This is a genomic window from Stenotrophomonas maltophilia, from assembly GCF_013464485.1.
Classification (GTDB): Bacteria; Pseudomonadota; Gammaproteobacteria; order Xanthomonadales; family Xanthomonadaceae; genus Stenotrophomonas; species Stenotrophomonas maltophilia_AW.
Map to the genome: position 1 here is coordinate 1 of NZ_RAUX01000042.1, position 57,671 is coordinate 57,671.

The 57,671-nt window shown below is 66.3% G+C and carries 47 protein-coding genes and 1 pseudogene (1 of these 48 running past the window's edge); 27 read left to right on the forward strand and 21 right to left on the reverse strand.

The window, feature by feature from the left end:
- Together D7Y61_RS22495 and D7Y61_RS17790 are read left to right on the forward strand one after the other, a co-directional pair.
- Positions 1-195: pseudogene (locus D7Y61_RS22495) on the forward strand (hypothetical protein); the annotation flags it as partial.
- A gap of 17 nt (positions 196-212) precedes the next feature.
- Positions 213-1,400 (forward strand): mechanosensitive ion channel family protein, encoded by a 1,188-nt coding sequence (locus D7Y61_RS17790; protein ID WP_180868207.1) that lies wholly within the window; start codon positions 213-215, stop codon positions 1,398-1,400.
- A gap of 72 nt (positions 1,401-1,472) precedes the next feature.
- Here the strand turns inward: D7Y61_RS17790 and D7Y61_RS17795 are convergent, their stop codons facing one another.
- From D7Y61_RS17795 to typA, 3 genes are read right to left on the reverse strand one after another with little or no spacing between them, the layout of a single operon-like run.
- Positions 1,473-3,095 (reverse strand): amidase, encoded by a 1,623-nt coding sequence (locus D7Y61_RS17795; protein ID WP_180868209.1) that lies wholly within the window; start codon positions 3,093-3,095, stop codon positions 1,473-1,475.
- A gap of 41 nt (positions 3,096-3,136) precedes the next feature.
- Complete coding sequence (locus D7Y61_RS17800) at positions 3,137-3,604, reverse strand: DUF2127 domain-containing protein (RefSeq protein WP_049432763.1); 468 nt, start codon at positions 3,602-3,604, stop codon at positions 3,137-3,139.
- Between the two features lie 11 nt (positions 3,605-3,615).
- Positions 3,616-5,463: a translational GTPase TypA gene (gene typA / locus D7Y61_RS17805; RefSeq protein WP_032129766.1), complete on the reverse strand. Its 1,848-nt coding sequence runs from the start codon at positions 5,461-5,463 to the stop codon at positions 3,616-3,618.
- A gap of 273 nt (positions 5,464-5,736) precedes the next feature.
- Between typA and D7Y61_RS17810 the strand changes: the two genes are divergently transcribed.
- From D7Y61_RS17810 to D7Y61_RS17835, 6 genes are all read left to right on the forward strand, one after another.
- Positions 5,737-6,228, forward strand: coding sequence for a peptidylprolyl isomerase (locus D7Y61_RS17810; protein WP_180868211.1), 492 nt, complete (start codon positions 5,737-5,739; stop codon positions 6,226-6,228).
- A gap of 118 nt (positions 6,229-6,346) precedes the next feature.
- A complete protein-coding gene (locus tag D7Y61_RS17815) occupies positions 6,347-7,333 on the forward strand; it encodes a malate dehydrogenase (protein WP_180868213.1) in 987 nt (328 codons plus the stop codon).
- 96 nt (positions 7,334-7,429) lie between these two features.
- Positions 7,430-8,044 carry an RluA family pseudouridine synthase gene (locus tag D7Y61_RS17820; protein WP_180868215.1) on the forward strand — a complete coding sequence of 205 codons (615 nt, stop codon included), beginning with the start codon at positions 7,430-7,432 and terminating at the stop codon, positions 8,042-8,044.
- A gap of 491 nt (positions 8,045-8,535) precedes the next feature.
- On the forward strand, positions 8,536-10,416 hold the full coding sequence (gene prpE / locus D7Y61_RS17825; protein WP_180868216.1) for a propionate--CoA ligase: 1,881 nt from the start codon (positions 8,536-8,538) through the stop codon (positions 10,414-10,416).
- Between the two features lie 196 nt (positions 10,417-10,612).
- On the forward strand, positions 10,613-11,116 hold the full coding sequence (locus tag D7Y61_RS17830; RefSeq protein WP_180868218.1) for a hypothetical protein: 504 nt from the start codon (positions 10,613-10,615) through the stop codon (positions 11,114-11,116).
- 46 nt (positions 11,117-11,162) lie between these two features.
- Positions 11,163-12,218 (forward strand): suppressor of fused domain protein, encoded by a 1,056-nt coding sequence (locus D7Y61_RS17835; RefSeq protein ID WP_180868219.1) that lies wholly within the window; start codon positions 11,163-11,165, stop codon positions 12,216-12,218.
- A 67-nt stretch (positions 12,219-12,285) separates the two neighbouring features.
- Here the strand turns inward: D7Y61_RS17835 and D7Y61_RS17840 are convergent, their stop codons facing one another.
- From D7Y61_RS17840 to D7Y61_RS17860, 5 genes are all read right to left on the reverse strand, one after another.
- Positions 12,286-12,897, reverse strand: coding sequence for a glutathione S-transferase N-terminal domain-containing protein (locus tag D7Y61_RS17840; RefSeq protein WP_049434020.1), 612 nt, complete (start codon positions 12,895-12,897; stop codon positions 12,286-12,288).
- Between the two features lie 84 nt (positions 12,898-12,981).
- Entirely contained in the window at positions 12,982-13,440 is a 459-nt protein-coding gene (locus D7Y61_RS17845; protein WP_004154513.1) for a cell wall hydrolase, read from the reverse strand.
- A 297-nt stretch (positions 13,441-13,737) separates the two neighbouring features.
- On the reverse strand, positions 13,738-15,768 hold the full coding sequence (locus D7Y61_RS17850) for an NADPH-dependent 2,4-dienoyl-CoA reductase (RefSeq protein WP_180868221.1): 2,031 nt from the start codon (positions 15,766-15,768) through the stop codon (positions 13,738-13,740).
- A 103-nt stretch (positions 15,769-15,871) separates the two neighbouring features.
- Positions 15,872-16,504 carry a YczE/YyaS/YitT family protein gene (locus D7Y61_RS17855; RefSeq protein WP_180868222.1) on the reverse strand — a complete coding sequence of 211 codons (633 nt, stop codon included), beginning with the start codon at positions 16,502-16,504 and terminating at the stop codon, positions 15,872-15,874.
- 174 nt (positions 16,505-16,678) lie between these two features.
- Positions 16,679-17,698 carry a zinc-binding alcohol dehydrogenase family protein gene (locus D7Y61_RS17860; RefSeq protein ID WP_180868224.1) on the reverse strand — a complete coding sequence of 340 codons (1,020 nt, stop codon included), beginning with the start codon at positions 17,696-17,698 and terminating at the stop codon, positions 16,679-16,681.
- Positions 17,699-18,055: 357 nt separating this feature from the next.
- Here D7Y61_RS17860 and D7Y61_RS17865 point away from each other — a divergent pair, with 357 nt between their 5' ends.
- From D7Y61_RS17865 to D7Y61_RS17880, 4 genes are all read left to right on the forward strand, one after another.
- Positions 18,056-19,147 carry an OmpA family protein gene (locus D7Y61_RS17865; protein ID WP_180868226.1) on the forward strand — a complete coding sequence of 364 codons (1,092 nt, stop codon included), beginning with the start codon at positions 18,056-18,058 and terminating at the stop codon, positions 19,145-19,147.
- Between the two features lie 220 nt (positions 19,148-19,367).
- Positions 19,368-19,874 carry a hypothetical protein gene (locus tag D7Y61_RS17870; RefSeq protein WP_180868228.1) on the forward strand — a complete coding sequence of 169 codons (507 nt, stop codon included), beginning with the start codon at positions 19,368-19,370 and terminating at the stop codon, positions 19,872-19,874.
- Between the two features lie 20 nt (positions 19,875-19,894).
- The gene (locus D7Y61_RS17875; protein WP_180868230.1) at positions 19,895-20,704 is read left to right on the forward strand and encodes a pseudouridine synthase; all 810 of its coding nucleotides are present in this window, start codon (positions 19,895-19,897) and stop codon (positions 20,702-20,704) included.
- Positions 20,705-20,789: 85 nt separating this feature from the next.
- Positions 20,790-21,125, forward strand: a complete 336-nt coding sequence (locus D7Y61_RS17880; protein WP_180868231.1) for a hypothetical protein — start codon at positions 20,790-20,792, stop codon at positions 21,123-21,125.
- Positions 21,126-21,246: 121 nt separating this feature from the next.
- Here the strand turns inward: D7Y61_RS17880 and kbl are convergent, their stop codons facing one another.
- Positions 21,247-22,455, reverse strand: coding sequence for a glycine C-acetyltransferase (kbl, locus tag D7Y61_RS17885; RefSeq protein ID WP_180868233.1), 1,209 nt, complete (start codon positions 22,453-22,455; stop codon positions 21,247-21,249).
- 211 nt (positions 22,456-22,666) lie between these two features.
- Between kbl and D7Y61_RS17890 the strand changes: the two genes are divergently transcribed.
- Positions 22,667-23,359: a TorF family putative porin gene (locus tag D7Y61_RS17890; protein ID WP_180868234.1), complete on the forward strand. Its 693-nt coding sequence runs from the start codon at positions 22,667-22,669 to the stop codon at positions 23,357-23,359.
- Positions 23,360-23,489: 130 nt separating this feature from the next.
- On the opposite strand, the gene tdh is transcribed toward D7Y61_RS17890, so the two are convergent.
- Positions 23,490-24,512 carry an L-threonine 3-dehydrogenase gene (gene tdh, locus D7Y61_RS17895; protein ID WP_180868273.1) on the reverse strand — a complete coding sequence of 341 codons (1,023 nt, stop codon included), beginning with the start codon at positions 24,510-24,512 and terminating at the stop codon, positions 23,490-23,492.
- Between the two features lie 432 nt (positions 24,513-24,944).
- Between tdh and D7Y61_RS17900 the strand changes: the two genes are divergently transcribed.
- The 7 genes from D7Y61_RS17900 (at position 24,945) to D7Y61_RS17930 (ending at position 33,506) form a co-directional block, all read left to right on the forward strand.
- Entirely contained in the window at positions 24,945-27,110 is a 2,166-nt protein-coding gene (locus D7Y61_RS17900) for a S46 family peptidase (protein ID WP_180868236.1), read from the forward strand.
- A 199-nt stretch (positions 27,111-27,309) separates the two neighbouring features.
- Complete coding sequence (locus tag D7Y61_RS17905; RefSeq protein WP_049430321.1) at positions 27,310-27,954, forward strand: histidine phosphatase family protein; 645 nt, start codon at positions 27,310-27,312, stop codon at positions 27,952-27,954.
- 40 nt (positions 27,955-27,994) lie between these two features.
- Entirely contained in the window at positions 27,995-29,266 is a 1,272-nt protein-coding gene (folC, locus tag D7Y61_RS17910; RefSeq protein ID WP_180868238.1) for a bifunctional tetrahydrofolate synthase/dihydrofolate synthase, read from the forward strand.
- Positions 29,267-29,347: 81 nt separating this feature from the next.
- Entirely contained in the window at positions 29,348-30,370 is a 1,023-nt protein-coding gene (locus tag D7Y61_RS17915) for an SPOR domain-containing protein (protein WP_180868240.1), read from the forward strand.
- 43 nt (positions 30,371-30,413) lie between these two features.
- Positions 30,414-31,175 (forward strand): CvpA family protein, encoded by a 762-nt coding sequence (locus D7Y61_RS17920; protein WP_180868242.1) that lies wholly within the window; start codon positions 30,414-30,416, stop codon positions 31,173-31,175.
- Positions 31,176-31,205: 30 nt separating this feature from the next.
- Positions 31,206-32,672: an amidophosphoribosyltransferase gene (gene purF, locus D7Y61_RS17925; protein WP_180868244.1), complete on the forward strand. Its 1,467-nt coding sequence runs from the start codon at positions 31,206-31,208 to the stop codon at positions 32,670-32,672.
- A 9-nt stretch (positions 32,673-32,681) separates the two neighbouring features.
- Complete coding sequence (locus D7Y61_RS17930) at positions 32,682-33,506, forward strand: DUF455 family protein (protein WP_180868246.1); 825 nt, start codon at positions 32,682-32,684, stop codon at positions 33,504-33,506.
- Between the two features lie 65 nt (positions 33,507-33,571).
- Here D7Y61_RS17930 and D7Y61_RS17935 read toward each other — a convergent pair whose 3' ends face one another.
- A complete protein-coding gene (locus D7Y61_RS17935; RefSeq protein WP_180868247.1) occupies positions 33,572-35,029 on the reverse strand; it encodes a phospholipase effector Tle1 domain-containing protein in 1,458 nt (485 codons plus the stop codon).
- Between the two features lie 225 nt (positions 35,030-35,254).
- On the opposite strand from D7Y61_RS17935, the gene D7Y61_RS17940 reads away from it, so the two are divergent.
- Positions 35,255-36,508 carry a zinc-dependent metalloprotease gene (locus tag D7Y61_RS17940; RefSeq protein WP_180868249.1) on the forward strand — a complete coding sequence of 418 codons (1,254 nt, stop codon included), beginning with the start codon at positions 35,255-35,257 and terminating at the stop codon, positions 36,506-36,508.
- 85 nt (positions 36,509-36,593) lie between these two features.
- Here D7Y61_RS17940 and lpxH read toward each other — a convergent pair whose 3' ends face one another.
- From lpxH to D7Y61_RS17990, 10 genes are all read right to left on the reverse strand, one after another.
- Entirely contained in the window at positions 36,594-37,340 is a 747-nt protein-coding gene (gene lpxH, locus D7Y61_RS17945) for a UDP-2,3-diacylglucosamine diphosphatase (protein ID WP_180868251.1), read from the reverse strand.
- Between the two features lie 58 nt (positions 37,341-37,398).
- Complete coding sequence (locus tag D7Y61_RS17950; RefSeq protein WP_180868252.1) at positions 37,399-37,938, reverse strand: phosphatase PAP2 family protein; 540 nt, start codon at positions 37,936-37,938, stop codon at positions 37,399-37,401.
- On the reverse strand, positions 37,919-39,064 hold the full coding sequence (locus tag D7Y61_RS17955; protein ID WP_180868254.1) for a glycosyltransferase family 4 protein: 1,146 nt from the start codon (positions 39,062-39,064) through the stop codon (positions 37,919-37,921). The genes D7Y61_RS17950 and D7Y61_RS17955 overlap by 20 nt, the downstream gene beginning before the upstream one ends.
- A gap of 143 nt (positions 39,065-39,207) precedes the next feature.
- Positions 39,208-42,132, reverse strand: coding sequence for a TonB-dependent receptor domain-containing protein (locus D7Y61_RS17960; protein WP_180868255.1), 2,925 nt, complete (start codon positions 42,130-42,132; stop codon positions 39,208-39,210).
- 336 nt (positions 42,133-42,468) lie between these two features.
- The gene (locus tag D7Y61_RS17965) at positions 42,469-45,438 is read right to left on the reverse strand and encodes a TonB-dependent receptor domain-containing protein (RefSeq protein ID WP_180868257.1); all 2,970 of its coding nucleotides are present in this window, start codon (positions 45,436-45,438) and stop codon (positions 42,469-42,471) included.
- Between the two features lie 305 nt (positions 45,439-45,743).
- On the reverse strand, positions 45,744-47,270 hold the full coding sequence (gene ppx, locus D7Y61_RS17970; RefSeq protein ID WP_180868259.1) for an exopolyphosphatase: 1,527 nt from the start codon (positions 47,268-47,270) through the stop codon (positions 45,744-45,746).
- Between the two features lie 362 nt (positions 47,271-47,632).
- Entirely contained in the window at positions 47,633-49,720 is a 2,088-nt protein-coding gene (ppk1, locus tag D7Y61_RS17975; RefSeq protein WP_049434036.1) for a polyphosphate kinase 1, read from the reverse strand.
- 4 nt (positions 49,721-49,724) lie between these two features.
- Complete coding sequence (gene phoR / locus D7Y61_RS17980; protein WP_180868260.1) at positions 49,725-51,056, reverse strand: phosphate regulon sensor histidine kinase PhoR; 1,332 nt, start codon at positions 51,054-51,056, stop codon at positions 49,725-49,727.
- Positions 51,057-51,162: 106 nt separating this feature from the next.
- On the reverse strand, positions 51,163-51,852 hold the full coding sequence (gene phoB / locus D7Y61_RS17985) for a phosphate regulon transcriptional regulator PhoB (RefSeq protein ID WP_005408258.1): 690 nt from the start codon (positions 51,850-51,852) through the stop codon (positions 51,163-51,165).
- Positions 51,853-51,968: 116 nt separating this feature from the next.
- Complete coding sequence (locus D7Y61_RS17990; protein ID WP_180868262.1) at positions 51,969-53,669, reverse strand: M48 family metalloprotease; 1,701 nt, start codon at positions 53,667-53,669, stop codon at positions 51,969-51,971.
- Positions 53,670-53,757: 88 nt separating this feature from the next.
- Here D7Y61_RS17990 and grxC point away from each other — a divergent pair, with 88 nt between their 5' ends.
- The 6 genes from grxC to D7Y61_RS18020 form a co-directional block, all read left to right on the forward strand.
- Positions 53,758-54,048 (forward strand): glutaredoxin 3, encoded by a 291-nt coding sequence (gene grxC, locus D7Y61_RS17995; RefSeq protein WP_049400919.1) that lies wholly within the window; start codon positions 53,758-53,760, stop codon positions 54,046-54,048.
- Positions 54,045-54,437 carry a carboxymuconolactone decarboxylase family protein gene (locus D7Y61_RS18000; protein ID WP_004146041.1) on the forward strand — a complete coding sequence of 131 codons (393 nt, stop codon included), beginning with the start codon at positions 54,045-54,047 and terminating at the stop codon, positions 54,435-54,437. Before grxC ends, D7Y61_RS18000 begins: the two co-directional genes overlap by 4 nt.
- 346 nt (positions 54,438-54,783) lie before the next feature.
- Positions 54,784-55,788: an isocitrate dehydrogenase gene (locus tag D7Y61_RS18005; RefSeq protein ID WP_032129081.1), complete on the forward strand. Its 1,005-nt coding sequence runs from the start codon at positions 54,784-54,786 to the stop codon at positions 55,786-55,788.
- Between the two features lie 131 nt (positions 55,789-55,919).
- A complete protein-coding gene (locus tag D7Y61_RS18010) occupies positions 55,920-56,330 on the forward strand; it encodes a hypothetical protein (RefSeq protein WP_125895358.1) in 411 nt (136 codons plus the stop codon).
- Between the two features lie 162 nt (positions 56,331-56,492).
- Positions 56,493-57,236, forward strand: a complete 744-nt coding sequence (locus D7Y61_RS18015; protein WP_180868264.1) for a cysteine hydrolase family protein — start codon at positions 56,493-56,495, stop codon at positions 57,234-57,236.
- 53 nt (positions 57,237-57,289) lie between these two features.
- Positions 57,290-57,671, forward strand: the 5' end (the start) of a protein-coding gene (locus tag D7Y61_RS18020) for a LysR family transcriptional regulator (RefSeq protein WP_180868265.1). The gene runs 527 nt beyond the window's last position; only the first 382 of its 909 coding nucleotides appear in the window; it begins with the start codon at positions 57,290-57,292; the stop codon falls past the right edge of the window.

Here is a 57,671-nt window from a genome sequence, read left to right on the forward strand (position 1 = left end):
GGGGGCGTGAGCCGCATGGATGCGGCGACCGAGCTTACATGGACGTACTTGCAGCGCCCCCCGCAACCGGACCCACCCCGCCATCCCACAGGAAACCCGCTTCTGCTTCGGCTGTTGCTGTTGCTGTTGCTCCAGCACGCAGCAGGTGCAGGGCTGCAAGCCCTGCCGACCAACACCCTGCTTACGAAGGACTGACGTGACGCTCATGCCCCATGCGCGAGGCTGTCCGCTTGGCTGTTCGAATGGAGGTGGCAACGGTGCACTGGCAAAGCGCACAGGCCTACGCATGGCCGCTGGGATTGGCAGCAGTAGTGGGCGGCATCGGCGCGTGGCTGATCCTGTGGATCTATCATCGATTGAAAGGGCGTGATCGCCGGCGCGCCCGCATCGGTCGCGTGCTCGGGCTGCCGATGGCGACCGCGTGGCCACTGCTGCTGTTGATTCCTGCGCTGCAGGCCACGCCGCTGCAGGATCCCGTGCTGGGCAATCTGCAGCATGTGCTGCACATCGCGCTGACCGCCTGCTTCATCTGGTTGCTGGTGCGTGCGGTCGCCGCGGGTGAGCGCGCGATCCTGCGCAGCCATCCCATCGATGTCTCCGACAACCTGGAGGCACGCCGTATCCAGACCCAGACGCGAGTGCTCAGCCGCGTGCTGATGGGCGGCATCATCGTGCTCGGTGCCTCGCTGGTGCTGCTGACGTTCCCGATGGTGCAGAAGATCGGCACGGCACTACTCGCGTCGGCAGGCCTGATCGGCCTGGTGGCGGGTATCGCGGCCAAGCCGGTGTTCGGCAACCTCATTGCCGGCCTGCAGATTGCGGTGACGCAGCCGATCCGCCTGGATGACGTGGTGATCGTCGAAGGCGAGTGGGGCCGCATCGAGGAGATCGGCAGCAGCTACGTGGTGGTGCGCATCTGGGACGAGCGGCGGATGGTGGTGCCGTTGACCTGGTTCATCGAGAACCCGTTCCAGAACTGGACGCGGCGCAGTGCTGATCTGCTCGGCACGGCCTTTCTGTGGCTGGACTACCGGGCACCGATCGCGGCGATCCGTGCCGAGCTGGAGCGCATCTGTCGTGGCGAAGCGCTGTGGGATGGTCGGGTCTGCGTGACCCAGGTGACCGAAACCAGCGAACGCGCGATCCAGGTGCGCCTGCTGGTCAGCGCACGCAGTTCCGGCGATGCCTTCGACCTGCGCTGCCTGGTGCGCGAGCGCATGCTCGATTTCCTTGCGCGCGAGCATCCGCAGGCGCTGCCGCAGGTACGTGCACGCGTGCAGCACGATGACGAGCTGGATATGCCGCGCGGTCCGCGGGCGCGTACCGCGGATGTGCGGTCGCCAGGTGCTGAAGATGGCGAGGCCGCGAGCGTGCCGGCGGAGGCCGACCAGCCTCTGTAGAGCCGAGCCATGCTCGGCTGCTTTCGATTTTCCGGTGAAGCCGAGCGTGGGCTCGGCTCTACAGAAACACGATCAAGGCTCCCCGGCGTCGATCAGTGCATCGGTATTGAAGTGCGGCGGCTTGCGTGCACGGGTGCGCTGCTCGTAGGCGTAGGCCATCTCGATCAGCTTCGGCTCGCTCCAGGCGGTGCCCATGAACAGCAGGCCGACCGGCAGGCCGTCGATCTGGCCCATCGGCACGGTCAGGCTGGGGTAACCGGCCACGGCAGCGGCGCTGTAGCTCTCGCCGGGGAAATCGTCGCCTTCGCTGCGGATCGGCCATGCGACGCCGGTAGTCGGCGCCACCAGTGCATCGAGTTGATGGGCGGCGAGGGCGGCATCGATGCCTTCCGGGCCGGCCAATCGGCGCGCATCGTTGCGCGCGCGGATGTAGGCTGGGTCTGACAGGCCGGCGGTGGCGTCGGCTTCCACAAGCAGTTCCTGGCCGAACAGGCCCAGTTCCTGCTTGCTGTGCGCCTGATTGAAGGCGATCAGTTCGGCCAGGTTGTGCAGCGGAGCGCGATGGGTGCTGAAGTAGCGCTCCAGGCCCGCCTTGAATTCGTACAGCAGCAGCGTGCGCTCGGCCTCGGCCCAGGCACCCTGGTTGGGCAGTTCGACGGGTACCACGACGGCACCGGCGCGACGCAGCTCGGTTGCTGCCTGATCGATCAGCGGCGGCATGCCGCGGTACTTCAGCAGCGGCGTCTGCAGCAGGCCGATGCGTTTGCCGCGCAGGCCCTGCGGGTCCAGGCGCGCGGTGTAGTCGTAGACCGCACGACCGGGCATGGTCGCGGTGGCGGGATCGGCGTCATCGCGGCCGGCGATCGCGGTCAGCACGGCCGCAGCATCGGCGACGCTGCGTGTCATCGGTCCGGCCGTGTCCTGGCTGAAGGAGATCGGCACGATGCCATCGCGGCTGACCAGGCCGACAGTCGGCTTCAGGCCGACCACGCCGTTGATCGCGGCCGGGCAGACGATGCTGCCGTCGGTTTCGGTGCCGATCGCCACGCTGGCCAGGTTGGCGGCCACGGCCACCGCACTGCCGCTGCTGGAACCGCACGGCGAATGGCTGATGCGGTAGGGATTGCGGGTCTGGCCGCCGCGCGCGCTCCAGCCGGAGATGGAGTCATTGCCGCGGAAGTTGGCCCACTCGCTGAGGTTGGTCTTGCCCAGCACCACGGCGCCGGCGTCGCGCAGCCGGCGCACCAGGTAGGCGTCGTCCGGGCGGAAGCCCTGCAGCGCCAGCGAGCCGGCGCTGGTGGCCATCGGTGCGGCGTTGATGTTGTCCTTCAGCAGCAGCGGGATGCCATGCAGCGGACCGCGCAGGCGTCCTTCGCGGCGCTCGCGGTCGCGTGCGGCGGCTTCCTTCAGGGCATCGGGGTTGAGCTCGATCACCGCGCGCAGGCGTGGCCCGGTGCGGTCGAGGCTGGCGATGCGTTGCAGGTAGGCCTGGGTCAGGGTGGTGCTGTCCAGCTCACCGGCGGTCATCCGCGCCTGCAGGTCGGCGACATCGGTTTCGGCATACGGGAACGGCACGTTGCGGCTCGCAGGTTCGGCCGCATGCGCGCTGGGCGTGGCCGGGCTGCAGCCAGCCGAAAGCAGCGCAGGCAGCGCGGCGAGCAGGCAGGTCAGCAGAGGCGGCAAGGACGGGCGCATGGGGCGGCTTGGTCGGCTCCAATCCCCAGTGTAGCCGGTGCTCAGCGGTGGCGCTTGCGCAGGTCGCGGGCGAGGACGTAGACCACGATCAGGTTGATCGCCAGGATCGTCCACGACGGCCAGCCGGGATGGCGGATGATCGCGAAGATGTCGAAAGGCAGGTACAGCGAGGCAGTGAGGCAGCCCAGCCAGGAGGCCCAGGCTTTGGCCCGCCACAGGCCCCAGGCTTCGACCAGGTGCAGCAGGCCGTAGCCGATCATCCCCGCCGCGGCCAGGTGGACCGCGTCGGGGCTGATCATGTGCAGCAGCGAGGGCAGGGTGCCATGGTCCGGATCCAGGCTGAAACGCCGGATCAGGGCCATGATGCCGTGCCGCAGCGGCTGCGGTCCGAGCACTTCCAGCCCGGTGGCGGCCAACAGCGCCAGCATCGCCTTGCTCGCTTCGAGCAGGGCGATGACATGGAGCCCCGGATGCCGGTGTGGATCCGGGTTGTAGCCGCTCTGGTTCACGGGGTGCTGGCTCAGCCGCCGCGCGAAGCCTTCTTGCGGTCGCTTTCGGTCAGGAACTTCTTGCGCAGGCGGATCTCCTTCGGGGTGATCTCGACCAGCTCGTCGTCTTCGATGAAGTCCAGGGCCTGTTCCAGCGAGTACTTGATCGCAGGGGTCAGCTGGATCGCATCGTCCTTGCCCGAAGCGCGCATGTTGGTCAGCGGCTTGGTCTTGATCGCGTTGACGGTCAGGTCGTTGTCCTTGGAGTGGATGCCGACCAGCTGACCTTCATACACGTTGTCGCCTTCAGCAGCGAACAGCTTGCCGCGTTCCTGCAGCGGACCCAGCGAGTAGGCCGGCGTGGTGCCCGGCGCATTGGCGATCATCACGCCGTTGATGCGCTTGGCAATCGCGCCCTGTTCCTTCGGACCGTAGTGGTCGAACACGTGGAACAGCAGGCCCGAACCCTGGGTCAGGGTCTTGAACTCGTTCTGGAAGCCGATCAGGCCACGGGCCGGGATCGAGTATTCCAGGCGCACGCGGCCCTTGCCGTCCGATTCCATGTTCTTCAGCTGGCCCTTGCGGGTGCCCAGCTTTTCCATCACGCCGCCCTGGTGGATTTCTTCGATGTCCACCACCAGCTGCTCGATCGGCTCCATCATCTGGCCGTCGATTTCCTTGATGATCACTTCCGGACGCGACACGGCCAGCTCGTAACCCTCGCGGCGCATGTTCTCGATCAGCACCGACAGGTGCAGTTCGCCACGGCCGGAGACCAGGAACTTGTCGGCGTCTTCCAGCTGCTCGACCTTCAGGGCCACGTTGTGGACCTTTTCACGGTCCAGGCGGTCCTTGATCTGGCGGCTGGTCAGGAACTTGCCACCGGACAGGTCCTTGTTGCCGGCGAACGGCGAGTTGTTGACCTGGAAGGTCATCGAGATGGTCGGCTCGTCGACGGTCAGCGCCGGCAGGGCTTCCGGGGTATCCGGGGCGCAGATGGTGTCGGAGATGGTCAGCTCCTGGATGCCGGAGATGGCCACGATGTCGCCGGCCTCGGCGGTATCCTGCTCGATGCGCTCCAGGCCCATGAAGCCCAGCACCTGCAGCACCTTGCCGTTGCGCTTCTTGCCCTCACGGTCGATGACCGCGACCTGCATGTTCTTCTTCAGGGTACCGCGCTGGATGCGGCCGATGCCGATCACGCCCACGAAGTTGTTGTAGTCCAGCTGGCTGATGCGCATCTGGAACGGGCCTTCCGGGTCCACTTCCGGACGCGGCGCGTGCTGCATGATCGCTTCGTACAGCGGGGTCATGTCGCCGTCGCGCACGGTGTCTTCCAGGCCGGCATAGCCGTTCAGGCCCGAGGCGTAGACGATCGGGAAGTCCAGCTGCTCGTTGGTGGCGCCGAGCTTGTCGAACAGGTCGAAGACCTGGTCGATCACCCATTCCGGACGGGCGCCCGGMCGGTCGACCTTGTTGACCACGACGATCGGCTTGAAGCCCATCGCGAAGGCCTTCTGGGTGACGAAGCGGGTCTGCGGCATCGGGCCGTCCATCGCATCAACCAGGATCAGTACGGTGTCGACCATCGACAGCACGCGCTCGACCTCACCGCCGAAGTCGGCGTGGCCGGGGGTGTCGACGATGTTGATCCGGTTCTTGATGCCGGTCTTCTTGTCTTCCCAGGTGATGGCGGTGTTCTTGGCCAGGATGGTGATGCCGCGTTCCTTTTCCTGGTCGTTGCTGTCCATCACGCGCTCAGCGAGGACGGTACGCTCGGACAGGGTGCCGGACTGCTTCAGCAGCTGGTCGACCAGGGTGGTCTTGCCATGGTCGACGTGGGCGACGATGGCGATGTTGCGAAGATTTTCGATGGACATACGAAAGGGGGCCAGTCGGCGCCGGATTTGGAAAAAGAAGTCCAACATTATACGTCGAACTTGACGATTCGCGAAAAGGTGGATTTCACACCCGTCGCGGGGCCCATTCAGCTGGCCGTCCGCCGCGTCGGCCGGGGCCGCCAGAGCCGGGAGACGGGGCTTCCCATCCACGGGCTGAAGCCGGGTTCTTCACCGATGGTCGAAGCCGCCGCCGCCACGAGGCAGGTGTAAACTAGGTGGCTAGACGCGTTCCCCTCTGCATCAAGGATCTTCATGTCCCTCATCGCCACTTTCGACACCACCCAGGGCCCGATCAAGGTCGAGCTGTTCGCCGACAAGGCGCCGCTGACCGTGGCCAACTTCGTGAACCTGGTCAAGCACGGCTTCTATGACGGCCTGATCTTCCACCGCGTGATCGCCGACTTCATGATCCAGGGCGGCTGCCCGCAGGGGCGTGGCACCGGCGGCCCGGGCTACAAGTTCGAAGACGAGAAGAATGGCGTGAAGCACGAGGTCGGCTCGCTGTCGATGGCCAACGCCGGCCCGAACACCAACGGCAGCCAGTTCTTCATCACCCACATCAAGACCGACTGGCTGGACGGCCGCCACACCGTGTTCGGCAAGGTCCTGGAAGGCCAGGCCATCGTCGATTCGGTCAAGCAGGGTGACGTGATCCATTCGATCACCCTGGAAGGCGACGCCGACGCTGTGCTGGCCGCCCAGGCCGACCGCGTCGCGGAGTGGAACAAGCACCTCGCCGCCTGATCCCCCTTCGAAACGGCCACCCACGGGTGGCCGTTTCCCTGTTCCCCGCCGCCTGCCAGGCCTGCGTGGCCATGCCCGCGGCGTCCCATCAAACGCTTGCAAGCAAGAGGAAACCCCCATGAAAGCACCCGTTCGTGTTGCCGTGACCGGCGCCGCCGGCCAGATCGGTTATGCCCTGCTGTTCCGCGTCGCCTCCGGCGAAATGCTGGGCAAGGACCAGCCGGTCATCCTGCAGCTGCTGGAACTGCCGGTCGACAAGGCCCAGGCCGCCCTGAAGGGCGTGATGATGGAGCTGGAAGACTGCGCCTTCCCGCTGCTGGCCGGCATGGTCGGCACCGACGACGCCGAAGTGGCGTTCAAGGACGCCGACATCGCCCTGCTGGTCGGTGCACGTCCGCGTGGCCCGGGCATGGAGCGCAAGGACCTGCTGCTGGAAAACGCCAAGATCTTCACCGCCCAGGGCGCAGCGCTGAACAAGGTCGCCAGCCGCGACGTGAAGGTGCTGGTGGTCGGCAACCCGGCCAACACCAATGCCTACATCGCGATGAAGTCGGCCCCGGACCTGAAGCCGGAAAACTTCACCGCCATGCTGCGCCTGGACCACAACCGCGCGCTGAGCCAGCTGTCGGCCAAGCTCGGCAAGCCGGTCGGTGGCATGGAGAAGCTGGTCGTGTGGGGCAACCACAGCCCGACCATGTACCCGGACTACCGTTTCGCCACCGCCGACGGTGCGTCGATCGCCGATGCGATCAACGACCAGGAGTGGAACGCCAACACCTTCATCCCGACCGTGGGCAAGCGCGGCGCGGCGATCATCGAAGCCCGTGGCTCGTCCTCGGCCGCTTCGGCTGCCAACGCCGCCATCGACCACGTGCGTGACTGGGTGCTGGGCAGCAACGGCAAGTGGGTCACCATGGGCGTGCCGTCCGACGGTTCCTACGGTATTCCGGAAGGCGTGATCTTCGGCTTCGCGGTGACCACCGAGAACGGCAAGTACACCCTGGTCAAGGATCTGCCGATCGACGACTTCAGCCAGAAGTACATCGACAAGACCCTGGCCGAGCTGGAAGAAGAGCGTGCCGGCGTCGCCCACCTGCTGGGCTGATACGGACCTCGGCCGGTAGGTACCGACCGTTGGTCGGTACGCAGAAAGCGGGGAAGCTTCGGCTTCCCCGTTTTCATTTGGAATTCCTGGAACCGCATGATCCATCTGCACTACATCGACAATGCGCTGCTGGTGGCCGAGAAGCCGGCTGGTCTGCTGTCCGTGCCCGGCCGCAGCGCCGAGAATCAGGACTGCGTCGTCGCGCGCCTGCAGGCGTTGTACCCGGATGCGCTGACCGTGCACCGCCTGGACCAGGTGACCTCCGGCCTGCTGCTGCACGCGCGCGGCAAGGAGATGCAGGCCGCATTGTCGATGCAGTTCGAGCAGCGCCAGGTTGGCAAGTGCTATGAAGCTGTCGTGCAGGGTGTGATCGAAAGCGATGCCGGTGAAGTGGAACTGCCGCTGATCGTGGACTGGCCGAACCGTCCGAAGCAGATGATCGACCATGAGCACGGCAAGCCGGCGCTGACGCGTTGGCGCGTGCTGGCCCGTGATGTTGAAGCGCAGCGCACGCGCGTGGCGCTGGAGCCTATCACTGGCCGCAGCCATCAGCTGCGGCTGCACATGGCCAGCCTCGGTCATCCCATCATCGGCGACGTGCTGTATGACGCCGCACCGGCGCAGCGCGTGCATCTGCATGCGCGCAGCCTGCGGTTTACACATCCGCTGACGGGCGAGGCGCTCGCGTTCGAGTCCGCGGCTCCGTTCTAGGGGTTCGGCAGGGCTTGCAGCCCCGCCTCTGACAGATTCCCGCGGCTGTTGGCAACTGCGGCCGTTGTTCCGCGCGGCTGTTGGTAGGTGTCGACCTTGGTCGACACGATTTTTCTGTCAGATATCGAATGAGTCATCCACGCATGGCGTGGATCGACCGTGTCGACCAAGGTCGACACCCATCAAGGCAATACGCCGTACCTACAGATCGCAGAAAACTGTCGAAGGCGGGGTGGTTMCGGTGGCGGGAGTGTCCGCGGCATGGATGCCGCGGCCAAGCCCCCATGGACGGGTTTACGGCGTCTCCCGCCACCGKACCCACCCCGCCACCCCCCAGTAAGCCAGCTTCTGCTGTTGCTTTGGCTTCGGCTTCTGCAGGTGCAGGGCTGCAAGCCCTGCAGAACAGCCCCACCCCCTACCAAGGTAGGGCGGTCCGCGCGCCAGCGCCGGACTATCCTCGAACCCATGACTTTGTCTGGGAGGGCTGCGTCATGAACTACGAGGAAACCTACCGTCGCTCGATCGACGAGCCGGAGGCCTTCTGGGGCGAGGAAGCCAAGCGCATCCATTGGCATAAACCGCCGCAGCAGGTGCTCGACTACAGCAACCCGCCGTTCCGGCGCTGGTTCGTCGGCGGTGAAACCAATCTCTGCTACAACGCGGTGGACCGCCACCTGGCAGAGCGCGCCGACCAGCTCGCGCTCGTCGCCATTTCCACTGAAACCAACAGTACCCGCGAGATCACCTATCGCCAGTTGTATCGCGAAGTGAACGACTTCGCCGCCGTGCTCAAGCACCTCGGCGTCGGTCACGGTGACCGCGTGGTGATCTACATGCCGAACATGGCCGAAGCCGTGTTCGCGATGCTGGCCTGCGCGCGCATCGGTGCGGTGCACTCGGTGGTGTTTGGTGGCTTCGCCGCGCACAACCTGGCGCTGCGCATCGACGATGCGAAGCCCAAGCTGCTCATCGCCGCCGATGCCGGCATGCGCGGTGGCAAGCTGATTCCGTACAAGCCGATGGTCGATGCCGCCTGCGCCGAAGCGGCTTCGCCGCCACCGCATGTGCTGATCGTGTCGCGTGGGCTGGATGCAGCCGAACCACGTGTGCCGGGCCGTGATGTGGAGTACGCCACGCTGCGTGCGCAGATCGGGGAAGTCGATGTGCCGGTGCAGTGGCTGGAAGCGAGCGAGCCGAGTTACCTGCTGTATACCTCTGGCACCACCGGCAAGCCGAAGGGCGTGCAGCGTGATGTTGGTGGCTATGCGGTGGCGATGGCGCAGTCGATGGAGACCGTGTTCGACTGCAAGCCAGGGCAGGTGATGTTCTCCACATCCGATGTCGGCTGGGCCGTCGGCCATTCCTACAACGTCTACGGCCCGCTGATCGGTGGCTGCACCTCGCTGCTGTACGAAGGGTTGCCGACCAACCCGGACCCGGGCATCTGGTGGGCGCTGTGCGAGCAGTACAACGTGCGTACGATGTTCTCTTCGCCTACCGCCATCCGCGTGTTGAAGAAGCACGATGCGGACTTCATTCATCGCCATGACCTTGGCGCGCTGAAATACCTGTTCCTGGCCGGCGAGCCACTGGACGAACCCACTGCCCACTGGATCAGCGAAGCGCTGGGCAAGCCGATCATCGACAACTACTGGCAGACCGAAACAGGCTGGCCGGCGTTGACCCTGCTGCCGGGCCTGGAAATGAAGCCGGTGCGCTTCGGTTCGCCCGGCTTCCCCAATCTCGGTTACCGGATGAAGGTGATCGACGAGAACACCGGCGAGGAAGTCGCGCCGGGGCAGAAGGGCGTGCTGGTGGTGTCGCCACCGTTGCCGCCGGGTTGCATGAGCACTGTTTGGAATGATGACAGCCGCTTCCTGCAGAGCTACTTCAGCCACTTCAAGGAACTGCTGTACAGCTCGCTGGACTGGGCGATCCGCGATGATGATGGCTACACCTTCATTCTGGGGCGCACGGATGATGTGATCAACGTGGCCGGGCATCGCCTCGGCACGCGTGAGATCGAGGAAGCCATTTCCAGCCATCCGCGCGTGGCCGAGGCGGCGGTGATCGGGGTCAAGGACGAGTTGAAGGGGCAGGTGCCGCTGGTGTTCGTCACCCTCAAGCAGGGGCTCAACGGTGAGGACCCGGCGCCGGTAGTGGCGGAGATGATGGCCACGGTGACCACTTCGCTTGGTGCGGTAGCGCGACCGGCGCATGTGCACGTGGTCAACGCACTGCCCAAGACCCGCTCCGGCAAGTTGCTGCGGCGCTCGCTGCAGGCGCTGGCCGAACAGCGCGACCCGGGTGACCTGTCGACGCTGGATGATCCCAGCGCGCTGGAGGAAATCCGGCGCGCGCTGGGGCGTTGACCTGCTTCTGTAGAGCCGAGCCGATGCTCGGCTCCGCATGCCTCGCCAAAGCAGCCGAGCATGGGCTCGGCTCTACAGAGGAGGGCGTTGCTGCACCGCAGCTTCCTCCCTGCAACCGGTGCGCTAAGCTCGGCCCCAGGGGAGCGCGCCCGCCGGGGCGCGCAGGTGAAGCGCATCAAGGATCGGGGGGGATGCAATGGCATTGCTGCACGCCAAGACGGCTGCTGGCCGTCAGGAAATCGAAGACCGTGGCCGGCGCCTGCCGGCCGCACTGCGGTCGATCCTGCTGATGGTCGACGGCCATCGCGACGATACTGAACTGCGCGGCCTGTTCGAAGGCCTGCGCGCGCCACACGACGCACTGGAGCAGCTGGCAGCGCAGGGCCTCATCGAAGTGATCGGTGGCAGCGCCGAAGCGGCACCCGTACGTGGCATCAGCACGGGCCGTGAACAGGATCCTGCCCTGTACCAGCAACTGTACGACGCGATGAGCGAGGCGGTGCGGCGCCACCTCGGCCTGAAGGGCTACTTCATGCAGTTGAAGATTGAACGCTGCACCGATGCGCTGGCGTTGGAACGCCTGTGCCCGGAGCTGCTGGCCGCGGTGGGAAAGGCGCGTAGCCCGGCGCTGGCGCAGCGCTGGTGGCAGGAAACCCAGGCGGCCGTGGGCAACGCCGGCGCCGAGGTCGTGCAGGCCTGAGCCACCGCGTAAAGTGACCGGTTCACTTCCCCACAAGGAGTCCCGCGTGCAGGACGACCACGACGACACCGATACCCCCGGCTGGGACGCGATCAATGCGGCGCTGGCGCCCCTGTATGCCGGGCAGGAGCCGCGCCATTTCGGCACCGCACTGCCTTACACGCTCGGTGGCCAGGATCCGCTGGATGGCATCAGCGTGTACTGGGTGGATGCGCCGATACCGCATTGGCACTACATCACCTACGGCTTCTCCGAGCTGTACACCAAGGAGAGCAGCGATGCCGCCGCCAGCGGCTATGGTTTCGAGCTGACCTTCCGCCTCACTGCTGAAGCCGGTGAGCACGCCGGCAGCACGCCGCCGGTGTGGCCGATGAACCTGCTGCAGAATCTGGCGCGCTACGTGTTTGGCAGCGGCAACGTGTTCGAGGATGGTCACCATCTGAATGCCAACGGCCCGATCGCGCTGGAGATCGACACGCGCCTGTGCCACCTGGCCTTCATTGCCGACCCGAAGTTGCCTGCGCGGGGTACCGCCAATGGCCACCTGCAGTTCCTGCAACTGGTCGGCCTGACCGACGAAGAGATGGAGGCGGTCAAGCGCTGGTCGACGCGCGGTGTGCTGCAGGCGTTGCAGCCGGCGATGCCGCTGTGGATCAGCGACCTGCATCGCGGCAACCTGCTGGAGGATCCGGCATTGGCGGCACAGGTGCGGGCCGGCAGCGAGCGCGAGGGCTCCAGCACCGGCATGTTGTTCATCGAGACGCTTGATTGGCGTCAGGAGGCGGACGTCACCACGCTGGTGCTTGGTGCGGGCCAGGTCGCCAGCGTCTGCGAACTGCTGCCGCTGCGCCTGCACCACGGCAGATCGCTGGAGCTGGTCAGCCGCGAGCGGCAGTGGGAGTTCATTCCGGCCGGAACCGGTGAAGCGGGCGAGGTGTCCGCCGACAGCGTGCGCTGGGTTCTGGACGAGGCGGGGCTGCAGGCCTTGGCGGGCGTGCGTGCCGAACATGGCATCTACCCGGTTGCGGGAGCGCTGCGCATCGAAGTGGTGCCGACCTACCTGCGCGATGCGAAGGGCGACGTGATACGCCAGATCGGTTGACCGCACCGATGAAACCGATGGGGTCGGAGCCGGCTGCTGTGCAGGCGGTTCCGACCCCGGGTCATTCTCAGGCCAAGCCCTCGGCCTTCAGCGCGGCCTGCACGCCGGCATCGGCGTCCATGCGCGCCTTGTAGGCAGCCAGGTTGTCCAGGCCGGACAGGTCGACCTTGGTGCCGGCGGCCCAGCGCAGGGTGATGTAGAAGTATGGGTCGGCGAAGCTGCGGAAGCCGGCCAGCCACGGCTTGTCGGCCAGCTGCTTGTCGGCGGTCTCGAACAGGCCACGCAGGCGCTTGTGCGCAGCGGCGCGGATCGCGTCGAACTGGCTTTCGTCGGCGATGAACTTGCCCGGCGCGAACAGCGGCGAGAAGGCCGGGTGCACATCGGAATTGACGAAGGCCAGCCAGCGGGTGGCTTCAGCACGCTGTCGCGGGCTGCCGTCACCGCCGAGGCCGGCCTGCGGGAAGCTGTCGGCGATATAGCCCATGATCGCGGCGTTCTGCAGCAGCACGAAGTCGCCATCGACCAGCGCGGGCACCGCGCCGGCCGGATTGATCTTGAGGAATTCCGGACCCTTCAAGGTGTCCTTGTTCAGCAGTTCGACCTCGAACGGCTGGCCGGTCCACTGCAGGGCGATGTGGTCGGCGGTGGAACAGGCACCGGGCTTGCTGTACAGCTTCATGGGAACTCCAGGTGATGCGGGCGGGAAACGCCAACTATCCCAGAGCCTGCCGGCGGGCGGCAACGCTGCCGCCAGCACGGATTGTTACGACTGCCGCGGCTTGAGGTTCTGCACCTTGTAGAAGGTGTGATCGCCGATGGTGGCCACCTGGTAAGCGTTGCGCCAGTTCGGGCTGGCGATGGACAACGCGGCGAAGTGGCTGGCACCGGGCACGATCTCGCGGCGCTCGCCGGCCGGCAGCGCCCAGTTGCGTTCGGCGTCGAAGGCCACGTTCATCGCCTCGCTCCAGGCCGCGTCGTTGCCCAGCTGGGTGCCGGGGGAGACGATGGTCGGTGCGAACTGCTTGCGCGCGGTGACCACCTGGCACATCGAGTCGCCCCACAGGCCACTGTCGAGACGGCGCAGGGCAACCTCGGCAACGGCCTGCTGGCCGCGCAGGGTCTGGTCGCGGGCTTCCAGGTAAACGGTGGTGCTCAAACACAATGAATCAGCGGCCGGCTGCGGCAACAACTGCGACAGCCAGAGAATCCAGGCCAGTTTCATATAACTCCTTGCTCCGTATGGGCCGCACTCTGCACTTCCGGTCGCGGGGGCGACAGGACGCGGGGTACGACTTGGCGTCATGGGGAGGCGGCCATCGGGGCCGCCCCGTGGGCGGCCCCAAAAGAAACGATCAGTACCGATCGAGGGGGCCGCACCGGCTCACCGGAAACTGGCTGGTGAGCGGAAGATGGCGCAAGGTAGGGGGGGATAGCCGAACGCATCGTGAACCGCCCGGCTTGACATTCAGGTTCGGGCGGGGTGACGGAAATCACATTCCGCGCCCCATTCAGGTGCCCATCAGAGCGCGGCGGCGACTCGGCTGCCCTGGTCGATGGCCCGTTTTGCATCCAGTTCTGCGGCCACGTCGGCACCGCCGATCAAGGTCGCGTTGATACCAGCGGCCTGCAGCTCCGCCTGCAGTGCACGATTCGGTTCCTGCCCGGCGCAGATCACCACCTGATCGACCGGCAGCAGCTGTTCGCTGCCTTCCACGCGGATGCGCAGGCCTTCGTCGTCCACGCCCAGGTACTCGACGCCGCCAAGCATGCGCACGCCCTTGGCCTTCAGCGTGGCGCGATGGATCCAGCCGGTGGTCTTGCCCAGCCGCGCACCGGGCTTGCCCGGGCTGCGCTGCAGCAGCCACAGCCGGCGCGGCGAGGCCTCGGCCTGCGCCCGCGTCAGGGAGCCGCGGGTCTCGAAGGTGCTGTCCACGCCCCATTCGGCCATCCAGCGCTGCGGGTCCAGCGAGGGGGACTCACCGGCGTGGCTGAGGAACTCGCCCACGTCGAAGCCGATGCCGCCGGCGCCGATGATCGCTGCATTGGCGCCCACTTCGACCCGGCCCAGCAACACGTCCAGGTAGCTGACCACCTTGGCGTGGTCGACGCCGGGGAAGTCGACCTTGCGCGGGGTGATGCCGGTGGCCAGCACCACCTCGTCGAAACCGGCCAGGCTGGCCGCGTCCGCTCGCATGCCCAGGCGCAGCTGCACGCCGGTTTCAGCCAGCTTGTGGCGGAAATAGCGCAGGGTCTCGTGGAACTCTTCCTTGCCGGGGATGCGTTTGGCCACGTTGAACTGGCCACCGATCTCGTCGTTGGCATCGAACAGGGTGACCTGGTGGCCGCGCTCGGCAGCCACCGTGGCGCAGGCCAGCCCGGCCGGGCCGGCGCCGACCACCGCGACCTTTTTCAGCGTGGCAGCAGGGCGGTAGACCAGCTCGGTCTCGTGCGCGGCGCGCGGGTTGACCAGGCAGCTGGCCAGTTTGTTCTCGAACACGTGGTCCAGGCAGGCCTGGTTGCAGGCGATGCAGGTGTTGATCGCTTCGGCGCGGCCGGCGCGGGCCTTGTTCGGCCACTGCGGGTCGGCCAGCAGCGGGCGCGCCAGTGACACCATGTCGGCGCCGCCATCGGCCAGGATGCGCTCGGCGACCTCGGGCATGTTGATGCGGTTGGTTGCCACCAGCGGCACCTTCACATGCGGCTTGAGCTTGGCGGTGACGCCGGCAAAGGCCGCGCGCGGCACCGAGGTGGCGATGGTCGGGATGCGCGCTTCGTGCCAGCCGATGCCGGAATTGATGATCGTCGCACCGGCAGCTTCGATGGCCTGCGCCTGCTGCACGATCTCTTCCCAGTTGCTGCCGTCTTCCACCAGGTCCACGAGCGACAGGCGGTAGATGATGATGAAGTCCGGCCCGCAGGCCTCGCGGATGCGGCGCACGATCTCCACCGCAAAACGCATGCGTTGGTTGGCGTCGCCACCCCAGCGGTCGGAGCGCTTGTTGGTGCGCGGGGCGATGAACTCGTTGATGAGGTAGCCCTCCGAGCCCATCACTTCGACGCCGTCGTAGCCAGCCTCGCGGGCCAGCTTCGCGCTGCTCGCGTAATCGGCGATATGCCGCTCGACGCCGCTGGCCGACAGCGCGCGCGGGGTGAACGGGTTGATTGGTGCCTTCAGCTTCGACGGTGCCACCGACAGCGGGTGGTAGGCATAGCGGCCGGCATGCAGCAACTGCAGGCAGATCTTCGCGCCATGCTGGTGTGCGGCGGCGGTGAGCTGCCGGTGCGGGCGCACTTCCCAAGGCCAGGACAGCTTGCCGCCGAACGGCTTCAGCCAGCCGACCACGTTCGGCGCGAAGCCACCGGTGACGATCAGGCCGACACCGCCCTCGGCGCGCTCGGCGAAGTAGGCTGCCAGGCGCGGGAAGTCGCGGGCGCGATCTTCCAGGCCGGTGTGCATCGAACCCATCAGCACGCGGTTGCGCAGCTGGGTGAAGCCCAGGTCCAGCGGGGCGAACAGGTGGGGATAGGCGCTTTCGTTGGCTGGCGACATGGTCGATACGCTTGCGTACGGAAGCGCGAAGCGTGCCGCGAATCGTCGGCCGGGGCAAGGGGCGCGGCGGTAATGCCGGCTGCTGGCCGGCATTCCAGTCAGCTCAGGGCGATTGCGGTTGCCGGCCAGCCGCCGGCACTACCGGCAGCGGCCGGCCAATCCCGAACCAGCCCAGCGTGACCCCGCACAGCGGGCCGATCAGCAGGGCGAAGGCCAGCGTGCCGAGCCCGACATTGCCGCCCAGCCACCAGCCCAGCAACAGCACGCTGCCTTCGATCAGGCTGCGCACCTTCCAGATCGGCCAGCCGGTGCGAGCGTGCAGGCCGGTCATCAGGCCGTCGCGCGGACCGGGCCCGAGCCTGGCGCCGATGTACAGGCCGGTGGCCAGCGCGACCAGCAGCATGCCGGCGCAGAACATCGCCAACTGCCAGCCCAGGCCCACGGCTGGCGGCAGCAGCCACAGGCCGAACTGCGCCGACGGGCCGATCAGCATCACGTTGAGGACGGTGCCGACACCCGGCTTCTGCCGCAACGGCCACCACAGCAGCAGCACCAGCGCGCCGATCACATTGGTGGCCAGGCCGAACGACAGCGGTGTCTGTGCGGCGATGCCCTGCGACAGTACATCCCAAGGGGCCACGCCGATCGCGGCACGGATCATCAGCGAGGCCCCGAAGCCATACAGGAACAGGCCGGTGATCAGTTGCAGCAGGCGCAGGGGCAGGGCGGTGGGCATGGAGGCGCTCGAGAGAGGAGGATCTGTTTCCACCGTAATCCCGATTCATCCGCCACCATAGATACAGATCCCGACCAATCCGCCGCTACAGGCGGAATCTGTAGCGCCGAGCCCATGCTCGGCTGGCGGTGCCAGGCAAAGCAGCCGAGCATGGGCTCGGCGCTACATGACGCGTCAATCGCCCCAGCCCGCCAGCGCCAGCTTGCCCACCGTGTGCCCGCTGGCCAGGCGTTGATGGGCGATGTCCAGATTCGCCGCGTTGATCGGGCCCAGCGTCTCGCTGAGGGTGCCGCGCAGCTGGCCGGCGTCGATCATGCTGGCAGTGCGGCTGAGAATGCGGTGCTGTTCGATGCGGTCGGCAGTGGCGAAGCGCGAACGCGCGAACATGAACTCCCAATGGATGCCGATGCATTTGGCCTTGTACGGATCACCGATGCGCAGCGCCCCGCGTGGTTCGACGATGAGGCCGACATGGCCCTGAGGCGCCAGCAGCTCACCCAACGCCTCCCAGTAATGGTCGGTGTCGGCCAGGTTGAGGGCGACCTGTACTGCGTCGATGCCCACTGCCAGCAGCTGGGGCAGCAGCGGCTGCCGGTGGTCGATCACGTGCTGGGCGCCCATCTGCCGGCACCAGTCGGCCGAGGACGCGCGCGATGCCGTGGCGATCACCTCGAAGCCTGCATGGCGCGCCAGCTGGATTGCCATCGATCCGACGCCGCCGGCACCGCCGATCACCAGCAGGTGCTGGCCGGCATGGCGGCAGTCGTCCAGCCGCAGGGGCATGCGTTCGAACAACAGCTCCCAGGCGGTGAGGGTGGTGAGCGGCAGAGCCGCGGCTTCCGCAAAGTCGAGCGTGGTCGGTTTGCGCGCCACCAGGCGTTCATCCACACAGTGGTACTGCGCGTTGCAGCCCGGCCGGGTGACGTCACCGGCGTAGTAGACCTCGTCACCGGAGGCGAACAGGCTGGCCTCGTCGCCGATCGCCTCGACCACGCCGGCGGCGTCCCAGCCAAGTACCCGGGGCGCCTCGAGCGTGGCCGGGTCTGTGCTGGCACGCTGCTTGCCATCGACGGGGTTGACCGAAACCGCCTCGACGCGGATCAGCAGGTCACGCCCCTTCGGAGGCAACGGCGGGGGCAGGTGGATATCGCTCAGGGCAGGGGCGGATTCACGACTCAGGGCGACGGCTTTCATCACGGCTCCGGCGGGATTCGTGGTTCCATCATAAGGTTCCTCACCTTTCCGCAAACACGCTGAACCGTGTGATGCAGCACGTTGTGCAGTATGTCGTTTCCCCCGCCTAAACCCCGTCAAACCCTTGCAGCGTGAGGGTCTTGCGGATTTTCATCATCCTGTATAGGGTTTCAACGTCGGACCGGTGGACGGTCGGGCGCAACACTTCACATGTTACGGGACTGTTAACATGGCCTTCACCCGCCTGAGCATAATGTTCGCGGCGGTGGCGTGCTGAATCGGCTGTCGTACATCGACGCACTTGTGCTGGCCCATGCCTCTACCGGTTTCATACCCCCGAAATAGGAGCTGTACTCAATGAACAAGAAGATCCTTACTGCCGCGCTGCTGGGCGGCCTGGCTTTTGCCCAGGCAGCTTCGGCGCAGGAGTTCGATGACCGCTGGTACCTGACCGGTTCGGCCGGCTTCAACTTCCAGGACAGCGACCGTCTGACCAATGACGCTCCGTTCGTGACCCTGGGCCTGGGCAAGTTCATCAGCCCGAACTGGTCGCTGGACGGTGAGCTGAACTATCAGAACCCGAACTTCGATTCGAACAAGGACCTGAACTGGTCGCAGTACGGCGTCTCGCTGGACCTGCGTCGCCACTTCATCAAGGAAGGCCGCGGCTGGAACCCGTACATCGTCGGTGGCCTGGGCTACCAGAAGTCGGAAGAAGAGTATCCGGCGCTGAATGCCAATGGTCCGCGCGAGCGTAAGGACGGCAACGTTGCCGCCAAGCTGGGCGTCGGCCTGCAGACCACCTTCGAAAAGCGCGTTGCTGTCCGCGCCGAAGTGGCCTACCGCGCTGACTTCGACGACAAGAGCGTTGCCGCTCCGAAGGAAGACTGGTTCGGCGACGTGCTGGCTTCGGTCGGTGTCGTGATCCCGCTGGGCCCGGCTCCGGTCGCGGCTGCTCCGGCTCCGGCTCCGGTTGCCCCGAGCTGCGCCGACCTGGATGACGACGGTGACGGCGTCAACAACTGCGACGACAAGTGCCCGAACTCGCAGCCGGGTCAGACCATCGGTCCGGACGGTTGCCCGGTGCCGGTCTCCATCGACCTGAAGGGCGTCAACTTCGACTTCGACAAGTCGAACCTGCGTCCGGACGCCGTGGCGATCCTGAGCGAAGCCACCGAGATCCTGAAGCGTTACCCGGATCTGCGCGTTGAAGTTGCCGGTCACACCGACTCGAAGGGTACCGACGCTTACAACCAGAAGCTGTCGGAGCGTCGCGCCACCGCCGTGTACAACTACCTGACCAAGAACGGCGTTGACGCCGGTCGCCTGGTGGGTCCGATCGGCTACGGCGAGAGCCGTCCGATTGCTCCGAACACCAACCCGGATGGTTCGGACAACCCGGAAGGTCGCGCCAAGAACCGTCGTACCGAGCTGAACGTCCAGAACTAAGTTCTGACGCTCTGCCAGTAGGACACAGCAGGACCCGGCTTCGGCCGGGTCTTGTTGTTTCTGTGGCCTGGCGTCCGGTCATCTGTCGGTCCGGGAATGACCGTTCGTCGGTATTTTGTCCATAAAACCAATGAGTTGCCGTATTCATTGAAAGTGGCGCTTGAAAGCTGTCGCGGCATTGCTAAACTCGCCGCGTCACTTCCTTTCCTGGATGCCCTTCATGCTGCGCACTGCATCGGCCGCCTTCCTGGCGCTGGCCCTGGTTCCCGCCGCCCACGCTGCGGTCGATTGCTCGGTCAACACCAGCGCATCGCCGCTGCCGTTGCCGGCAACGACCATCGCGCCGGTGGCCGACGAGCTGTACATCCGTGGCAACCAGCTGGGCATGCCGGCCGGCGTGCTGAGCACCAACTACGATCCGTCGCAGTCGCTGGACCAGGTGCTGCAGCGGCTGCGCATCGATGGCTGCCAGAACATCGCCAAGGCCATCCCAAGCGCCCCGGCGGTGAAGCCGAACGATCCTGCGGCGTACAAGCCGCAGACCGAATTCGACAACACGCCCTGGCGTTTCGACATGAGCCAGAACGGCAAGCGCATGACCGCCGAAGAGTTCGACGCCTGGATGAAGGCGCGTGGCGTGCGTGTGGTCAAGGCACGTCCGGCGCCGGCGGCGACCCCGGCCGCGGCCGAAGCACCGGCTGAGACCAAGCCGGTAGACAAGAAGTAAGCGCCCCGGGGAGCAGAGGCTTGCGCACGCGCCGCCCACCTGCTGCCCCCGCCGCCCGCTCCCACGCACCACGTGGGCGTGCGACGCCCGCTGCCGCAGCCGCCGGTGTCCGTCATGGCCTGGCGCGCGTGCTGTCCAAGGCGGGCGTGTGCTCGCGCAGCGAAGCCGCACGCTGGATTGCAGAAGGCCGCGTGCGCGTTTCCGGGCGCATCATCCGTGATCCGGAATTCCCGATTGGCCAGCCGTCGCCACCGATCGAGGTCGACGGCCAGCCGATGGGTGCGCCGCAACGCCTGTACCTGATGCTCAACAAGCCGCGGGGGGTGGTGACCACCGTGCAGGACGAGCGTGGCAGGGACACCGTCTACCGCTGCTTCGATGGTGCGGGCCTGCCGTGGATCGCGCCGGTCGGGCGGCTGGACAAGGCCAGCGAAGGGTTGCTGCTGTTCAGCAACGATCCGCAGTGGGCCGCACGCCTGACCGATCCGGTGACCGGTCCGCAAAAGACCTATCACGTGCAGGTGGACCGCCTGCCCGACGAAGACACCCTGGCTGCACTGCTCGCCGGTGTCGAGGACGAGGGCGAGTTCCTCGTCGCCCAGGCCGTGCGTGTGCTGCGCAGCGGCGACAAGACCGCGTGGCTGGAGGTGGTCCTCGACGAGGGCCGCAACCGCCATATCCGCCGCCTGTTGGCGGCTTTCGACCTGCAGGTGCTGCGCCTGGTCCGGGTCGCGATCGGTGGGCTGCTGCTCGGCGATCTCGGCAAGGGGCAGTGGCGGGTGCTGGAGGTCAGCGACCAGCAGCGGCTGGGGGCCGTTGCACCGGGCTGATCATCGCCCGCGGCCGGCAACTGCCGGCCACCGTTCCAGGCGTAGGGGGCGCCTGGTTGTTGAATTTCCCGAACGGAGCCTGCCCATGTACCACCCGACCCTCAACCAAACCCTGCGCTGCGCAGGCCTGCTGCTGCCGATGGTGCTGTTGGCTGCCTGCGGCGGCCACAAGAAGGTGGCCAAGGCGGAAACGCCGGCCGAGACCCCGGTGGTGGAAGTGAAGACCCCGGAGCTGGACGGCCGCGGCAGCTACCGCTTCCTGATGAGCAACGGCGACCAGAAGATGACTGCAGACCAGTTCGATGCCTGGATGAAAGCCAACGGCATCCGCGTGGCCAAGGGCAATGGGCAGGATGCCGCCGCCAAGCCGGTGGTGGTCGCCAGCAAGGATGAGCCCAAGGACAAGAAGAAAAAGAAGTGATGCCGGTAGGTGCCGACCATGGTCGGCACACCATCACGCCTCGGTAGGTGCAGACCTACGTCGGCACGCCGTCATGCTTCGGTAGGTGCCGACCTTGGTCGGCACGCTTTGCCCGGTGGTATCAGCCCTTGATCACACCCAGCTCGACACCGATGCGGGTGAATGCATCGATGGCGCGGTCCAGGTGCTCGCGGGTGTGCGCTGCGCTGATCTGGGTGCGGATGCGCGCCTGGCCCTTGGGCACTACCGGGAAGAAGAAGCCGATCGCGTAGATGCCTTCTTCCAGCAGGCGCTCGGCGAACTTCTGCGCCAGCGGCGCGTCGTACAGCATCACCGGGCTGATCGGGTGCACGCCCGGCTTCACGTCGAAGCCGGCAGCGACCATCTTCTCGCGGAAGTAGCGGGTGTTCTCCACCAGGGTGTCGCGCAGGTCGTCGGCAGCGGCCAGCATCTCGAACGCCTTGATGCCGGCGGCCACCACGTGCGGCGGCAGCGAGTTGGAGAACAGGTACGGGCGCGAACGCTGGCGCAGCAGTTCGATCACTTCGGCGCTGGCGCAGGTGAAACCGCCCAGTGCACCGCCCATGGCCTTGCCCAGGGTGCCGGTGATGATGTCGATCTTCTCCAGCACGCCTTTCACTTCAGCCGAGCCGCGGCCGGTGGCGCCAAGGAAGCCGGTGGCGTGGCATTCGTCGATATGCACCAGCGCGTTGTACTTCTTCGCCAGCGCAGTGATTTCGTCCAGCGGAGCGATGAAACCGTCCATCGAGAACACGCCGTCGGTGGTGATCAGCTTGGTCTTGCAGCCGGCGGCATCGGCGGCCTGCAGCTGTGCTTCCAGGTCGGCCATGTCGCAGTTGGCGTAGCGGAAGCGCTTGGCCTTGCACAGGCGCACGCCGTCGATGATGGAGGCGTGGTTCAACGCATCGGAGATGATCGCGTCGTTCTCGCCGAGCAGCGGCTCGAACAGGCCGCCGTTGGCATCGAAGCAGGCTGCATAGAGGATGGTGTCCTGCTTGCCGAAGAAGTCGGCGATCTGCTTTTCCAGCTGCTTGTGCAGGTCCTGGGTGCCGCAGATGAAGCGCACCGATGCCATGCCGAAGCCGTGGGTATCCAGCGCGTCCTTGGCGGCCTGGATCAGGTCCGGATGGTCGGCCAGGCCCAGGTAGTTGTTGGCGCAGAAGTTCAGCACCGTGCGGCCATCGTCGAGGGTGATCTCGGCGGACTGCGGACTGGTGATGATCCGCTCGGACTTGAACAGGCCCTGGGCGCGGATGGCGTCCAGTTCCTCGGCATAGTGGCGGGTCAGGGCGGAGGAGGTGTCGGTCATGGCGTGGGCACGGCTCAGCACGGGAAACCGCTGATTCTACCGGGCGCCGACGGTTGCTGACCGGGCCGGACGAGGCGCCGCCATGGCCGGCACATGTTGCATCGCAATAGCAAACGGGTTAAAAATTCGTGAACCGGGGCTGTCTGGCTCCGGTCGCTGCGCCCGCTGCAGATCCCGCCTTCCACGCCACCGCCCCCCACCGGAGACGCCCATGAAGCACGCCCGTGCCTGCCTCGCCATTGCCGCCGCCCTGACCCTTGCGCCGTTCGCGGCCAGTGCCCAGGACAACGAATCGCCGTACAGCTGGAACGTCACCGCCGTGTCGGACTACCTGTTCCGTGGTGTGTCGCAGACCGATGAGGATCCGACCCTGCAGGCCGGATTCACCTACACCAGCCCGGTTGGCCTGTATGCCGGCGTATGGGGCTCCGGCGTGGACTTTGGTCCGGGTGACCCGAAGACCGAGGTCGACTACCTGATCGGCTACGGCGTGGACGTCACCGAGCGCGTCAACGTCGACGTGCTGTTGAACCGCTACACCTACCTGAAGTCCAGCCATCAGAACTACAACGAGCTGATCACAACCACCACGCTGGATGACACCTACAAGCTGACGGTGGCCTACACCAACGATGTATGGAACAGCAGCACCGATGGCTGGTACTTCGGCCTGGGCGGCAGCTGGGGCCTGCCGAAGGACTTCACTCTGAACGCCAACGTCGGTCGCAGCACCTTCGAGGATGGCATCGCCAAGGATTACACCGACTGGAACGTCGGCGTCGCGCGCCAGTTCGGCCTGTTCAATGTCGGCCTGGGCTACTACGGCACCGACGGCAACGGCCGCGACAATTCGGGCAAGCTGGCGCACAGCCGGGTGATGCTGAGCGTGGCCGTGGGCAAGTAACCCTTGCTTCGGTAGGTGCCAGGCTTGCCTGGCACGCCCTACGAAAAAGGCGCCCAACGGGCGCCTTTTTCAATTTCACGGTGTGCCGGGCAAGCTCGGCACCCACCCACCCATCGCGCGCGGCGATGAATCAATTCCAGCTGAGCACCACCTTGCCGGCCTTGCCTTGTTCCATCAGGTCGAAGCCCTTCTGGAACTCGTCGATCGGCAGCTGGTGGGTCATCACCTTGCCGAGCGGGAAGCCGGACAGCACCAGCTGGGTCATCTTGTACCAGGTCTCGTACATCTTGCGGCCGTAGATGCCCTGCACGGTCAGGCCCTTGAAGATGATCTTGTCCCAGTCGCAGCCGGCGCCCTTGGGCATGATGCCGAGCATGGCGATCTTGCCGCCGTGGTACATGCAGTCGAGCATGTCGTTGAACGCGCGCGGGTTGCCGCTCATTTCCAGGCCCACGTCGAAGCCCTCCATGTGCAGTTCCTTCATCACGTCCTTCAGCGACTGGTTGGCGACGTTGACCACGCGGGTGGCACCCATGTCGGCAGCCAGCTTCAGGCGGAAGTCGTTGACGTCGGTGACCACCACGTTGCGCGCGCCGATGTGCTTGCAGATGCCGGCGGCGATGATGCCGATCGGGCCGGCACCGGTGATCAGCACGTCCTCGCCAATCACGTTGAACTCCAGCGCACAGTGCGCGGCGTTGCCGTAGGGGTCGAAGAACGCAGCCAGCTCCGACGGAATCTGGTCCGGGATCGGCCACAGGTTGCTGGCCGGCATCACCATGTACTCGGCGAAGGCGCCGTTGACGTTGACGCCGATGCCGACGGTGTTCGGGCACAGGTGCGGGCGACCGCCACGGCAGTTGCGGCAGTGGCCGCAGACGATGTGGCCTTCGGCCGAGACGCGCTGGCCGATCTCATAGCCGGTCACGGCCGAGCCGAGTGCGGCGACGCGACCGACGAATTCGTGGCCGATGGTCAGGCCCGGCTTGATGGTGCGCTGGCTCCACTCGTCCCACAGGTAGATGTGCAGGTCGGTACCGCAGATCGCGGTCTTCTCCAGCTTGATCAGGACCTCGTTCGGGCCCGGGGTCGGAACCGGAACTTCTTCCAGCCAGATGCCCTTGGCCGCTTCGCGCTTGACCAGGGCCTTCATCGTTTGCTGCGCCATCGGGGTGGAACTCATCAGGGGGAAAGCGCGGATTATAGGGTGCGGCGCGGATTTCCTATGTTGCGCTGCGGGTGCAGTGGTGGAACGAAAGGCGTGCACCGGCGGGCGTTTCGAACGTGCTGCGAACAGCGGCGTCGCTTCGCTCGCCGGGCATGGCTCGGCGCTACCGTCCGAGGCCAGGGGACTGTGGGGAGGCGAGAGGCCAGGCCGATGCAGGACCGTGAGCGCCATGGATGGCGCGACCGAGCCCCCATGGATGGGTTTACGGCGTGTCCTGCATCGGCCTGGCCTCTCGTCTCTGACCGATCGCAATGGAGATGCTGAACGGTGGAAGCACCTGATTGCATGACTTCCGGGGTTCGGGGCGGGGCAGGGCGGCGGGCTACAATCGTAGGTTCCACTACCAGGGGCCGCTCCATGCGCTCGAACCTGCTTGCATTCTCCATCGTCGCCAGCCTCGGGCTGGCCCAGGTCGCCCATGCCGCAGAAGGCATGTGGGTACCGCAGCAGCTGCCGGAAATCGCCGGCCCGCTGCAGAAGGCCGGCCTGAAGCTGTCCCCGGAGCAGCTGTCCAACCTGACCGGCGACCCGATGGGCGCGGTTGTCGCCCTTGGCGGCTGCACCGCCAGCTTCGTTTCGCCGCAGGGCCTGGTGGTGACCAATCACCACTGCGCCTACGGCGCCATCCAGCTGAATTCGACCGCGCAGAAGAACCTGATCAAGGACGGCTTCAACGCCCCGAAGCACAGTGATGAACTGAGCGCCGGCCCGAACGCCCGCGTCTATGTGCTCGACCAGATCACCGACGTCACCGCGCAGGCCAAGGCCGCCATTGCTGCCGCCGGCAACGACCCGTTGGCCCGCAGCCGCGCGCTGGACGCCTTCGACAAGGCCCAGGTCGCCGCCTGCGAAGCCGAAGAAGGCTTCCGCTGCCGCCTGTACACCTTCTCCGGCGGCAACACCTACCGTCTGTTCCGCAACATGGAAATCAGGGACGTGCGCCTGGTCTACGCGCCTCCGGGCAGCGTCGGCAAGTACGGCGGCGACGTCGACAACTGGATGTGGCCGCGCCACACCGGTGACTTCTCGTTCTACCGCGCCTACGTCGGCAAGGATGGCAAGCCGGCGGCGTTCTCGGCCGATAATGTGCCGTACCAGCCCAAGCACTTCCTGAAGTTCACCGACCAGCCGCTGGGCGCCGGCGACTTCGTAATGGTGGCTGGCTATCCGGGGCGCACCAACCGCTACGCGCTGGCCGGCGAGTTCAACGAAACCGCCAGTTGGACCTACCCGACCATCGCCAAGCACTACAACGCGGTGCTGAAGATGATCGACGAGGCCGGCAAGGCCGACGCCGACGTGAAGGTGAAGTACGCCGCCACTGCGGCCAGCATGAACAACGTGGCCAAGAACTATGCCGGCCAGCTGGAAGGCTTCAAGCGCATCGACGCTGGCGGCCAGAAGCAGGCTGAAGAAGCGGCCGTGCTGGCCTGGCTGAAGAAGCAGGGTGCCGCCGGCAAGCCGGCCCTGGCCGCACACGCGCAGCTGATCAAGCACCTGGACGCCAGCAAGGCCACCCGCGAGCGCGACCTGTTCGTCGGCCAGTTCAACAGCACCTCGGCAGTCAACGCCGCCATCGGCCTGTACCGCCTGTCGATCGAGCGTGCCAAGCCGGACGCCGAGCGCGAGGCCGGCTACCAGCAGCGCGATCTGCCGACCCTGGAAGGTGGCCTGAAGCAGATGGATCGCCGCTATGTGGCGAAGATGGACCAGCAGCTGCAGGCCTACTGGCTGGACCAGTACGTGGCCCTGCCGGCCGCGCAGCGCAACAACGACGTGCTGAACACCTGGCTGGGCGGCAGCGATGCCAACGCGGTCAAGGCGCTGGTCACCAAGCTGTCGGGCACCGAGCTGGGCAGCCTGGACGCGCGCCTGAAGTGGTTCAAGGCCGACCGCGCCGCGTTCGAAGCCAGCAGCGATCCGGCCATCCAGTACGCGGTGGCGATCATGCCGTCGCTGCTGAAGCAGGAAGAGCAGAAGAAGATCCGCGAAGGCGAATCGCTGACCGCGCGCCCGCTGTACCTGCAGGCACTGGCCGACTACAAGAAGAGCCAGGGCGAGTTCGTGTATCCGGATGCCAACCTGTCGCTGCGCATCACCTTCGGCAACGTGATGGGCTATGAGCCCAAGGACGGCGTGGCCTACACCCCGTTCACCACGCTGGAAGGCATCGTCGCCAAGGACACCGGCGTCGATCCGTTCGATGCGCCCAAGGCCCTGCTCGATGCGGTCAAGGCCAAGCGCTACGGTGGCCTGGAAGACAAGCGCATCGGCTCGGTGCCGGTGAACTTCCTGTCCAACCTGGACATCACCGGTGGCAACTCGGGTTCGCCGGTGCTGGACGCCAACGGCAAGCTGGTCGGCCTGGCCTTTGACGGCAACTGGGAATCGGTCAGCTCCAACTGGGTGTTCGACCCGGTGATGACCCGCATGATCTCGGTCGACAGCCGCTACATGCAGTGGATCATGCAGGAAGTGGCGCCGGCCCCGGAGCTGCTGAAGGAACTGAACCTGGCGAAGTAAACCGGTTGCGGTAGTGCCGGCCGCTGGCCGGCAACCTCGACCCGATAGCCGGAGTTCCAAAACCCCGCGACCTACGTCGCGGGGTTTTTTCATGCCCGGCCCGGCCCGGTGCGCCGAACAGGTATCATCCCTGTTCCGCGTACTTCACAGGATGTGAACGAAACGCGGAAACCTCCTCCCCCCAGGACCCCTTGTTCGCATGCGCATCCTGCTTGCCCGTCACGGCGAAACGCCGTGGAACGCCGAAGGCCGCTACCAGGGCCAGATCGACATCCCGCTTTCGCCGATCGGTGAAGCCCAGGCCCAGGCACTGGGTGCCCGCCTGGCCTCGGTCGACATCACCCGTGCCGTCGCTTCGCCGCTGTCGCGCGCACAGCGCACTGCGCAGCTGGCACTCGGCGCCGCCCGTGCCGACATGCTGCTGACCGAGCCGGAGCTGCAGGAAATCGCCCACGGTGAGTGGGAAGGTCTGCTGGCCAGCGAAATCAACGAAAAGGATCCGTCGCGCCTGCAGGCCTGGCGCGAGGAACCCGATACCGTGCTGATGCCCGGCGGTGAATCGCTGCGCCTGGTGCTGGAACGCAGCTGGCGTGGGCTGGCGCGTGCCACCGAAGGCCTTGGCGAACACGACACCCTGCTGGTGGTTGCGCACGATGCGGTCAACCGCGTGATCCTGTGCAAGGTGCTGGGCCTGCCGATTTCCCGTCTGTGGACCTTCCGCCAGGCACCGACCACGCTCAACCTGCTTGAAGGTCCCGACCTGGACAGCCTGGAAGTGGTGCGCCTGAACGACTGCGCCCACCACACGCCGTTCTTCGGCGAAGCCAAGCATCGCGCCCTCTGATCCATCCCCCGCATCAACTGCTTCTGCTGGAACCGCTGCCGTGACGAACACCCCGACCACCCTGGCCGACTGGCTGGACTACATTGAACGCCAGCACCCGGCGACCATCGACATGGGCCTGGAGCGCGTGCGTGCCGTGGCCACGGCGATGGGACTGGGCACGCCGGCCAAGCGCACCATCGTGGTCGGTGGCACCAATGGCAAGGGCTCAACCGTGGCCTTCATCGAGGCCATCGCGCGGGCCGCCGGCTGGAAGGTGGGCGCTTACACCTCGCCGCACCTGCTGCGCTACAACGAGCGCGTGCGCATTGACGGCCAGGACGTGGACGATGCCGCGCTGGTTGCTGCGTTCAATGCCATCGAGGCGGCGCGTGGCGAGACCACGCTGACCTATTTCGAGTACGGCACCCTGGCCGCGCTGCAGCTGTTCGCCGACGCAGGACTGGACCTGGCGGTTCTGGAAGTGGGCCTGGGCGGCCGCCTCGATGCGGTCAACATCATCGATGCCGATGTGGCTGTGATCACGACGGTGGATATCGACCATGCCGAGTGGCTGGGCGAGGACCGCGAGGCGATCGGCACCGAGAAGGCCGGCATCATCCGCGGCTGGAAGCCGGTGATCCTGGGCGAGACCGACCCACCGTCGAGCGTGCTGCGTCGCGCTTATCTGGTGGGGGCCAATGCGATCCGTGGCGGCAGCGATTATTTCTACGAGCCGATCGATGCGCAGCGCTGGCGCTGGCGCGATGTCGGCCTGCGCATGGAGCTGCCGACGCCGGTACTGGCTGGCCCGATCCAGCTGGCCAACGCCGGTGCCGCCATCGCGGCGCTGCGTGCGCTGGACAAGCCGGTGCCGCGTGCTGCCTGGGCCGCCGGTATCGCGGCGGCGCGCATCGCCGGTCGCATGCAGGCGTTCGAACGCGATGGCGTGCAGGTCCACGTCGATGTCGGTCATAACCCGCAGGCCGCCGGTCAGCTGGCGCGCACGCTGCAGTCCGAAGTGGTGACCGGGCGCACCCTGGCGGTGTACGCCGCGCTGCAGGACAAGGACGCAGCGGGCGTGGTGCAGGCGCTGGAGGACGTGGTGGGCGAGTGGACCCTGGCCGGGCTGGACGGCCCGCGCGGGCAGAGTGCCGCCCAGTTGCAGGCGCGCCTGGCGGATACGGCGGCTGCCACGGCGCGGCTGGCCGACAGCGTCGGCCAAGCGCTGGCGCACGTACTGGCCCAGGCCGAGCGCGGTGACCGCGTCCTGGTGTTCGGCTCCTTCCACACTGCCGCTGCGGCCCTGCAATGGCTTCAGGGTGACGCCTGATCCGCGTTCAGCCAACGCCGACGCCGGCCGGTCCGGCACCCGTATAATCGACGGCAATCTCCGGACAGTTGCCTGCCTCACGTGGATACGCCTCTGAAACAGCGTCTGATTGGTGCCATCGTGCTGGTGGCACTGGCCGTGATCTTCCTGCCGATGCTGGTCAAGGGACCCGCACCGGACAGCGGCGTCGCCAATGTGCCGATCGCTGCGCCGGACGCGCCGGCCGACGGCCAGTTCGAAACCCGTGAGCTGCCGCTGGTTGCCCCGGCCGGCGGTGCCACCGGCCTGCAGACCGGCCAGGCCAGGCCGCTGCAGGAGGCGGCCTCGCCCGCCACCCCGCCAACCGTGGACACCTCGCCAGCAGTCGCCGCCGGCAACTTTGCGGTCACCTTCGGGGCCTACGGCAGCAAGGCCGACGCTGATGCGGTGATTGCTTACCTGAAACGCTCGCAGCTGCCGGGCTTCGCCGAAACGACCACCATCAACGGCCGCCAGGCTTGGCGGGTGCGCGTCGGGCCGTATGCCGACCGTGCCCAGGCCGAGGCAGCCCGCCTGCAGGCGGTGAAGATCCGTGCCGATGTGAAGGCAGAAGTCATCACTCTGGATGCGGCAACCGGCAGTAGCGCTCCGGTCACGGCCACCCCTGCGCCGGCCACGCCGAGCGCCAGCACCCCTTCCGCTGCTACCGCACCGTCGGCCAGCGGCAACCCGGTGCGCAGTGAAAGCCTGCCGCCAAGTACCCCGACCGCAACGACCACCCCGGCCACCAAGCCGGAGCCGCCGAAGCCGGCACCGAAGCCCGAAGCGCCGAAGCCGGACGCTGCCGCCAACAAGCCTGCGACGGCTCCGGCCACGCCGGCCGCCAGTGGTGTCGGCTTCGCTGTGCAGCTGGGTGCGTTCGGTCAGTCCAACGATGCCAACGCCCTGCGCGACAAGGTCCGTGCTGCCGGTTTCAGCGCATTCGTCGAGCAGGTGCGCACCGACAAGGGCACCCTGCATCGCGTCCGCGTCGGGCCGGTGGCCAACCGCGCCGATGCCGAGCAGCTGAAGGCGCAGGTTGCCGCCAAGGTCGGCGTGGCCGGCATGGTCCGACCGCACCCGTGATCCGACGTGTTGCCCGCCGCATTCATTGGCAGGAGCGGGCCGCGTGATCGACATCGTGCTGGGCGTGCTGATCGGCGCCTCCGTGCTGTTCGGTTTCATCCGTGGCTTCGTGGGAACGGTGGTTGCCCTGGTGTCGTGGCTGCTGGCCGGCTGGATGGCCTTCACCTTCGGTAACGAGGCCTCGCACTGGTGGGCCGCACCGCAGCCGCCCGGCACCGGCCATTACCTGGCCGGATATCTCGGCGTCTTCGTTCTGACCGTCGTGGTGGTCGGGTTGGCCGGGCTTCTGCTGAAAGCTGCGATCAAGCTCACCCTGCTGGGCGGCGTCGACCGGCTGTTGGGCGGCACCCTGGGCCTGGTGCGCGGGGTGTTCTTCGCCTGCATCCTGCTGCTGCTGGCCGGGTTCACCGCGCTGCCGGGAGAACCGGCCTGGCAGCAGTCGCAGCTGCGGCCGCTGCTGCAGCCGGCGGTGTCGTGGATGCAGGCCCAGCTGCCGCACCTGGACAACGTGCTGCCGCAGGCGCTGCCTCTGGAGGCCCTGCTGCCCGAGCGCCTGCCCTTGCCTCTGGACGAGATCACCCCATCTTCGCAGCAGGTGTTGGGCAAGCCGGCGGCGACAGGCGATAATGGTGTCCTCAACCAGGTAGTGGCGGGCGGCGGATGGCCGCGGCCCGTGGAGATGGAGCAGGAGCCCGAACGGGCCTCCACACTGCCCAGCAACATCGAGCCGGCGCCTGTGCGTCCGGCCCGGCCCGCGCCAGCCGCGGACGGAATCCACGGCCAGAGACGGCCACCTTCCCTGTAACTGGGCACAGCCCAGCGGAGACATCGCACCATGTGTGGCATCGTCGGAATCGTCGGCAACCAGAACGTCGCCGGGCAGTTGTATGACGGCTTGACCGTCCTCCAGCACCGTGGCCAGGACGCGGCGGGCATCGCCACCGCCAACGGCAGCCGCCTGCGCGTGCAGAAGGCCACCGGCCTGGTCCGCGATGTGTTCGATGCCCGCACCATGTCCACTCTGGAAGGCAGCGTCGGCATCGCCCATGTGCGTTATCCGACCGCGGGTTCGGAAGGCATGGACGAGGCGCAGCCGTTCTACGTCAACTCGCCATATGGCATTGCGCTGGCGCACAACGGCAACCTGATCAACACCGAGGCGCTGCGCCAGCAGGTGTTCGAGCAGGACCGCCGCAACGTCAACACCGATTCGGACAGCGAAGTGCTGCTGAACGTGTTCGCCTACGAACTGGAGCAGCAGCGCCAGCTCAGCCCGGAAGCGGCCATCCGTGCGGTGGCCGGCGTGCACCGCCGCTGCAAGGGCGGCTATGCGGTGGTCAGCGTGGTGCTGGGCCTGGGCCTGGTCGCCTTCCGCGACCCGCACGGCATCCGTCCGCTGGTGCTGGGCAAGCGCAGCCATGCCGAAGGGGACGAGTACATCGTGGCCTCCGAGTCGGCCGCGCTGGACGTGCTGGGCTTCCAGCGCGTGCGTGACGTGCAGCCGGGCGAAGCGCTGGTGATCACCGCGCGCGGCGAACTGTTCTCCGAGATCTGCGCCGAACCCGCCGAGCACACCCCGTGCATCTTCGAGTACGTGTACTTCGCGCGTCCGGATTCGATGATCGACAACGTCTCGGTGCACAAGGCGCGCATGCGCATGGGCATCAAGCTGGGCGAGAAGATCCTGCGCCTGCGCCCGGACCACGACATCGACACCATCATCCCGATCCCGGACACCTCGCGCGATGCCGCGCTGGAGATCTCCAACGTGCTCGGGGTGAAGTACCGCGAGGGCTTCATCAAGAACCGCTACATCGGCCGCACCTTCATCATGCCGGGACAGGGCGAACGCGTGAAGTCGGTGCGTCGCAAGCTCAACCCGATCCACCTGGAGTTCCGCAACCGCGTGGTGCTGCTGGTGGACGACTCGATCGTACGTGGCACCACCAGCCAGCAGATCGTGCAGATGGCGCGTGATGCGGGCGCACGCAAGGTCTACCTGGCCAGCGCCGCGCCGCCGGTGCGCTATCCGAACATCTACGGCATCGACATGCCGGCTGCCGAAGAGCTGGTCGCGCACAACCGTACCGTGGAAGAGATCGAAGCCCACCTGGGCTGCGACTGGCTGATCTACCAGGACCTGGAAGACATGGAAGCGGCAGTGAGCGAGGGCAACCCGGCACTCCGCGGCTTCGACTCGTCCTGCTTCAACGGTCACTATCCGACCGGCATCGAACCGGGCTACTTCGAGCGCATCCAGCAGCTGCGTTCGGACGATGCCAAGCACAAGCGCCGCGCCTGAGGATCAGGCGTGGTTGAGGTGCCCGACGTTGGAGGCGATCTGCTGCGTGCTGCGCAGCAGTGCCTGGCCGAAGCCGATCCACTGCGCAAGGTTGCGCTGACCCAGGCCTACGCCGCCGCGTTCCGTGCCGGCCGCTTGAAGGTGGCGGCCGAAGCGCCTGGCCCGGAGCCGATCCGCATGCCTGGCCGTCCGGCGCAGCTGATGCTGGTGCACCCACGCGAAGTGCCGCGGCGCGGGCTGGGCGGTGTGGAAGGGCGGGCCGCCTTCATCCATGCCATCGCCCATATCGAGCTCAACGCGATCGACCTGGCCTGGGATGCGGTGTACCGCTTCCGCGGATTGCCGCCGGCGTTCCATGCCGACTGGGTCAGCTGTGCCGACGACGAGTCCCGGCACTTCATGCTGCTGCGCGAGCGGCTGCGCGTGCACGGTCACGACTACGCCGACTTCCCCGCCCACAATGGCCTGTGGGAGATGTGCGAGAAGACCGCGCATGATGGCCTCGCGCGCATGGCACTGGTCCCGCGCGTGCTTGAAGCGCGTGGCCTGGACGTGACCCCGGGCATGATCGAAAAGCTGCGCAATGTTGGCGATGGCGAAACTGCGGATGTGCTGGAAGTGATCCTGCGCGAGGAAGTGGCGCACGTTGCTGCCGGTTCGCGCTGGTACCGCTGGTACTGCGATCGCGCCGGTGTCGAGCCGCGCGCACGCTTCAAGCAGCTGCTGGTGGAATATGCCGGCGGCTACCTGCACGGACCGTTCAACATGGAAGCGCGCCTGCTGGCCGGGTTCGACGCGGATGAGCTGGCCAACCTGGTCGAGCAGGCCGGCTGAAAAAGGGGACGGAGGGGATTAAGTCGTTTGTGCCACAAACGACTTAATCCCCTCCGTCCCCTTTTTCACGCGTTCGGCAGCACCACGCGCTTGCCGTCCACGGTGGGCCGGTTGATGTAGAACAATCCCGGCCCTGGACGGTAGGGCAGTTCGCTGACGCCGGCATCGGCGGCGTAGGTCAGCGCGGTATCTCCCAGTGCATCGAAATTCCAATGCGCGGACTGCATCAGGTAACGCCGCCGCAGCAGCGCCTCCTGTGTCTGGGTCAGCGCCTGCCCAGAGACCAGGCGCCGGGCGATCGGTTGCAGGGCGGAGGGCAGTTCCCAATCCGGCATGTCGGCGGCGTTGGCCCGCCATCGCACGCCAGCATCGATCGCATGCTGCTGCATCACCTGCAGTGCGATCAGCTGATAGCGCCAGTCGATGCGTCGGCGCAGCACCACCGCAGCGGTGACATACAGCACCGGTGACAGCAGCACGCTTCGGCTGCCGGCACGTCGCTGCTGCTGCCATTGGTGCCAGACGTCAACCCAGATTTCTTTCCCGCTCGCGCCAAGCTGCTGCCGCCAGCGTTCGGCATCGGCCTGTGTCTCGGCGTAGGCGGTGGTGGACTGCAGCAGCGCCAGCGGTGGAACCTGGTAGTCGGCAACAGACGGGCGGCGCAACAGCTGTCGGCGCGGGCGGCTGAGCAGCTTGGGGCCTTCTTCCAACTGGTTGTAGCCGCCACCGATGTTGGCGTGCACGCCTGGCAGGACGATCTCGGTGAACGGCGGTGCCACACTGGTCAGAGGATAGTGCTGGCGATGTTCGTCACGGGCCGTGAGCTGCACAACGTGTGCAGCGATACCGCTTCGCAGGGCGAGCTGTGGTTGCTCATCGGCGCGGCCACCATTGACCGCGACCACGGTGTCGAACAAGCCGATGAAGCGCAGGGCCTGCGTGACGGGCGCGAAGTCCGTGGTAAACCCGAGACCCGATGCCTGCAGCAACTGGCGCCAGCGCGCGCCGCTCCAGGCCTGCAGCTGGTTGGCGATATCACGTGCCGCAGCGGCGCCACGCGAATAGCCGAACACATCCAGCTGCACGCGGCGCAGTGGTTGCCGCCAGTGCGCGGACAGTTCCGCCAGTGCAGCTGGCAGAAGCACCTGCAGCGCGCGTTGCACCTTCGCATGCACGCCGCTGGCGCCGATGCCGAAGGCCAGCCCGATCAGGTCATCGTCGGCATCATCGCGGGTACCGACGCCTTCAACATAGATCGATAGCGAGGGCGTGGCCGTCGCATCGCGGCGGCTGTCCGGGTACAGCTGCTGCAGGCGGGCGATGTTGGTCAGCCCGTTGTCGTAACTGCTGGTCAACCGGCTCTGATAGGTCGAATCGTCATCCGCACGCAGCTGGGCCGGGCGCGGCTGTGGATCCTGTGGGCGACCGCGCGCAAGGTTGTGGGCGTTGTTGCGGGTGCCATCGAAGAACAGGCCGATCCGCAGCAAGCCGACATCTTCGTCCGTGTCCTGCGATGGTGCCATGTGCATTCCCCGTCGTGGCTGTGTCACGGTAGCGCGAAAGCGGTGTATTGGCGACGTGTAGTGACGCTTTTGACCTTACTTAACGCAGATGCGTTCGATCACAGTTCCTGATTTTCATTTCCATCTTCTATTGAATTCACACGACCCGCGCAGGCCATATGGCCAAACCCGGCAGACCCGGGCGTGCTGCATCAACGCTGTTCACATCATTCAAGGAGCGACGCAATGTTGTCCAGATCGATTGGCAAAGCGGCAGGTGGCCTGGTGTTGGGTTTGTCGGTGGCAGCGGCCGCGCATGCGGCACCGCTGTTCCAACCTGTAACGGTCATCAGCCGGGCATCGGCCAACAGTGAGCCCGCGTTGGGCAAGCTGCTGGCAACCCCGTCCACTGCGACGGTGCAGGAAGTGCGTGTCGATGCCGCTGCCACCGCGCAGCCGCAGCTGGAATTTGAACTGCTTGGTCAGCGCGTGCAGGCCGTGCGCAGCAAGGTCGAGGCGCTGCCCGATGGCGGCAGCATCTGGTACGGCCAGTTCCGCTCGCCGTCTGACAAGCTGACCGCCACTGCCGCCCAGGGCCAGGGCGATCCGGGCAATTCGGTGATCCTGGTGCGTTCGGGCGCAACCATCACCGGTTCGATCCGCAAGGACGGCAAGCTGTATCGCCTGCGCCCGCTGGGCAACCGCCACGTGCTGGTCGAGGTCGATGAATCGCGGATGCCGGCCGATCACCCGGCCGATTACAACCAGTTGCCAAAGATCCCGATGGGCGACAACGATCGCATCGGAACCGCGCAGGCCTCATCCGGTACGCCGGCCACCATCCGCGTGCTGGTCGTGGCGACCAATGCTGCCGTCACGGCCTATGGCGGCAACATGCAGTCGCTGGTGCAGTTGGCGGTGGCGGAATCCAACCAGGGCTACACCAACAGCAATGTCGGCCTCACCCTGCAGCTGGCCGGGTACGAGACCACCAGCTACACCGAATCCGGCAACTTCACCACGGATCTGACCCGGTTCCGCAACACCAGCGACGGCTACATGGACAGCATCCATACCAGCCGCAACAACACCGCCGCCGACGTCGGCGTGCTGTTGATCAACAACGCCGCGTACTGCGGCCTGGCATCGGGCATCGGCTCGACGGCCTCGACCGCGTTCGCGGCGGTGTACTGGGACTGCGCGACCGGCTATTACTCGTTCGCACACGAGATCGGTCACCTGCAGAGTGCGCGGCATGACATCGCCACCGACCCGAGCACATCGCCGTATGCGTATGGCCACGGCTACCGCTATGAACCGTCCAGCGGTACCGGTTGGCGCACGATCATGGCCTACAACTGCACCCGCAGCTGCCCGCGCCTGAACTACTGGTCCAATCCGAACATCAGCTACAACGGCATCCCGATGGGCAATGCCAGTACCGCCGACAACCAGCGCGTGCTGGTCAACACGAAGCACACGATCGCGGCGTTCCGCTGAGGCCAGGCGCCGACCAGGGTCGGCGTCTACCTGGGGCGTGCACCTCCCCAGGTAGATGCCAACCTTGGTTGGACCCTGCGATCGGTCATTCGCGGGCGAGGGTATCCAGCGACCAGCCGCTGGCGTCCACGCGCAGTACCGACCCCTGTTCGTACCAGTCACCCAGCACGATGCGGGTACAGGGACGACCGCCGGCCTGCAGTGTGTGCACGGCCGGACGATGGGTGTGGCCATGGATCATGGTGTCCACGCCGTGACGCACGAAGGTGGCATCGACTTCGGCCGGGGCCACGTCGGTGACGGTCTCGAACTGTGCCCGGTCGCCCTGCTTCATTTCCGACTGGCGTGCCTGGCTCGCTTCACGTGCCTTCTGCGCAAACGCGATGCGCGCGGCCAGTGGCTGCGACAGGAACTGGGCCTGGAACGCCGGGTCACGCGTCTGTGCGCGGAACTGCTGGTAGGGAATGTCGTCGGTGCACAACAGGTCACCGTGCTGCAGCAGCACGGGGCGACCATACAGCTCGATCATGCAGGGGTCGGGCAGGATGCGCAGGCCGGCGCGGCGCGCGTAGTCCTCGCCGAGCAGGAAGTCGCGGTTGCCGCGGATGAAGTACACCGGCACGCCGCTGTCGGACAGTACCTTCAGTGCATCGGCCACCGCATCGGCGGCGGGCGAGGGGGTGTCGTCGCCGATCCAGGCTTCGAACAGGTCGCCGAGGATGTACAGCGCATCGGCGCCGGGTGCCTGCTCACGCAGGAAGCGCAGGAACAGGTCGGTGATCTCTGGACGGCTGGGGTCCAGGTGCAGGTCGGAAATGAACAGCGTGGTCATGCCTGCATTCTAGGCCATCAACGATGACGGCAGCGCCGGCCATGCCCGGCGGCGGTCGTCACACCGGCAGCGGCAACCAGGCCAGGCTGGCCGAGGCCAGCCCGATGGCGATGCCGGTGGCGGCAAGCACGTCGGACGGGTAATGCAGGCCGAGGACCACCCGCGACAGCGCGACGCCGAGCGTGAAGGGCACCAGCAGCGGTGCCAGCCATGGATAGTAGGCAAGCGCGACAATGGTGAACGATACCGCGTGCAGGGTATGGCCCGAAGGGAAGCTGAATTCATCCAGTGGCGCCACCCAGGCACGGATACGCAGATCGGCCGCATAGGGCCTGGGGCGCCGCGTCCAGCGCTTGAGCCCCTTGTACAGCAGCAATGCAGCCAGGCCGGTCGCGGCCATGTGCACCGATGCGCGCAGGCCGTCGAAACCGTCGATCACCACCAGCACGCCCATCAGCACGTACCAGAACACGCCATCGCCGAGACGGCTGATGACCGAGAACAGGCGACGCACGCGGCGGCGGCGGCAATAGTGATTGGCCCGGCGGCAGAGCCGCGCCTCACGGCCAGCCAGCAGCTCAAGCGGCGTGGTGCGCATGGCTGCTCCTCCGCGACTGGGCCAGCTCGGCCAGCAGGGCGTCGAATTCGGCGACCACCTGTTGAGGATGCAGGCGCTTCATCGCACGCGCGGCGCTGCTGCCCAGTTCGCGTCGCCGAGCATCATCTGCAGCCAGCTGCAGCGCAGCTTCGATGAACTGCTCATCATCATTCACCGCCGCACCGTTCTGGCCATTGCGCAGGTATTCGCGGGCCGCACCATAGTCGAAGGCCACTGTGGCCAGGCCACTGGCCATGCTTTCCAGAGTCACGTTGCCGAAGGTCTCGCTGCGGCTGGGGAACAGGAACAGATCGCCGCTGGCGAAATGACGGGCCAGTGCCTCGCCGCGCTGGATGCCGCAGAAAATGAAATCGGGGTTTTCATGTGCCAGCTTCTCGCGGGCCGGGCCATCACCCACCCACACGAAACGTGCCTTGGGCCGGATCTGCTGCAGGCGGCGGAACGCTTTCACTGCCAGGCCGAGGTTCTTCTCCGCAGCGATGCGGCCGACATGGATCGCCACCAGACCATTGCCGTCCACGCCCCATTCCTCGCGCAGCGCAGGATCGCGCCGGCCCGGATCGAACTGCTGGCTGTCGACCGCACGCGCCAGCAGGCGCACGCGTTCAAAGCCCTGTTCACCAAGGAACTGCTGCAGCTCGCGGGTCGGTACCAGGGTGGCATCGGCCTGGTTGTGGAAACGGCGCATCCAGCGCATGGCAGCGGCCTGCAACCAGGCCACGCCATAGTCAGGCAGGTATTCGTCGAAGCGCGTGTGGAAGCCGCTGGCAACCGGGATACCGAGCCGGCGCGCAGTGCGCAGTGCCGACCAGCCCAGTGGGCCTTCAGTAGCGACATAGATGGCATCCGGGCGTTGTTGCTGCCAATGGCGGCCAAGCCGGATCGGTGCCGGAAGGCCGAAGCGCAGGCCGGGATAGCGTGGCAGTGCGGCACCCGGAACCAGCAGCGTACCCGGCGCTGAATCCAGCGCTTCGCTGGCCTGGCGTGGCCGGATCAGGTCGATCTCATGGCCGCAATTGCGCAGTCCCTGCTCCAGGCCCTGCACGGTGAGGGCAACGCCGTTCACTTCCGGCGGGTAGGTCTCGGTGACGATGGCATAGCGCATGGCGGGCCTCCGGGTTTCCGGCATGCTCGGGCCTGGCGATGTAGCCGATATGACCGCATTGCGACCGCCAGATGACGCGCCCCGGGCCCTGCGTCACCACGGCCCCGGAGGGCCGTGGTGGGTCGTGCTGGCCAGGCGGGGGATCAGAAGCGCTGCTGGTACTTCATGTAGATGAAACGACCGATGTCGAAGCCGCCGTAGTAGGAGTAGTTGGAACTCGGTTGGCTGTACATGATCGGCCCCTGGCGGCCAAATACGTTGTTGGCACCGATCGAGACGGTCGCATCCCACGGCAGGCTGTAACGCGCCTGCACGTCGTGGAAGGTGACCGATCCGCGTCGGTTGTAGTCACGGCTGCCACTGAACCAGGGCGCGTGCTGGCCCGGGTGCGAGCACTCCTCCGGATACGTGCCTGCATCCAGGCAGCGTTCCTTGACGGCGGAGAAGTAGCGCAGGCCCCAGGTCAGGCCAAGATTGCCGCGTTCCCAGCCCAGCGATGCGTTGGAACGCACGCGGAAGCCGATGCCATCGTTGGTGGCGATGCCATTGCTGGGAATCGGCGGCACATCCGCCTCGTTGGTGGTGCGCTCCACCGCGGCAACCACATAGGTGGTTTTCCAGTCTGCGCTCAGCGTGCCCCAGGGTGTTTCGATCCTGTGGCCGATCTCCAGGTCATAGCCTTCGGCCTGGCGGAATCCACTGTTGCGACTGCCGTAGCTGAGCGTGTTCACGATGCCCAGTTCCGGGTCGCGGGTGAAGTTGTTGCAGCGTTCGGCGATGCCCAGTTCGTAGCAGTCGCGGAGAATGTCGTTGGGATGGTCGGAGACGATCGTGTTCTCGATACGGATCTTCCACCAGTCCAGCGCGATGTTCAGTCCTTGGGCGAACGATGGGCTCCAGACCAGGCCCATCGTGCGGCTGGTGGAGGTCTCCGGCTGCAGATCCGGATTGGAGCCGTTCCTGAACGGCAGGGGTGACTGCCCGCTGCTGCCGGTGATCGGCTTGTTGCCCTGGCCGAGCTGGCGGTAGGTGTCTGCATTGGCGATGTCGGCGGCGCAGCGCGCGCGTACTTCAGGGCTGCTGGCCGCTGCACCGTAGACCGTGTCGCAGGGGTCGCGGAAGCCAGTGGTGAACGTTTCCGAGCCACCGCCGTACAGGTTGGAGATGGTCGGCGCGCGGAAGCCCTGGGCCCAGGTACTACGGACGAGCAGCTGGTCGATGGGTTTCCAGGTGACGCCGAACTTGCTGTTGAGGGTGTTGCCGAAGGTGGTGTAATCCGAGGAGCGTGTCGCCGCATTGAAGGTCAGCTCACGTGCGCCGGGCAGATCGCGCAGCACCGGAATGTTCAGTTCCAGATAGGCCTCGTCGACACGGTAGCCGCCACCGGTGGGGCCCGCTGCCAGGTTTGTGGTTGCGCCGGTCTGTGCCAACGCGTCGGGAATGAAGCGGCCATCCTCACGACGGCTCTCCACGCCCACGGCAAAGCCCAGTTCACCCGCGGGCAGGACCGCAAGGCTTCCGCTGATACTGGCGAACAGGTTGCGGGTGGTGGTGCGGCCCCGTGTGATCTCCTCGGGGAACAGCCACTCCTGCAGTTCGGGATTGCCGGTCAACCCATGAGGATCATTCTGGCCCTCCGGAACCAGCGGATTCCACGGTTTGCAGCCGGCAATCGGTGCTCCCGGGGTGCCACATTCGACCTTGCCGGTTTCCGGGTTGAAGAACGAGGGGCCAGTGGCATCGGCCACGCGCTGCTTGTGCAGATTGCCGGTGGCGCGCTGGGTCAGTTCGCTGCGGTTGTACTGGTAGCCGGCTTCCCAGTCGAAATCCCGGCCACCGAATTCGAAGCTGCCTTCAAGGGCGGCAACGCCCTGCCAGGTGGTCAGCTCGCTGGTACTTACCCGCGGAACTTCCCAGGTGCGGCGGTTCCAATGCACATCACTGGGCGTTTCGTAGCCGTGGTGGCTGCCGAACGGGTTGAACCAGCTGTCGGCGGACATCGGAGTGATGCCGGCTGCGTCGGACTGGAACGGGTAGCCGGCGATCTGGCGCGTGGTGGTGCGCCGGTTGTAGCCCAGCTGGGTGTTGAAGCGGACCTGGTCGTTCAGGTCTGCACGGGCATCGACGAAGATCGAGTCGCGCTTGATCGGCGTCTGCAGGTGCATCTGCTCGTTGCTGTTGCTGACATCACCGGTGAACGGCGTGTTGTCGCTGAGATGGACGCTGTCCGGTCCGCCCGGCTGGCTGCCGCGGTCGAGCGTATAGCTGCAGCCACGGTTGCTGCTGCAACCGGGGCCATTGAAGCCGACGATGCGCCCCCACTGTCCGACCGTGGTCCAGCCATCGCCCGGATGACGGTCGGTATAGGTGTACGCACTGAAGCCACGGTCCTTTGCCCATACGCCCTTTTCCTCGACGTGCTCGGCAGCGAAGCTGATCGAAGCGCGGTCGTTCGACCAGCCGGCAACCACGTCGTACTGGGTACGCGTGCCATCGCCTTCGCTGTACTGCCCGCGGTAGACGCTGGCGGTCACGCCTTCAACGTTGCGGCGGGTAATGATGTTGACCACACCGGCCATCGCGTCGGAACCATAGATGGCCGAGGCGCCGTCCTTGAGTACTTCCATGCGCTCCACCGCCGCCGCGGGAATGCTGGAAACATCCTGATAGCCGCTGGTGGTCATGCCCAGGCGCTTGCCGTTCACCAGCACCAGTGTGCGCTGCGCCCCCAACCCGCGCATGTCCACATAGCTGCCGCCGGAGGCCTCGCCGGCGCTGAGCGGGCTGGCGCGGCTCAATGCCGGGCTGCCTGTCGCGGTCAGGTTCTGCAGGATGTCGGCGACGGAACTGAAGCCCTGCCGCTCGATGTCGGCGCGGCTGATGGTCAGTACGGGCTGTGCGGTTTCCAGGTCGACCTGGCGGATGCGCGAGCCGGTGATCTCGAGGCGGTCCAGCGTGGTGGCTTCCGGCGCGTGCTGTGCGAACACGGGAGCTGCCAGCGCGGTGGTCGCCGTCATCGCCAGTGCGCGGCGGATCGCCAACCCGAGTGCGGGAATACGGATGGTCATGGGTCTCTCTCTCAGTCTTCGAAGTCGTCGGAGCGCAGCCTGGCCGGCCGCAGCAACTCCACCGCAGGCGGTGGGTGTTCGAACCTAGTGAAGGTGGACCGCGAGGCGTAGGGGCAAGAGACGAATGTGCGGCAGGCTGACATGACGCTTCCGCACAAAGCGGATGCAAATCAGTCGATTGTTCCGGTCTACGGGGATGCTGCGGACATGGTGCAGGGAGCCGTGTCCTTGATTGATGGCATCAAGGTCGAAGTGGAAAGCGACAGTCTGCGCGCGTGCAAAAAAAACCACGGCCCCGAAGGGCCGTGGTCGTACAGCTTCAACCGCGCGGATGGATCAGAAGCGCTGCTGGTACTTCATGTACATGAAACGACCGATGTCGTAGCCACCGTAGTAGGAGAACGACGAGTTCGGCTTGCTGTACATGACAGGTGCCTGCTTGTCGAAGACGTTGTTGGCACCCACCGAAACGGTGGCGTCCCACGGCAGGTTGTAACGGAACTGCAGGTCGTGGAAGGTCACCGCACCACGCTCGTTGTAAGCGGTGGGCGACTTCAGCCAGGGAGCCTGGAAGGACGGATCGGAGCATTCGTCCGCATAGCGCGCAGCGTTGAGGCAGCGCTCCTTCACGCCGGAGTAGTAGCGTGCCGTCCAGCTGACGCCAAAGTCGCCCACGTCCCAGCCCAGCACCAGGTTCGAACGCACGCGGAACGCAAGGCTGGTGGCGGTGCCGATGGTGTTGGCAACGCCGTTGATCGGCGTGATCGCATCGCGGACATCATTGGTGGAACGGTAGACGTTCTTGCTCACATAGGTGCTGGTCCAGCCCGCGCTCAGCTTGCCGTAGCTGGTGTCGACGCGATAGCTGACATCCAGGTCATAGCCTTCGGTCTCGGCGAAGCCGGCATTGCGGTTGCCGAACTTCAGGCCGGTGACGATGCCGTTGGACGGATCACGGGTGAAGCGGCTGCAGCGCGATTCGATGCCCTGCTCATAGCAATCCTTCAGGATCTGGTTCGGGCTGTCACCGACGATGGTGTTGTCGATGCGGATCTTCCACCAGTCCAGTGCGACGTTGAAGTTGCTGATGAAGGTCGGGCTCCACACCAGGCCCAGCGTCTTGCTGGTCGAGGTTTCCGGAACCAGCAGCGGGTTGGAGCCGGACACGAACGGCGTCGGGGTGGCATCCTGCGCCGTGGTTACCGGCGTGTTGCCCTGCTTCAGCTGGCGGAAGTTGGTGGCATCGGCGATGTCACGCGCGCATCGTGCGCGGACTTCGGCACTGCCCTTGGCCGAGCCGAACATGGTGTCGCACGGGTCGCTGAACTGCGCGAAGGTTTCCGAACCACCACCATACAGATCATTGATGGTCGGGGCGCGGAAGCCTTCCGCCCAGGTGCCACGGACCAGCAGCTGGTCGATCGGCTTCCACTTGAAGCCGAACTTGCTGTTGAGCGTGTTGCCGAAGGTGTTGTACTTGGAATACCGGGTGGCGGCATTGAAGCTCAGCTCACGCGCGCCGGGCAGGTCGGCCAGCACCGGCACGTTGAGCTCCAGGTAGGCTTCCTTCACGTTGTAGCTGCCACCGGTCGGGCCTGCGGCCAGGTTGGTGGTGGCACCGGTCTGGGCCAGGGCATCGGGGGTGTACCGGCCATCTTCCTTGCGGCTTTCCACGCCGAAGGCGAAGCCCAGGTCGCCGGCCGGCAGGGTCAGGATGCTGCCGGACAGGTTGGCGAACGCGTTCTTGGTGGTGGTCCGGCCGGTGGTGTGCTCCGCCGGGAACAGCCAGGCCATCAGTTCTTCATTGCCGGTCAGTCCGTTCGGATCGTTCCTGCCGTAGGGCACCAGCGGGTTCCACGGGGTGCAGCCGGCGATCACTGCACCCGGACGGCCACACATCACCTTGCCGGTTGCCGGATCCAGGAACGACGGCCCCACGGCGTCACGCACGCGCTTCTTGTGCAGGTTGCCGGTGGCGGTGGCGGTCAGTTCATTGCGGTTGTACTGGTAGCCCACGTCCCAGTCGAAGTAGCGCTGGCCGATCTCGAAGGTGCCGTCCAGCGACACTACCGCACGGTAGGTTTTCAGTTCGCTGGTGCTCACACGCGGGATTTCCCAGGTGCGGCGGTTCCAGGCTACGTCGGTTGGCTTGGCATAGCCGTGCTGGCTGCCGAACGGATTGAAGTAGCTGTCCTTGGACATCAGGCCGGTGGCGGTCGGGTCACCCGAGATCGACACCGAACTGGACTGCAGGGGGTAGCCTGCAATCTGGCGCTCGGACGAACGCTTGTTGTAGCCGAATTCGGTGCGCAGGTTGACCTGGTCGGTGATCTTGAAGCGACCGTCGAAGTACACCGAATCACGCTTGATCGGGTACATCACGTGCATCTGCTCGTTGGCATTGCTGACATCGCCGGTGAACGGCGTCGCGTCGGTCAGGTGATAGTTGGCCGGGTTGGTCGGGTCAGTGCCGCGGTTGAGCGAATAGCCACACCCCTGGCTGGTGTTGGTGCAGCCAGGGCCACCCTTCAGGCCGGTGACCTGGCCCCACTGGCTCAGCGTGGTCCAGTTGGAGGCGTCGTTCGGGTGGCGGTCGCTCACGCCGTACTTGCTGAACCAACGGTCCTTGGCCCACACGCTCTTTTCTTCGGAGTGCTCCAGCGCCAGGGTCAGCGACACGCGGTCATTGCTCCAGCCGCCGACCACGTCGAAGCGGTCACGGGCGCCGTCGCCTTCGCTGTACTGGCCGTGGTAGACGTTGGCGGTCACGCCGTTGACGTTGGAACGGGTAATGATGTTGATCACGCCGGCCATCGCGTCGGAGCCGTAGATGGCCGACGCGCCGTCCTTCAGGACTTCAATGCGCTCCACCGCCGACACGGGCAGCGAGGACACGTCCTGGTAACCCGAGGTGCTGATGCCCAGGCGCTTGCCGTTGACCAGCACCAGGGTGCGCTGTGCGCCCAGGTTGCGCATGTCGATGTAGGTGCCGCCGGTGTTCTCGCCAGCGCTCAGGGCGTTGGCACGGCTGATCGCCGGGCTGCCCATCGCCGTGACGTTCTGCAGGATGTCGGCCACCGAGCTGAAGCCCTGGCGCTCGATGTCCAACCGGCTCAGTGCCAGGACCGGCTGAGCGGTCTCCACGTCCACCTGGCGGATGCGCGAGCCAGTGATCTCGATGCGATCCAGGGTAGTCGGCGCGGCGGTGTTGCCACTCTGGGCGAACGCGGGCAGGGCCGCCAGCGTCGCAGTGGTCGCCAGGGCGTAGCGGATGGCCTGCCCCAGGGGGGTGGTACGTGAAGTCATGACGAGCTCTCTCTCTCAGGTCGTGCAGGGACGCCAAACAGGGCGTCGAAGAAATCGGCCGCTGATAAGTGGACCGATGACCCGATAGTAGTCTCGTTGGTTAATGCTATGTAAAGAGGTCGTATCGCTTTGTACCGGGCTTCATCACCAGATTTCACGAAAGCTCAACAAAAGCAGTCGCTTAGCTGTAACGCTGAATGCGCTCGCCCGGCATGATCTGCTGCGTCGCAGCAGATCAAGGGGGGGGCGCATGCGCGAATCGTAACGGTGTGTGACGTTCTTTCCCGGCGGGAAAGGCCTGGTCCTCAGGCCACGAACGGCCGGAACTGGATGCCCAGTCCGGCGATGCCGTCGGTTTCACCAATCAGATCGGCGCGCAACAGCGGCCGGGCATCGATGAAGGCCTGCGGCACGATCAGCGACAGGCGGTTGTCGTCGGCGGTCAGTTCCAGCGCCGGCAGCGGATCGTCCTCGTGGGCGCGGTTGAGCAGCACCGCCAGGCGCAGCAGGGCGGCCAACCGGCGTGCGGTCAGCAGCAGGCGCTCGGGCAGGGCGTCGAAGGCGGTCTTGGTCACGCTGCGGCGATGGCTGCGTACCAGTGCGGCCAGCATCTGCTGCTCCTGCCGCGAGAAGCCGGCGATGTCCGAGTGTTCCAGCACGTAGCTGCCATGCACGTGATAACCGCTGTGGGCGATCATCAGGCCCAGTTCGTGCAGGCGCGCGGCCCAGCCCAGCATGCGTGCATCGTCGGCATCGAGCTTCCAACGTTCCTGCACCTGTTCCAGTAGTGAAAGGGCGGTGTCCTGCACGCGGTCGGCCTGTACCGTATCGATGCCGTAGCGCTGGCTGAGCGCGGCCACCGATTCGTCACGCAGGTCGTTCTCACCGGCGCGGCCGACGATGTCGTACAGGATGCCTTCGCGCATCGCCGCCTTGCTGACCAGCAGTTTCTGCAGGCCCAGCGCCTGGAAGGCCGCTTCCAGCACCAGGATGCCGCCGGCGATGATCGGGCGGCGGTCGCTGGACAGGCCCGGCAACTGGATGTCGTCGATCTTCTTGGCCTTCAGCAGTTCGTCGCGCAGCTGTGGCAGGGCCTCGGCGGTGATCGCGCCCTTGCTCAGCTTCATCGTCGCGCAGATCTCGCTGATTGCCTTGTGCGTGCCCGAGGAGCCGAGCGCTTCCTGCCAGCCCAGTGCGCGGTACTTGCTGGCAAAGGGCTGGAACTCGCGGCCGATCTCGGCCAGCGCATCCTTCCAGCGTTTCCTGCTCAGCTTGCCACCCGGGAAGAAGCGCCGGGTGCTGGCGATGCAACCGGCCTGCAGGCTTTCGCGCTCGAGGGTCTGCATGCCCATGCCGATGATGAACTCGGTCGAGCCACCGCCAATGTCGATGACCAGCCGGCGCTGGCCGGGCTTGGGCGGTTGCGCGTGGGCCACGCCCAGGTAGATCAGGCGCGCCTCTTCGCGGCCGCTGACGACTTCGATGGCGTGCCCGAGCGCGGTTTCGGCGGGTACAAGGAACGACTGCGGGGAACGCAGCTGGCGCACGGTATTGGTGGCCAGCGCGCGCACCCGGTGCGGCGGCACGTTGCGGATGCGCTGGCCGAAACGGGCCAGGCATTCCAGCGCGCGCTGCCGGGCAGCGGAGGAAAGTCCACCCTTGCCATCCAGGCCATCGGCCATGCGCACGGTCTCGCGCAGGCGGTCGATCACCCGCAGCTGGCCGAGCGTGTAGCGCGCGATGACCATGTGGAAACTGTTGGAGCCAAGGTCGATGGCGGCCAGCAGGTCGCCATCCTGCAATGCGGGCGGAGTCGTGGTGGTATGCGGCATGGGCGAATGTTAGCCGAAGGGGCGGTGTGCTCGTCACCGCGCGGCCTTCACATTTTGGAAGAGGGGAGTGCGGCAGGGCTGCGCCCTGCACCTGCCGAAGCAACGGCAACAGCAACAGCAACAGCGGGCTATCCGTGGGATGGCGGGGTGGGTCCGGTTGCGGGGGACGGCGCAAGTACGTCCATGTAGCCTCGGTCGCGCCATCCATGGCGCTCACGCCCCCGCAACCGGACCCACCCCGCCTTCGACAGATTTCTGCGATCTGATGGTGGGTGCCGACCGTTGGTCGGCACTGATCCTATCCCGCCCAAAATCGGTGCCTACTGCTCTTGGTAGGTGTCGACCTTGGTCGACACACCGGGTTACAGCCCCTGCATCAATGCCATCTGCGCAGAATGCGGCGCCTCGTCGTGCGCGGGCGCACGCTTGTGGTAGATGCCGTCGGCATCCAGTTCCCAGGCGTTGAGGTTGTCGTCCAGGTAGTTCTGCAGGACTTCGCGGTAGACCCGCTTGGCCAGCTCCGGATCGAGGATCGGGAAGCAGGTCTCGACCCGGCGCAGCAGGTTGCGTTCCAGCCAGTCGGCGCTGGCGCAGTACATCTCCGGTGCGCCGTCGTTGCCGAACCAGTACACGCGGCTGTGCTCCAGGAAGCGGCCGACGATCGAGCGCACGCGGATGTTGTCCGAGATGCCCGGCACGCCCGGACGCAGGGTACAGGCGCCGCGGATGATCAGGTCGATCTGTACGCCGGCCTGCGAGGCGGCATACAGCGCGCGCACCACCTGCGGCTCGTTCAGTGCATTCATCTTGGCGATGATCCGCGCGGGGCGGCCGGCGGCGGCGATGCGCGTTTCGCGCTCGATGCGGCCGAGGATGCCGGTGTGCAGGGTGAAGGGCGACTGCAGCAGGCGCTTGAGCTTCATCTTCGAGGCCAGCCCGGACAGCTGCTGGAACAGCAGGTGCACATCGTTGCCGATGTCCGCGTCGGCGGTGATCAGGCTGATGTCGGTATACGCGCGGGCGGTGCCGCTGTGGTAGTTGCCGGTGCCCAGGTGCACGTAGCGGCGCAGCTTGCGGCCCTCGCGGCGCACGATCAGCAGCATCTTGGCGTGGGTCTTGTAGCCGACCACGCCGTACACCACCTGCACGCCGGCTTCCTGCAGCCGATCGGCCAGGCCCAGGTTGGCTTCCTCGTCGAAGCGCGCACGCAGTTCGACCACCACAGTGACGTCCTTGCCGTTGCGCGCGGCCTGGATCAGTGCGTCGACAATGAGCGAGTCCTTGCCGGTGCGGTACAGGGTCTGCTTGATCGCCAGCACGTTGGGATCGATCGCCGCCTGCCGTATCAGCTCCAGCACTGCGGTGAAGGCATCGAACGGATGGTGCAGCAGCAGGTCCTGGCGTGCCGCCGTCTCGAAGATGCCGTCGCTGTCGCGCAGCGTGCGCGGGGTCATCGGCGGGTACTTCAGGTCTGGCTGCGCGATCAGGTCGTAGAGCTGGATGATGCGGTTGAGGTTGACCGGGCCATCGATGCGGTACACCGCGTTCTCGGTCAGGCCGAAATTCTGCAGCAGGGTGCGCACGATGTCGCGCGGCATGTCCTGCGCGATTTCCAGGCGCACCGCCGGCCGGTAGCCGCGGTCGACCAGCTCGTCACGCAGTGCCAGCGCCAGGTTCTCCACTTCTTCCTCGTCCACCACCAGTTCGGAGTTGCGGGTAACCCGGAACTGGTAGGCCCCCTGGACTTCCATGCCCGGGAACAGCTCATCGACGAAGGTGGACAGCACCGACGACAGGAACACGAAGTTCTGCGATCCGCCGAGCTTCTCCGGCAGCTGGATGATGCGCGGCAACGAGCGCGGCGCGCGCACGATGGCCAGGTGGCCGGCGCGGCCGAACGCGTCGGTGCCCTTCAGCACCACCACGATGTTCAGCGACTTATTGAGGATCTTCGGGAACGGATGCACCGGGTCCAGACCCAGCGGCGACAGCACCGGCATGATCTCGTTGCGGAAGTACGCGCGCAGCCAGCGTTTCTGGCGGTCGGTCCAGGAATGGCGGCCGAGTACGCCGATGCCGGCCTCCATCAGCGCCGGCCGCAGCGTCTCGTTCCAGCAGCGGTACTGCTGGTCCACCAGTTCGGCGGCACGGTCATGGATGGCGTTGAGGATGGCCTGCGGGCTCATGCCGTCTGGCGCTGGTGGCAGGCCGAACTCCTGCGCGTGGCGCACGGCCGCGGCGCGGATCTCGAAGAACTCGTCCAGGTTGGTGCAGGAGATGCACATGAAGCGCAGGCGCTCCAGCAGCGGCACCTGCGGGTCCATCGCCTGTGCCAGCACGCGGAAATTGAAATCCAGCTGCGACAGCTCGCGGTTGATGTAGAGCGCCGGGTCGCGCAACGGATCGTTGTCCGGGCTCACGGGGAGGGGGAGGGATCCGAGGCTGCTCATGGCGTCATTCTTCGATGGAAGTCAGGGGGGCGGACTCGCGCGGGCGCACGTGGTCGGCATCGAAATGGCAGGAAAACACCGAGCCCTTGCCGACCTCGCTTTCAATCTCCAGCCTCGCGTGGTGCAGGCCGAGGATGTGCTTGACGATGGACAGGCCCAGGCCGGTACCGCCGCTTTCGCGGGAACGGCTGCTGGAGACACGGTAGAAACGTTCGGTCAGGCGCGGCAGGTGGGATGCCGGGATGCCGTAACCAGAATCGCGCACCGCCAGCACCGCGCCGTCGCCTTCGCGGCGGAACTCTACGGCGATGCGGCCACCGGCCGGCGTATAGCGCACCGCGTTGGTGACCAGGTTGGAGAAGGCGCTGTGCAGTTCCTTGGTCGAGCCCTGCAGGTCAACGCCGGCCAGATCGTCGATGCTGATCTGGTGGCGGCCCTGGCTGTGCGCTTCGGCTTCGCGGCGCAGGGTGGCCAGCATCGGCTGCATGGCCACGGTCTCTTCCTCGCTGTGTTCCTGCGATTCCAGCCGCGACAGGGTCAGCAGATCTTCCACCAGCTGGGCCATGCGCTGGCTCTGCTTGCGCATTTCTTCCAGCATCGGTCCGGTTCCCGGGAAATCCTCCGGGTCCATCATGTCCAGGTAGCCGTGTACCACGGTGAGCGGGGTGCGCAGCTCATGTGAAACGTTGGCGACGAAGTCGCGGCGCACCTGTTCCAGGCGCAGCAGCTTGCTGACGTCGCGCGCGATCAGCAGCCAATAGTCCTGAGAGTAGGGAATCAGGCGCAGGTTCAGGCGGATCGCAGGGTCGACCGGCGAGGGCACGTCCAGGATCGGCTCGGCGTTGCGGCCGCCGGCCAGCCAGTGGGCCAGCGGCATCGGCTGCAGGCGTTCGACCAGGGCCTCGCCGAGGTCGCCCGGATGATGCAGGCCGAGCAGGGCGGTGGCCGCTTCGTTGAACCACTGCACACGCTGGCTGTTGCGGTCCAGCACCACCACCGCATCGGGCAGCGCTGCGGCGGCGGCGCGGTAGCTGCGCAGCATGTCCAGCAGGCGGCGCTTGCGCACGCGCATTTCCACCTGGTTGCGATACAGCAGGCGGTCCAGCTCGTTCCAGACACCGGTGCCTTCCTCGGCGGTGTCCCAGCGCTGGCGCGCGGTCAGCCGTCGCAGCACGCTGCGCAGGCGCCAGTAGTGCCAGGCCAGGGTGGCCAACGCGCCCAGTGCGATGCACAACCACAGATGGCCCGTGAACCACCCCACCAATCCGGCGAACAGCAGTACCGCGGCGACGGTGGCCAGGGTCTTCAACCAGGCGGAGCGGATGTGGCGGGGCATTGCGATCTCGTCGTTGAGGTGCGGCGGTTCACTGGGGTGAACCGAGGGTTATAGCAGAGTTGCCGGCACCGGCACCCGCGGGTGCGCGGCGCCGGCACGACGAGACTCAGGTGGCCGTGGAGAAGCGGTAGCCAGCGCCGCGCACGGTCTGCACCATGTTCTCGGCGTTGAACGGTTCCAGCGTCTTGCGCAGGCGGCGGATGTGCACGTCGATGGTGCGTTCTTCCACGTACACGCTGCCGCCCCACACATGGTCGAGCAGCTGCGCGCGGGTGTAGACGCGCTCGGGGTGGGTCATGAAGAAGTGCAGCAGGCGGTATTCGGTCGGGCCGATCGGCACCGGCTGGTCATTGGCAAACACGCGATGGGCGGCACCATCGATGCGGATCGGACCGACCGCTACGCTGCCGTCCTCGTCGTCCTCGCGGGCGCGGCGCATGACCGCGCGGATGCGGGCGAGCAGTTCGCGCGCCGAAAACGGCTTGACCACGTAGTCGTCGACGCCGGCCTCGAGGCCACCGACGCGGTCGTTTTCTTCGCCGCGGGCGGTCAGCATGATGATCGGCACTTCGCGGGTCAGGGTTTCCTTGCGCCAGCGGCGGGCCAGGTCCAGGCCGCTGGTGCCGGGCAGCATCCAGTCCAGCAGGATCAGGTCGGGAACGCGGTCGGCGATCGCGGTCTGGGCCTCCCGGGCATCGCCGGCGTGGACCGGTTCGTAATCGCCCTTGCGAAGGGCGAAGGCGACCATTTCACGGATCGCGGGCTCGTCATCGACGATCAGGATGCGTTTCTGCACGAGGACACCGTAGGGCTCGGTTACTGGACTGGTGCCAGTAGACTACGGTTTGATGACATGTTTGTGACTAACGGGCCGGAACCAACCGGGATTGCCATCGGCCGGTCATGCGGCACTCAGCGGCGATCCAGGTCCGGGTCCTGCACGCCCTGGCGACGCAGCTCCAGCACGGTCGGGGTGATCGCCTCGATGCGCGCGTCCACCCGGGCGCGACCCACATAGTCCAGCGCCGGGTTGCGCTTGAGTGCCTGCAGCTGCATCAACGACTGTTCCGGGCGACCGCTGAGGAAGGCCGCCTCGGCGTATGCCTCGCTGGCGCGCACGCTGTCGCCGGCCAGCTCGCTGGCGCGGGCGTAACGCTGCTGGAAGACCGGATCATTACCGCTTTGCGACAGCAGCGGCCGCAGCATGGCCTGCGCACGCTGGCCGGCTTCGCGGCTGCCCTGTTCGTTCAGGATCTCGGCGTAGGTCAGGGCCACCGGCCGGCTGTTGGGGTGCTGGCGCAGCAACTGCTCGAAACGGCTGTTGGCTTGGGCGGACAGGCCTGCGCGTGATTCGGCCTCGCCCAGCCCCAGTGCAAGCCACAGATTGTCCGGCCGGGTCTGCAGCAGGCCGGCCAGGGTCTGCCGGGCCTGGGTGGCACCGGCGCGACCGTTGCGCATCACGGCCAGCGCCTGGCCATAGCGTTGGGCCTCGTTGAGGCCGTCCTTCTGGCGCTTGGCAAGATCGGTGTACTCGCGCTCCAGTTCGGCGGTCGAATCGGCACTCAGGACCCGCAGGCGCTCGCGCGCCCAGTCGAAGTCGCCACTGGCGCCGCGGCTCAGCTGGCCCATCGGGATGCGCAACACACTGCTGGGCAGCAGCGGGTTGTTTCCACGCAACAGGGGTTCGGCCAGGCTGGGATCGGCCGGGTCCACGCGCTCCCTGCGCTCGCCGCTGGGGGTGCTGGTGGTCAGCAGCACCGTGTCCTTTTTCATCTGCTCGGCGCGCGCCTTGGCTTCGCTGATGCGGGTGATGTTGACCGGGTGGGTGCGCAGGAACTCGGGCACGCTGTAGCCGCCTTCGTTGCCACGCATTGCCGACGCCATCCGCTCGAAGAAGCCGGCCATCGCGTCCACGTCATAGCCACTGCGCGACAGGGTACGGATGCCGAGGCGGTCGGCCTCGGACTCGTTGGAGCGTGTGTAGTTGATCTGGCGCTGCTGCATCAGGCCCATGCCGGAGCTGATGGCGGCCATGGTCGCATTGCCGGAAGACGTGCTGTTGCTGGCCTGCGCGGCCACCACCGCCGCCAGCATGCCCAGCAGGATCGGAATCTGGTCGCGCTGGGCACGCTCGACCCCGCGCAGTACATGCTGCTGGGTGACATGGGCGATTTCGTGCGACAGCACGGCCGCCACTTCGTCCTCGCGCTCGGCGGTCAGCACCAGGCCGGCGTTGACCCCGATGTAGCCGCCCAGGGTGGCGAAGGCGTTGATCTGGCGGTCCTTCATCACGAAGAACGTGTAAGGCTGGCGCGGCTGGTCGCTGTTGGAGCCGAGGCGGGTGCCCATGGTCTGCAGCCAGTCGTTCACCAACGGGTCGTCCAGCAGGTAGCCGTAGTTGCGCAGCTCACGCAGCATCATGGCGCCGTACTCGGCCTGGCGCGCCGGGGTCAGCAGCTCGCCCGCCGACGAGCCGATGTCGGGCAGCTTCTCCTGGGCCTGGGCCAGCGGCATGGCCAGGGCCAGGGTGACGACGGTAGTCAGCAGCAGGGCTCGCAAGCAGAAGGTCCTCGGGCAGGGCGCGCCAAGCGTGGCAGGCCGGGGGGCAACCATTCGTTAATCCACAGTGTTGCGGCGGTGGCGTGGAAATTCCAGCGCACCGGTACCATATGTAGACCGTCGATCCATCGTGGAGTTTCCCGTGACAGCCCAGACCGCCGGCGGTGCCCCCGCCATCACCATCTATTCCACCGCCGTCTGCCCGTACTGCGTGGCCGCCAAGAATTTCCTGAAGAGCAAGGGCCAGCAGTGGACCGAGGTCCGCATCGACCTGGACCCGGTCGAGCGGGAGAAGATGATGGCGCTGACCCGCCGTACCAGCGTGCCGCAGATCTTCGTGGGCGACGTACACGTGGGCGGTTACGACGACATGATGGCCCTGCACCGTGAAGGCAAGCTCGAGCCGCTGCTGGCCGGGCAGGGCCAGGCATGAGCGCGGCCGACGACGGCAGCAAGGACCGCATCGCCGAGTTCACCGATTTCCGCAAGCGCATGAACGAGCGCATCCTGGGCGAACCGAACCAGGTGGTGCGCCGCTTCTTCGCGCTGGACACGCAGACCTACCAGGCCGGCGCGCTGGATGTGAAGACCAAGGAACTGCTGGGCCTGGTGGCCTCGATGGTGCTGCGCTGCGACGACTGCATCAGCTATCACGTGGCCCAGTGCAAGGACGCCGGGGTGACCCGAGAAGAGTTCTTCGAGACCTTCTCGGTCGGCCTGGTGGTGGGCGGCTCGATCGTGATCCCGCACCTGCGCCGCGCGGTCGACTTCCTCGACCAGCTCGAAGGCGGCGCCGCCGCCCCGGAAGCGCACGCGCACTGAACCTGACGGGCGCCGGGAACCGGACCCTGTGGCCCTCCCGGTAGTGCCGGCCGCTGGTCGGCATCCCGTGAACCCCACATGGCCGAGGTTGCCGGCCAGCGGCCGGCACTACCGAGCGCTTCCCCGCAATCCAACAGCCCAGGAGCCCCTTCTTGTTGAAGGGGCGCGCCGACAGGCGGGGGTAGAGGAAGAATGCGCGGGCAATTCTGCCTTACCCGGCTCGGACTAATTGCCTATTTGGGGTCTCCGAGCCGGGTAAGGCATAATTGCCGGTGAAACTTCCTTTGCGCCGGCGTTTCCGGGCACGTCCGGACGGCGTTTTTACCCCTGTTCGGAACATCGATCAATGACGCAGAAAATTACGGTCATCCGCGGCGACGGCATTGGCCCGGAAATCATGGACGCCACCCTGTTCGTGCTCGACCAGCTCAAGACTGGCCTGGAGTACGAAGACGCCGACGCCGGCCTGGTGGCCCTGGAAAAGCACGGCGACCTGATGCCGGCGGTGACCCTGGAATCGATCGCGCGCAACAAGGTCGCGCTGAAGAGCCCGCTGACCACCCCGGTCGGTGGTGGCTTCACCTCGATCAACGTCAGCCTGCGCCGTCACTTCGACCTGTACGCCAATGTGCGTCCGGCCCACACCTTCCCGAACACCAAGTCGCGTTTCGACAACGTCGACCTGATCACCGTGCGTGAGAATACCGAAGGTGCCTACCTGGCCGAAGGCCAGGAAGTGTCGGCCGACGGCGAGACCGCCTTCTCCGGCACCCGCATCACCCGCAAGGGCTCCGAGCGCATCGTGCGCTACGCCTTCGAGCTGGCCAAGAGCACCGGCCGCAAGAAGGTCACCGCGGTACACAAGGCCAACATCATCAAGTCGACCTCGGGCCTGTTCCTGAATGTCGCCCGTGAAGTGGCTGCGCAGTACCCGGACATCGAATTCCAGGAAATGATCGTCGACAACTGCTGCATGCAGCTGGTGATGCGTCCGGAACAGTTCGACGTGATCGTCACCACCAACCTGTTCGGCGACATCATCTCCGACCTGTGCGCCGGCCTCGTCGGCGGCCTGGGCCTGGCCCCGGGTGCCAACATCGGCAAGGACGCAGCGATCTTCGAAGCCGTGCACGGCACCGCGCCGGACATCGCTGGCCAGGGCAAGGCCAATCCGTGCGCGCTGCTGCTGGCAGCGGCGCAGATGCTGGACCATGTCGGCCAGCCGGAAAATGCCGAGCGCCTGCGCAAGGCCATCGTGGCGACCATGGAAGCCAAGGATTCGCTGACCGGCGACCTGGGCGGCACCGGCACCACCATGAGCTTTGCCCAGGCCATCGCCAGCCGCCTGTAAGCGGCCGGCGTTCCGGCCGGAGATCGTCTCGGCGATGTCCAGTCCGGGCCTGCATGCGTTGAAGACGGGCCGTCCTTGTACGGCCCGTCTGCGTTTTCAAGTGCGGTTTTTCACCGACAGGATTTTTTCAGATGCCTGAGGCGGCCGTGTGGGTCGTGGCGGCCGTTGCCGTCTATGCTGTCGGCGTGGCGATCTACGCCATCTTCTACTGGCCGTGGTCCCGCGCCCAGCGCGCGCTGCGCCGCCTGCGGACGCAGGGGGCGCCCCTCCGCAGCATGCAGGAGGGCGAGGCGCGCATCCTGCGGTTGATCGAATTTCCGGCAGGATCGCCTGTGTATCTGCTCGAAGGCAGCTGTGCCGAGTTCGTGATCAGGAGCAGGATCTCTCCGGCCCAGCATGTGCAGACCCTGGCCGGCGTCCCAGTGAAGTATCCGGCGGGCCTTGCACGTGCCGTGCGCGCGGGCAGCAATACCGCCGAAGTGGTGCTGGGTCGTGACCACGCGATGATCGTGCGACTCAATGGGGTCAAGCTGGCCCAGTAGGGTCGAGCCATGCTCGACTGCTCCTGCGTAGTCGAGCATGGCTCGACGCTACAAGGACATTCTGTGCGAAATTTGCACAGATCATGTGCCGTTACATGGCTGGTTCGTGCGCCAACCGCTCCGCATCCTGTGCCCCACACCCACCGCGCAGGAATCCGCACCATGAACCTCACCGCCTTCGGCCTGGCCAGCCTGATCGGCATGGCCGCCACCGCCCCGGTCGCCGCCGCCGAACCGTCCCATCCCACCATCCGCCACATGGCGGGCGCGCCGGTCGCGACCTCGCTGGATGCAGCGAAGACCGCCGTGCTGGTGATCGACTTCCAGAACGAGTACTTCGACGCCAGCGCCGCGCCCGGTTTTGCCGGTGGCCGCATGGTCATCCCCGATGGCGCGGCGGCGCTGCGCCAGGCGAAGCGGGTGGTCGAGTTCGCCGATGCCCATGGCATCCGCGTGATCCACGTGCAGCACGTGTTGCCGGCCGGCGCGCCGTTGTTCGCGCAGGGCAGCGTCAATGCCGCCTTCCATCGCGACCTGCAGCCGCGCAAGGGTGAGACCGTGGTGCAGAAGGACAACGTCAGCGTGTTTGCTGGCAACTCGGCCGCGGTGCTCGACACGGTGCTGAAGGAAGCCGGTATCGACACCCTGATCGTCACTGGCCTGCAGACCCATGCCTGCGTGGCCGGTGCGGCGCGCGACGCGGCGGCGGCTCCGCGCGGCTACCGGGTGATCGTATCGTCCGATGCCAGCGCAAGCCGTGACCTGGACCTGGCCGATGGCCGTCGCATCGAACATCGCGTGCTGCATGAGGCATCGCTGGCGCAGATCGAAGACACCTTCGGTGATGTCATGCGTACCGACGCGATCCTGGCGCTGCCGGTGCACAAGGCCGGCGACGGCGCTTGATAAGCTGGCAGGGCCCGCATGCCGTGGGCCCTGCCAGGTGGAGCCGCTCGCTGATGGATCATTTCGCCGCCCTGCGTGCGCTGCGCGCCATCGTCGACGCCGGCAGCTTCACCGCTGCGGCTGAACGCCTGGGCACGACCCACTCGGCGATGTCACGGCAACTGCGGCAGCTGGAAGATCACCTGCAGGTTCGCCTGCTCGATCGCAACAGTCGGCGGCTGTCGTTGACCGAAGCCGGGCGCGATTACTACCGGGAGGCGGGCGTGCTGCTCGATCGCCTGCAGGAAGCGGACGACCGCGCGCGCGCCGGGCAGGTACAGCCCAGTGGCGCCGTACGCATCAGCGTGCCGCAGGTGGTCGCCAGCCAGGAGCTGCCCCAGTGGCTACCGTCGTTCCTGCAGCGCTACCCGCAGGTCTCGCTGGACCTGTCAGCCG

Bases quoted from the DNA above. Each gene is read 5' to 3' on its own strand.
- D7Y61_RS17790 (WP_180868207.1), top strand. From the start codon at position 213: ATGCGCGAGGCTGTCCGCTTGGCTGTTCGAATGGAGGTGGCAACGGTG.
- D7Y61_RS17795 (WP_180868209.1), bottom strand. From the start codon at position 3,095: ATGCGCCCGTCCTTGCCGCCTCTGCTGACCTGCCTGCTCGCCGCGCTG.
- D7Y61_RS17810 (WP_180868211.1), top strand. From the start codon at position 5,737: ATGTCCCTCATCGCCACTTTCGACACCACCCAGGGCCCGATCAAGGTC.
- D7Y61_RS17815 (WP_180868213.1), top strand. From the start codon at position 6,347: ATGAAAGCACCCGTTCGTGTTGCCGTGACCGGCGCCGCCGGCCAGATC.
- D7Y61_RS17820 (WP_180868215.1), top strand. From the start codon at position 7,430: ATGATCCATCTGCACTACATCGACAATGCGCTGCTGGTGGCCGAGAAG.
- prpE (WP_180868216.1), top strand. From the start codon at position 8,536: ATGAACTACGAGGAAACCTACCGTCGCTCGATCGACGAGCCGGAGGCC.
- D7Y61_RS17830 (WP_180868218.1), top strand. From the start codon at position 10,613: ATGGCATTGCTGCACGCCAAGACGGCTGCTGGCCGTCAGGAAATCGAA.
- D7Y61_RS17840 (WP_049434020.1), bottom strand. From the start codon at position 12,897: ATGAAGCTGTACAGCAAGCCCGGTGCCTGTTCCACCGCCGACCACATC.
- D7Y61_RS17845 (WP_004154513.1), bottom strand. From the start codon at position 13,440: ATGAAACTGGCCTGGATTCTCTGGCTGTCGCAGTTGTTGCCGCAGCCG.
- D7Y61_RS17850 (WP_180868221.1), bottom strand. From the start codon at position 15,768: ATGTCGCCAGCCAACGAAAGCGCCTATCCCCACCTGTTCGCCCCGCTG.
- D7Y61_RS17855 (WP_180868222.1), bottom strand. From the start codon at position 16,504: ATGCCCACCGCCCTGCCCCTGCGCCTGCTGCAACTGATCACCGGCCTG.
- D7Y61_RS17860 (WP_180868224.1), bottom strand. From the start codon at position 17,698: ATGAAAGCCGTCGCCCTGAGTCGTGAATCCGCCCCTGCCCTGAGCGAT.
- D7Y61_RS17865 (WP_180868226.1), top strand. From the start codon at position 18,056: ATGAACAAGAAGATCCTTACTGCCGCGCTGCTGGGCGGCCTGGCTTTT.
- D7Y61_RS17870 (WP_180868228.1), top strand. From the start codon at position 19,368: ATGCTGCGCACTGCATCGGCCGCCTTCCTGGCGCTGGCCCTGGTTCCC.
- D7Y61_RS17880 (WP_180868231.1), top strand. From the start codon at position 20,790: ATGTACCACCCGACCCTCAACCAAACCCTGCGCTGCGCAGGCCTGCTG.
- kbl (WP_180868233.1), bottom strand. From the start codon at position 22,455: ATGACCGACACCTCCTCCGCCCTGACCCGCCACTATGCCGAGGAACTG.
- D7Y61_RS17890 (WP_180868234.1), top strand. From the start codon at position 22,667: ATGAAGCACGCCCGTGCCTGCCTCGCCATTGCCGCCGCCCTGACCCTT.
- tdh (WP_180868273.1), bottom strand. From the start codon at position 24,512: ATGAAGGCCCTGGTCAAGCGCGAAGCGGCCAAGGGCATCTGGCTGGAA.
- D7Y61_RS17900 (WP_180868236.1), top strand. From the start codon at position 24,945: ATGCGCTCGAACCTGCTTGCATTCTCCATCGTCGCCAGCCTCGGGCTG.
- D7Y61_RS17905 (WP_049430321.1), top strand. From the start codon at position 27,310: ATGCGCATCCTGCTTGCCCGTCACGGCGAAACGCCGTGGAACGCCGAA.
- purF (WP_180868244.1), top strand. From the start codon at position 31,206: ATGTGTGGCATCGTCGGAATCGTCGGCAACCAGAACGTCGCCGGGCAG.
- D7Y61_RS17935 (WP_180868247.1), bottom strand. From the start codon at position 35,029: ATGGCACCATCGCAGGACACGGACGAAGATGTCGGCTTGCTGCGGATC.
- D7Y61_RS17940 (WP_180868249.1), top strand. From the start codon at position 35,255: ATGTTGTCCAGATCGATTGGCAAAGCGGCAGGTGGCCTGGTGTTGGGT.
- lpxH (WP_180868251.1), bottom strand. From the start codon at position 37,340: ATGACCACGCTGTTCATTTCCGACCTGCACCTGGACCCCAGCCGTCCA.
- D7Y61_RS17950 (WP_180868252.1), bottom strand. From the start codon at position 37,938: ATGCGCACCACGCCGCTTGAGCTGCTGGCTGGCCGTGAGGCGCGGCTC.
- D7Y61_RS17955 (WP_180868254.1), bottom strand. From the start codon at position 39,064: ATGCGCTATGCCATCGTCACCGAGACCTACCCGCCGGAAGTGAACGGC.
- D7Y61_RS17960 (WP_180868255.1), bottom strand. From the start codon at position 42,132: ATGACCATCCGTATTCCCGCACTCGGGTTGGCGATCCGCCGCGCACTG.
- D7Y61_RS17965 (WP_180868257.1), bottom strand. From the start codon at position 45,438: ATGACTTCACGTACCACCCCCCTGGGGCAGGCCATCCGCTACGCCCTG.
- ppx (WP_180868259.1), bottom strand. From the start codon at position 47,270: ATGCCGCATACCACCACGACTCCGCCCGCATTGCAGGATGGCGACCTG.
- ppk1 (WP_049434036.1), bottom strand. From the start codon at position 49,720: ATGAGCAGCCTCGGATCCCTCCCCCTCCCCGTGAGCCCGGACAACGAT.
- phoR (WP_180868260.1), bottom strand. From the start codon at position 51,056: ATGCCCCGCCACATCCGCTCCGCCTGGTTGAAGACCCTGGCCACCGTC.
- D7Y61_RS17990 (WP_180868262.1), bottom strand. From the start codon at position 53,669: ATGGTTGCCCCCCGGCCTGCCACGCTTGGCGCGCCCTGCCCGAGGACC.
- D7Y61_RS18000 (WP_004146041.1), top strand. From the start codon at position 54,045: ATGAGCGCGGCCGACGACGGCAGCAAGGACCGCATCGCCGAGTTCACC.
- D7Y61_RS18005 (WP_032129081.1), top strand. From the start codon at position 54,784: ATGACGCAGAAAATTACGGTCATCCGCGGCGACGGCATTGGCCCGGAA.
- D7Y61_RS18010 (WP_125895358.1), top strand. From the start codon at position 55,920: ATGCCTGAGGCGGCCGTGTGGGTCGTGGCGGCCGTTGCCGTCTATGCT.
- D7Y61_RS18015 (WP_180868264.1), top strand. From the start codon at position 56,493: ATGAACCTCACCGCCTTCGGCCTGGCCAGCCTGATCGGCATGGCCGCC.